Source organism: Kitasatospora sp. NPDC056651 (genome assembly GCF_042792155.1).
Classification (GTDB): Bacteria; Actinomycetota; Actinomycetes; order Streptomycetales; family Streptomycetaceae; genus Kitasatospora.
In genome coordinates, this window is sequence record NZ_JBHTWX010000001.1 from 1 (window position 1) to 57671 (window position 57671).

The following is a 57671-nucleotide window of genomic DNA, read 5'->3' on the forward strand; positions in this document are numbered from 1 at the left end:
GGTGGGGGGGGGGGCGCCCTTCCGTGCGCTCCGACCCGCCGACGCCAACGACCAAGGGTCCCGGGCATTTTGGCGAATCGTTTTGGCTACTGTGACGAAGGTTTGACCTAGAGCCTGGCCGCCTTCGCGATGAGCGCGAGCGCGGTCTCGTGCTCACCCTCCTCCAGCGGAGCCAGCAGCAGCCGCTGGACCTCGGCCACCCCCGCCGCCGAGCGGTGCAACAGGTCCTGTCCCGCCGGCGAGAGCGAAAGCAGGTTGCGCCGCCCGTCCGAGGGGTCACGCCGGCGCTGCACCAGACCGCGGCGCACCAGCCGGCTCACCATCTCCGCCATCGTGGCCTTGTCCAGCGAGGCCAGCTCGCCGACCGTGCGCTGGTCGGCGCCCGGCTCCAGCTCCAACGCGTCCAGCACCGCGTACTGCGGAGCCGTCAACTCGGAGCCGACGTGTTCCGACCAGAGCTTGGTGTGCACCTGCTGGCTCACCCTGATCAGGTAGCCGATCGCCCGCTGGGCGTCCAGTATCGGCCGCGCGTCGGTGATGACGGCGACCGCCGCGGGCTCCAGCCTGGCTATCTTGGCCATCACCCGGACGATCTCGACCTGCTCCTCCGCGCTGAGCGACTCGAACAGGACGCGCTGCACGCGGACCACACCGCCGGTGGCCTCGCGCACCGCCTGGGCGCCGCTCTGCGAGAGCGCCAGCAGCTTGCGCCGGCCGTCGGCCGGATCGCGTCGGCGCAGCACAAGGCCGCGGCGGACCAGCCGCGCGACCATCTCCGCCATCGTGGCCTTGTCCAGCGAGGCGCGTTCGCCGACCGTCCGCTGGTCCGCGCCCGGTTCCAGGGCCAGGACCAGCAGTACGGCGAACTGCGGAGCCGTGAGATCGGCTCCGACGTGTTCGGACCACAAGCGGGTGTGAACCTGCTGTGCGACACGAATGAGGTGTCCGGGCGACTGTTGCAGTCGCGCGGACACGCGGGTTGTCGGGATCTCCCCCAGCACCATGTATCCGTCCCGATGTCACACCCGGTGTGTGTGGGACACCCGGGTGGGGCAGTAACGGCGAGTGGGCGTCCAGCTATGAGGGAGGGCGCTCCAGCCGCGCAGCCGGTGGCTGCTGGCGGACACTATACAAACGGCGGGCCCTTGCTGGCAGGCAGGGGCGGATAGTAGACGCAGGTTCGGCAACATTGGCATATTTACGCGCTGCGAAGCCCTTGCAGTAACCCGTTCTCAGCAGAAAGCCGACCGGTCGGTCCTTACCCACCGTCACCTGCGCCTCTCCGCTCTGGCCGCCCCTCCTACCCGCCGGTAGGGTGTGGCCACCCTCTCCGGGGGCTCTCCCCGGGAGGCCTCCCGAGAGAGACGAGAGCGAGCATGAGCGAGCAGAGCACCACCCCCCGGGTCGCCGTCGTGACCGGCGCCGCGCGCGGCCTGGGTGCCGCCACCGCCGTCCGGCTGGCCGCCGACGGCTACGCGGTCGCCGTCCTGGACCTGGACGAGGCGGCCGGGCGGGAGACCGTCGAGCGGATCACCGCCGCCGGCGGCACGGCCCTGGCGGTCGGCGCCGACGTCTCGGACGCCGAGCAGGTCCGGGCCGCCGTCGACCGCGTCGCCGCGGAGCTCGGCGCCCCGGTCGTCCTGGTCAACAACGCGGGCGTGCTCCGCGACAACCTGCTCTTCAAGATGTCCGAGTCCGACTGGGACACGGTCATGAACGTTCACCTGCGCGGGGCCTTCCTGATGACTCGCGAGGTGCAGAAGCACATGGTCAACGCCGGTTTCGGCCGCATCGTCAACCTGTCGTCCTCCTCGGCCCAGGGCAACCGCGGCCAGGCCAACTACTCGGCCGCCAAAGCCGGTCTCCAGGGCTTCACCAAGACTTTGGCCATTGAGCTGGGCAAGTTCGGCATCACCGCCAACGCGGTGGCCCCCGGCTTCATTGCCACGGACATGACAGCAGCCACCGCCGCCCGGGTCGGCATGGACTTCGAAGACTTCAAGCGGGCCGCGGCCTCCCAGATCCCGGTCCAGCGGGTCGGCGAACCCGAGGACGTCGCCCACACCATCTCGTTCCTCGCGAGCGAGGGCGCCGGCTTCGTCTCCGGCCAGGTGATCTACGTCGCGGGCGGCCCCCTCGACTGAGCACGGAACCTACACAGGGTTACCACGGAGTGGGAAGCCGGGCACACCGGCCGCCCACTCCGTTTCCTTTACCGGGGCTTTTGCAGAATCATTCGACGACCACACTGACTTTCGATCCAGGAATAGTGGAAATCACTCCCCGGACCTCCCGGGGCCGACCCAATTGTCGATTTCCCGGGAAAATGACAATTACCCCCGGAATGGCCCTGCCCGGCTGGGTAAGGTCACCACGTGCAATCCAGAGTTACCCCCGCCCCCTTTCCGCGCCAGGGACCGGAGCGTCGCACCGTCGAGACCGGCCGCCGGGGCCGCCCCGCGAACCCCGCGCACACCCTCGCCCCGGTCGGCCCCGACCGCCGCGAACCCGGCTGGCCGCCGATGGGCCGTCGGCAGGCCGCCCTGCTCGCCGTCACCCTCGTCGGCTACCTGCTGGTGCTGGCCGGGGTCCTGCTGAACACCTCACTGGTCGACCTCGACTGGTCGGTCCGCCTGCTGCGCCCCTACGAGCGCTGGCCCCGCCTGGAGCCGCTGCTCGACACCTGGGTGGTGGCCGGACAGCGCGGCCCCTCGGCGATCGCCGCCTTCCTCTGGCTCGGCTGGCGGGCCCACCGCCTGCGCCGGCTGCGCCCGCTGCTGGTCATGGGCATCGCGCTGTTGTTGCTCAACGTCACCGTCGGCGCGGTCAAGATCGTCACCGGCCGGCTCGGCCCGCACTACGCCCAGTACGTCGGCTCGCCCGAACTCTTCTCCGGTGGCACCATCTTCCCCTCCGGCCACACCGCCAACGCGGTCGTCACCTGGGGCGTGCTCGCCTACCTCGCCGTCCGCTGGCGGCGCACCGGCGCGCTGGTCGCCGCCGCCACCGCTTGCTCGATCGGCTTGACCACGGTCTACCTGGGCACCCACTGGGTCACCGACGTGCTGGCCGGCTGGGCCGCCGGGCTGCTCGTGCTGCTCGTGCTGCCGCTGCTGGAGCCCCTGGTCGCCGCCGCCGAACAGCGGCTCCACCGGCGCTTCGCCGGCCGCCACCTGCCGTACTGAACCGCACCGAACCCGAGCGGACCCGGACCCGGGCCCGGACCCGGCTCCGAACCGGGCCGACGGGCCGCCCTACCCCTCCCAGCTGCGCTCGACCACGCCCCCGCGCACCGTGAGGTTGAGCCGGCCCTGCCGGTACTCCATGGTCATCAACTCCCCCGGCTCCAGCACCCGCACCGAGGCCCAGCCGTGCCGGCGGGCCAGCTCCCGGGCCCGCTCGATCCGCAGCCCCGCGTAGCCCTCGGCGTCCTCGCCGGCCGCACCGGTGCCCGCCGCGCCGGAACCCGATCCCGGTCCGGAACCCGAACCCGCCCCCACCGCGCCCGCCCCCGACATCGCGCCTCCCCTGTCAGTCCCTCGGACGTACGCTGGAATGGTAGCCCGCCCCCCGCGGCCCGGAGGTGAACGCCATGCGCACCACGACCCCGCGGCGCTGGCGCAGCGGCACCGAGCCGGCCACCGCCCGCAGCGACCTCAAGCTCCGCTACCTGCTCTCGCTCACCTTCACGCCGCTGTTCGCGCTGGCCACCGCGGGCTTCGCCCTCTGGGCCGCCCTCTCACCCGACCACGGCGCCCCCGGCCGGGGCACGCTCACCGGCTTCGCCGTGGCCTGCGGTCTGCTCACCGTGCTCGCCGTCGTCGATCTCGTGGTGGTCGTCCGGCGCCGCCGGACCGAGCTCTGACGCGGTGTCTCCCACGGAGTGGGAAGTCGGCCCGGCCGACTTCCCACTCCGTGTTCCCCCACCCCGCGCTCCCCCACTCCGCGTTTGCGGCGGTCCCGGCTTCAGCGGCTGCCGACCGCCTGTTTGACCAGTGTCCGCCCGAAGTCCCACATCAGGCCGCTCCCCCGGTGGGCCTCGTCCATGATGTCGGTGAAGGCGTCCACGAACCTGTCCACATCCCGTTCGGTGATGATCAGCGGCGGAATCAGCTTGATCACCTCCAGGTGGTCCCCGGACACCTGGGTCAGAATGCGGTGCCGCTGCAGCAGTGGCACCACGACCATCTGCGCGAACAGGCCCTTGCGCGCCGCCTGGAGCGCGGCCCAACCGGTGCGCAGCTTGAACGACTTGGGGCGGCCGAACTCGATCCCGATCATCAGTCCGCGTCCGCGCACCTCGGCGAGCAGCTCGTACGTGTCGACCAGTGCGGACAGCCGCTCGCGGAAGTGGTCGCCCACCTTGCGGGCGTTGTCCACCACCTGTTCCTCGCGCAGCACCTCCAGGGTCGCCAGCCCGGCCGCCATCGCCTGGGCGTTGGACCCGAAGCTGGCCGAGTGCACCAGCACCCGGTCCATCGAGGAGTACACCTTCTCGAAGATCCAGCCCTTGCCGAGCGTCGCCCCGATCGGCACGTACCCGCCGGACAGCGCCTTGGCCGCGCAGACCAGGTCGGGCAGCACGCCCTCCTCGTGCTGGTAGGCGAAGAACTCTCCGGTACGGCCGATGCCGGTCTGCACCTCGTCGCAGATCAGCAGCGCCTTGTGCTCGTGCAGCACCGTCTGGGCGGCCCGCAGCCAGCCGGGCGGCGGCGCGTGGACGCCCTTGCCCTGGATCGGTTCGACGATCAGCCCGGCGACGTCTCCGCGCTTCAACTCCCGGGCCAGCGCGCCGAGATCGCCGAGCGGGATGGCGGTGTCGGGCAGCAGCGGGTCGAAGCCCTTGCGGAACCCGCTCTCCCCGTTGACCGAGAGCGAGCCGGTGGTCAGCCCGTGGAAGGCGTGGTCGGCGTAGAGGATCCGCTTGCGGCCGGTGGCGTACCGGGCGAACTTGAGCGCCGTCTCCACCGCCTCGGTGCCGCTGTTGCCGAAGAACACCCGGTCCAGTCCGGGCGCTTGGGCGAGCAGCCGCTCGGCCAGCAGTCCGGGCAGCGGCGAGCAGTCGAAGCGGAGCAGGTCCGGCAGGTCGAGGTCCATCACCTGCCGGACCGCCGAGCGCACCGCCGGGTGGTGGCGGCCGAGCGCGAAGATGCCGAAGCCTGCCAGCATGTCGAGGTACTCGTTGCCCTCGGTGTCGTAGAAGTACTGCCCCTGGGCGCGCTCGTAGTACTTGTCGAAGCCGAGGGTGTGCAGCATCCGCGGCAGCTGCGGGTTGAGGTGGCGGCTGTGCAACTCGTAGCGCTCGCCGCCGCGTTCGGCGATCAGCGCGGCGAGGTCGAAGGCGGGGCGGTGTGGATCAGCCGGCATGGCGCGGGTTCGCTCCTCGGTTCGGTAGCAGGTTCTTGGCGAAGACGGCGGTCTGGGCGGCGACCCCGGTTCCGGTCAGTCCGGCCTCCTCCAGGATCTCCCCGCGCGAGGCGTGGCCGAGGAACTCCTGGGGCAGGCCGAGCACCCGCAACGGCACGTCCACGTCGGCGTCGCGCAGCGCCTGGCCGATGGCCGAACCGACGCCGCCGGTCCGGCCGTTGTCCTCGACGGTCACCACCAGCCGGTGGGCGGCGGCCAGTTCGGGCAGCACCGGGTCGACCGGCTTGACCCAGCGCGGGTCGACCACGGTCGCGGTGAAGCCCTCGGCGAGCAGCAGCCGGGCCGCGTCCAGGCAGGCGCAGGCGGTGGCGCCGACCGCGACCAGCAGGATCTCCGGCTCCCGCCCGGTGCGCAGCAGTACGTCCACCCCGCCGATCCGCTCGACGGCCGGCACCGCGGGCCCGACGTTCCCCTTGGGGAAGCGCACGACGGTCGGCGCGTCCCGGACCTCGACGGCCTCGCGCAGCTGGGCCCGCAGCTGCTCGGCGTCGCGCGGCGCGGCGAGCCGCAGGCCGGGGACGACCTGGAGGACCGACATGTCCCACATGCCGTTGTGCGAGGCGCCGTCCGGCCCGGTCACCCCGGACCGGTCGAGCACGAAGGTGACGCCCAGCCGGTGCAGGGCGACGTCCATCAGCACCTGGTCGAAGGCCCGGTTGAGGAAGGTGGCGTACACCGCGACCACCGGGTGCAGCCCGCCGGTGGCCAGCCCGGCCGCGCTGGTGACGGCGTGCTGCTCGGCGATCCCGACGTCGAAGGTGCGGGCCGGGTAGGCCTTGGCGAACGGGGCCAGGCCCACCGGCTGGAGCATGGCCGCGGTGATCGCCACCAGGTCCGGCCGCTCGGCGCCGAGGGTGACCAGCTCGTCCCCGAACACCGACGTCCAGGAGACCCCGCCGCTGGGCGAGATCGGCAGGCAGGTGTACGGGTCGATCGGGTTGACGGCGTGGAAGCGGTCGGCCTCGTCCTGCTCGGCCGGGCGGTAGCCGCGCCCCTTGACGGTCAAACAGTGCACGATGACCGGCCCGCCGAAGTTGCGGGCCTGGCGCAGCGCCTGTTCGACCTGGCCCAGGTCGTGGCCGTCGATCGGGCCGAGGTACTTGAGGCCGAGGTCCTCGAACATGCCCTGCGGGGCGAAGGCGTCCTTGAACCCCTTCTTGGCGCCGTGCAGCGCGTCGAAGATCGGCTGGCCGACCAGCGGGGTGCGCTGCAGGGCCTCCTTGCCGAGGGCGAGGAAGCGCTCGTAGCCCCGGGTGGTGCGCAGGGTGGCCAGGTGGTTGGCGAGGCCGCCGATGGTCCGGGCGTAGGAGCGCTCGTTGTCGTTGACGACGATGACCAGCGGCCGGTCGCGCGCCTCGGCGATGTTGTTGAGCGCCTCCCAGGCGAGCCCGCCGGTGAGCGCGCCGTCGCCGATCACCGCGACGGTGTGCCGGTCCTGCTGGCCGAGCAGCCGGGCGGCCTTGGCCAGGCCGTCGGCGTAGGAGAGCGCGGTCGAGGCGTGCGAGTTCTCGACCAGGTCGTGTTCGGACTCGTCCCGCGAGGGGTATCCGGAGAGCCCGCCGCGCATCCGCAGCCGGGTGAAGTCCTGGCGGCCGGTGAGCAGTTTGTGGACGTAGCTCTGGTGGCCGGTGTCGAAGACGATCCGGTCGTACGGCGATTCGAAGACCCGGTGCAGCGCGATGGTCAGCTCCACCACGCCGAGGTTGGGCCCGAGGTGACCGCCGGTGCGGGTCACGGCGTCGATCAGGAACTCGCGGATCTCCTCGGCGAGCAGGGGGAGTTCGGCCGTCGGGAGCTTGCGAAGCTCGGCCGGTGACGTGACGCGGGAGAGCAGTGACATGGGTACACCTCACGACTCGAAGCGGTACGGCGGTGCCTCCGCCCGGCCCGGACGCCCGGCCCGGACGCGGGGCCCGGGCCGGGGTGCCGGCCGGTGCCGGCGGGGGTCGACTCCCTGATCAGCGGCCCCGGTTGCCGCTGACGGTCTCGGTGATGGCGCGCAGCGACTGCTGGAGCGAGCCCATGGTCGCGAGCACGGCGGTCGGCTCGTAGCCGCAGTGGGCCATGCAGTTGGCGCAGCGCGGGTCCTTGCCGCGCCCGTACTTGCTCCAGTCGGTCTTCTCGACCAGCTCGCGGTAGGTGGGCACGTATCCGTCGGCCATCAGGTAGCAGGGGCGCTGCCAGCCGAACAGCGAGTAGTTGGGGATGCCCCAGGGGGTGCACTCGAAGTCGGCCTTGCCCTCCAGGAAGTCCAGGAAGAGCGGGCTGTGGTTGAGGCGCCAGCGCTTGCGGTTGCCGCCGGAGAAGGCCTTGCGGAAGAGCTCCCGGGTCTGCTCGACGCCGAGGAAGTGCTCCTGGTCGGGGGCCTTCTCGTAGGCGTAGGCGGGCGAGATCATCATCTCGTCCACCTTGAGCTCGTCGTTGAGGAAGTCCAGCACCTCGACGACGGTCTGCGGGGTGTCGGTGTTGAAGAAGGTGCTGTTGGTGGTGACCCGGAAGCCGCGCCGCTTGGCCTCCTTGATCGCGGCCACCGCCTCGTCGAAGGTGCCCTCCTTGGCCACCGACTCGTCGTGCCGCTCGCGCATGCCGTCGATGTGCACCGCGAACGTGAAGTACGGCGAGGGCTTGAACTTGTCCATCTTCTTGCGCATCAGCAGCGCGTTGGTGCAGAGGAACACGTACTTGCGGCGTGCGACCAGCTGTCGGACGATCTCGTCGATCTGCGGGTGCATCAGCGGCTCGCCGCCGGCGATCGAGACCATCGGGGCGCCGGACTCCAGGACCGCGCCGACCGCCTGGGCGACGGGCATCCGCTGCTTCAGTACGCCCGCCGGGTGCTGGATCTTGCCGCAGCCCTCGCACGCGAGGTTGCAGGCGAACAGCGGCTCCAGCTCCACGATCAGCGGGAACTTGTCCCTCCGCTTGAGCAGCTTCTGCTGCATGAGGTACGTGCCGACCCGCACGGTCTGGCGCAACGGCATGGCCATGGCTTAGCTCGCCTCCTGGGGGAGCGTCGAGGATGTGGGGTGGTTCAGGTCTGCGGAGCCGGGCGTGCGCTCCTGCCGGTACCAGTCGACCAGGGCGGGTACCGTCGCCCGCAGGGTCCGCCAGGCGCGCACCCCGGCCGGAAGGGTGCCGAACCGCAGCAGTTCGTGCTCGGGGGTGTCCACCACCACCCGCAGGACGGCCGCCGGCAGTACCGGCCGCACCTCGCGCAGCGCGGCCAGCACGGCGGCGGCCTCCATGTCGACGGCGAGCGCGCCCTGGAGGTGCAGCGCCCGCCGTTCGATGCCGCGCACCACGTGGTCGGCGGTGTGGTGCACTCCGGTGTGCACGGTCAGGCCGCGCTCCTTCAACGCCGCGCTGAGCGCCGCACCGGAGTCGAGCGGGTACAGGTGGCCCTCCGCGTCGCGCACCCCGTCGGCGGCGACCACGTCGCCGGGCAGGACGCCCGGACCGACCGCGGCGCCGAAGCCGGCCACCACCACGGCGCCGTAGCCGCCGGGGGCGGATCCGAGCAGCCGTCGCACGGCCAGCCCGGCGCGCCGCCGGCCGACCCCGGTGCGCACCAGCACCGGGGACCCGCCGGCCGCGCCGCGCCAGTCGCCGCCGCGCAGCGCCCAGACCTCGGGGCCCAGGGCGCACAGCACCAGGAGGGGGCGGGTCGTCACCGCGCCGCCCCGATCGCCGGAGCCCCGTCGGCCCGGCTCGTCGCGGGGGCGCCGTGGAGGTAGCGGCCGAGCGCGGTGACCGGGAAGACCAGCCGGTACAGGTGGTAGTTGATGGAGAAGTCCCACGGGAAGCCGGTGCCGGTGAACTGCGGCTCGTCCCAGGTGCCCTCGGGCAGCTGGGTGCGCACCAGCCACTCCACCCCGCGTTCCACCGCCGGGTTCGCCCGGTCCTTCGGCCCTTCGCCGGCCGCGAGCAGCGCCATCAGCGCCCACGCGGTCTGCGAGGCGGTGGAGTCGCCGCGCCCGGCCCAGCGCGCCGGGTCCTCGTAGGAGCGCATGTCCTCGCCCCAGCCCCCGTCGGTGTTCTGCCGGTCCTCCAGCCAGCGCACCGCCCGGCGGATCGCCGGGTGCTCGTCCGGGACTCCGGCCGCCACCAGGGCGGGCAGCACCGAGCCGGTGCCGTAGATGTAGTTGGTGCCCCAGCGGCCGAACCAGGAGCCGTCCGCCTCCTGGTCGCGCAGCAGCCATTCGATGCCGCGCCGGGTCCGGGGATCGCGGGACAGCCCGGTCTCGGCGAGCATCTCCACCACGTGCGCGGTGACGTCGGCGGACGGCGGGTCGACCACCTCGCCGAAGTCGCAGAACGGCAGCTTGTTGGGCAGCGTGCTGGTGTTGTCGACGTCGAAGGCGCCCCAGGCGCCGTTCTTGGACTGCATGCCGAGGTTCCACCGCACGCCCCGGTCCACCGCCGCGTCGACCCTGGCCGGCTCGGGGTGGGCCACCCTGCGCAGCGCGAGCACCACCTCGGCGGTGTCGTCGATGTCGGGGTAGGTGTCGTTCTCGAACTCGAAGGCCCAGCCGCCGGGGGCCAGCCCGGGCCGCTGGACGGACCAGTCGCCGGTCTTGCGGATCTCCTCGCCGAGCATCCAGTCGACCGCGGAGACCAGCGCCGGGTGGTCGGCCGGCACCCCGGCGTCGGCCAGCGCGATGGTGGCCAGGCAGGTGTCCCAGACCGGGGACTGGCAGGCCTCCATCCAGCGCATGCCGTCCTCGGTGTGCACCGTGAAGCGATCGAAGGAGGCGAGCCCGGCCTTCATCACCGGGTGCTCCAGTTCGTAGCCCTCCAGGTGCAGGGCGATCAGCGAGTAGACGGCGGGGGGCTGGATGCCGCCCCAGCAGCCGTCGGCCTCCTGCCGTTCGACGATCCAGCGGCAGGCCTGCGAGAGGGCCAGCCTGCGCAGCGGGCGCGGGGCCCGGCGGTGGTAGGCGTGCAGCACCTTGTCGAGGCGCTCGAAGAGGCCGTCCCAGGAGGCGGCGCGGGCGAGCGGCCGGTGGGGGTACGGGTCGTCCGGGTCGGTGTGCAGCTCGGTGAGTGCGAAGGGGGCCTGACGGACCGGGCGGTGTGCCGAGACGACGGTCAGCGGGACGATGGTCTGGCGGGCCCAGCAGCCGAAGGCGTAGATGTTCAGCGGCAGCCACCTGGGCAGGAAGATGATCTCGGGCGGCATCTCGGGCAGCCGCTCCCAGGGCCACCAGCCGAACAGCGCGAGCCAGATCCTGGTGAACACCCGGGCGGCCGCGATGCCCCCGGCGGAGCGGACGTAGCGCGCGGCGGCCAGCATGTGCGGGGCGTCCGGGTCGTCGCCGGCCAGTTTGAGGGCGACGTACGCCTCCACCGTGGTGGACAGTTCGGACGGGCCGCCGTGGAAGGTGGACCAGGTGCCGTCCTCACGTTGCTGCGACCGGATCCACTCGGCGGTGGCCCGGGTCTGCTCCTCGGTGCGGATCCCCAGGAACTGGCGGAGCAGTAAGTCCTCGGCGTCCATGGTGACGTTGGTCTCCAGGTCGCCCTTCCACCAGCCCTCGGAGGACTGCAGCGAGAGCAGGTGGGTGGTGGCGCGGGCCAGGGCCTCCCGCGCGTCGGCCGGCCTCGGGACCGCCTCACCGGCCGGCCGGAGCCGGTCGGTGTCCTCGGGCTGCCGCCGACCCGACCCCAGCAGGGTCGGGGGGCGGTCGCCCACCGCGACCGGCTCGGAATCGTACTCAGGGTCGAGCCGGCCGTCCGCGGTTGCTGTCAACGTAACGTCACCTCTCTCGTACCACCACGAATTCGGCGAGTGCGACGAAGTGCTCGCGCACCTCGTCGCTCATGGGCACCTCGTCCAGGGCGGCGAGGGCAGTCGTGTGCTGGCGGCGGGCCTCCTCCTGGGTCCAGGCCCGGCCGCCGGCCTCCTCGATCAGCGCGGCCCGGTCGGCGAGCTCGGGCTCGCTCTCCTCGCCGCGTCCCTTCGGGTCGGCCAGTTCCTCGGCGAGCCGGCGCGAGGCCGCCCCGCCCTCGGCCAGTGCGGCGGCCACCGGCAGGGACTTCTTGCGCTGGCGCAGGTCCCCCCAGTGCGGCTTGCCGGTGACCTCGGTGGCACCCCAGATGCCGAGCAGGTCGTCCACCGCCTGGAAGGCCAGGCCCAGGTGGTGGCCGTAGCGCTGGAGCGCGTCGGAGACCTTGTCGTCGGCGCCGGCCAGGACGGCGCCGATCGCCGAGGCGGCGGCCAGCAGCGCCGCCGTCTTGCCGCCCTCCATCTCCAGGCACTCCGCGACCGTGACGCTGTCGCGCTGCTCGAAGGCGACGTCCATGGCCTGGCCGTCGATCAGCCGGCGGGTCGCCGTGGTGAGCAGCCGGACGGCCCGCGCGGCGTCGGTGGCGCTGGTGCCGCCGGTCACCGCGGTGTCGAGCAGCACCTCCGTGCCGAGCGTCGCCAGGGCGTCGCCGACCAGGATCGCCTGGGCCGGCCCGAAGACCGTCCAGGCGGTGGCCCGGTGCCGCCGGGTCTCGTCACCGTCCATCAGATCATCATGGAGGAGGGAGAAGTTGTGCACCAGCTCAACGGCGACACCGCCGGGCACCCCCACGTCCTCCGCCGCGCCGGCCGCCCGGGCCGACAGCAGCGCCAGCGCCGGGCGCACGGCCTTGCCGCCGTCGCCCGTCACCGGGGTGCCGTCCCGGTCGATCCAGCCGAAGTGGTAGGCGGCGACGGTGTCCATGGGTGCGGCCAGACGGGCGACGGCGGCCCGTAGCGGCGGGGTGCAGAGCGTACGGCTGCGGGCGAGCAGCTCCGGCACGGAGACAGGTTCGGCGTGCGCCGTGCCTCCGACGGCGAAGCCGGTGCGTGACTCCACGTGCGTTCCCTCTCCCTCGTGGTGCCGGACCGCACGGGGCGGCCGGGTGCTGTCGGTGCGGCTGGCGCCTGATCGTGTGCCGGTGCCGATGGTGCCGGTGCGGCCGGTCGGACCGCTGCCGGTGGTTGCGACGGTACGCCCGTCGGCTCTGGCGGGCTCCCCGGCGGCGGGACCCACCGTCACCTGGGCCACCTCCCGTCGCCGCGGTCCACCGGCGCCCTGGCGCCGGCCGCGGCGAGCACGGCGTCGGCCGCCGCGTGGCCGCTGCGCACGGCCCCCTCCATGGTCGCGGGCCAGCCGGTGGCCGTCCACGAACCGGCCAGCAGCAGGCCGGGAACGTCGGTGCGGGCCGAGGGGCGCAGCGCCCCGTTGCCCGGAGCCGGGTCGAAGGTCGCGGTGCGCTCCCGGGTGACGAAGAAGTCCAGCACCTCGGCCTGTGCCGCGGCCGGCAGCAGCCGGCCCAGCTCGGGCAGGTAGCGGCCGCGCAGCTCGGCGACCGGCAGGTCGATCTCGTCCTGCGCGGCGGACTGCGACAGCGCCAGGTACTGGGCACCCGGGTGGGCCCGGCCCAGCGGGGTGGCGGCCAGGCCGGAGTGCGCGGTGCGGTCGAAGACCCACTGGACCGGGGAGCCGAGCGCGGCGAAGAACGGCCGGCGCAGCACCTCGCGGTCGTAGATCACGTGCACGTTGAGGATCGGCGCGGTGCCGAAGCCGGCCAGCCGCTCCTGCCCGGGGAGCGCGTTCGGGGGCAGCAGCGCGGCCGCGCTGTCCTGGGCGCCGGCCAGCACGACGGTGTCGGCGGTGAGCAGCTCCCCGCCCTCCAGCCGGACGGCGTGCTGCGGCGCGGCCGGCTTCAGCTCGGTGACCTTGGCGCGCAGCAGCACCCTGACGTCGGCCCGCTCCAGCTCGGCGAGCGCCCGGTCGTGGTGGATCGTGCCGAGCGGGACGGCGGCGACGCCGATGTCCGAGGCGCCCGGGTCGGAGAGCAGGCCGGTCTTGAAGACCATCCCGGCGAGCGCCATCGACACCTGGTCGGCCCGGGCGTTCAGGGTCGCGACGCCGACCAGGTCCCACAGCGCGGCCCGGGTGGCGGCGTTCTGCCCGTTGCGGCGCAGCCAGTCGCCGAAGGAGATCCGGTCCAGCGCCGGGTCGGCGAGGTCCAGGGCCCGCAGGGCGAGGGCGCCGCGGACCACCCGGGCGCGGTCGGCCGGGCTCAGGTGCGGGTAGCGGGCGAGGCTGCCCGCCAGGTGCAGGGGCACGGGCAGGCCGGCCCGGCGCAGCCGTCCGAGGGTGCGCACCGGCGCGCCCCCGGTCACGTCCCCGGTCACGGCGAGTACCGGGATGTCGAGCCGGTCCTGGAGGTGGGACAGCCGGGTGGCGCCGAGGCGGTCCAGCAGGCCGCGGTAGGCGGTGCAGCAGCGCAGGTAGACGTGCTGGCCGTTGTCGACGGTCAGCTCGCCGCGCTGGAAGGAGAAGGCCAGGCCGCCGAGCCGGGGCCGGCCCTCGGCGAGGGTGACCCGGTGGCCCGCCTCGGCGAGGCGCAGCGCGGTGGTGATTCCGGCCAGACCGCCGCCGACCACGACCGCGGCCGGGCGCGCGGCATCGGCTCGCCCGGTCATCGGCCGTCCCCCTCGCACTCGGTGGACCGCCCACGGGCGGTCGCGGTGGCCGGCACTCGCCAGGTCGACACGGGAGTGCCCGCACGTGATTCGACGCTGACACAGCGTGACAGAACTGTCGCGAGAATCAAGAACGCCCCCCGGCGAGCCCGGAAAGCGCCACGTAGGCCTTCTCCCAGCCCGGCAGCGAGACCCGGCCGCGCAGCACCGACTCCGGATCGGCGGCGATCCGGCCGAGCAGCCGGTGGTAGATCCCGGCCATCGCGGCGGTACAGGCGCGGCTGCGGCGGTCGAGCATCGGCAGCAGCCGCAGGCCCTCCTCGAAGGCGGCCTGGGCGCGGGCGGCCTCGAAGGCCACCAGGCCGGTGAAGTCCGCGCCGAGCGGCGGCTTGGGCAGGGCGAAGCCCTGCTCGCAGCCGAACCGGACCAGGTCCTCGCCGGGCAGGTAGGTACGGCCGTTCAGGGCGTCCTCGCGCAGGTCGCGCAGGATGTTGGTGAGCTGCAGGGCCAGGCCCAGGGTGTCCGCGTACCGCGCCCCGCGATCGGGGTCGTCGCAGCCGTAGACGCCCAGCGAGAGCCGGCCGATCGCGCCGGCGACGCAGCGGCAGTAGACCTTCAGCTCCTCGTAGGTCTGGTACTCGGCGCCCTTGAGGTCCATCTCGACGCCGTCGATCAGCTCGTCGAAGCCGCCGAGCGGGATCGGGAAGCGCCGGGCCGCGTCGGCCAGGGCGACCTTGATCGGGTCGGTGTCGTCCTCGGCGACCCTCCCGGAGCGGACCTCGTCCACCAGCTCCCGGGTGCGCAGCAGCGCCTCGGCCTTGCGGTCGTCCGGAAGGTCGCCGTCGCCGATGTCGTCCACCCGGCGGGCCAGCGCGTACAGGGCCGACATGGCCAGCCGCTTGGGTTCGGGCAGCAACCGGATGCCGTAGCTGAAGTTGCGTGCCTGCAGCCCGGTGACTGCCTCGCAGTACCGGTACGCCGCCATGACCTGGGCCGACGCCAGTGGTGATGCCGCCACGCGGGCGTTCACCTTCCCTTCGCGAAGATGGCCGCCGCCTTCGCTGCGAGGCGGCGCTTGTCCGGCTTCGCCTGCCGTGCGAGTACGTCGTACCCGGCGTCCTCGACGGCCGCCAGGGCCGCGTAGCCGCCGGCGGTGAATCCCGCCAGGAGCAGTCGAAGCCTCCCCCGAACCGTACCTACCAATGGTGCGCCGCGGTCCAGCAGGGTGCGGGCACGCTCGACCTCGAAGGCGATCAGCTCGCGCACCGCGCCGTTCGCGGACGGGGCGGCGAGGTCGTCCTCGGTGACTCCGAAGCGTTCGAGGTCCTCGATGGGCAGGTAGATCCGGCCGCGGGCCAGGTCCTCGGCCACGTCCTGGAGGTGTTCGACCACCTGAAGGGCGCTGCAGACGGCGTCGGAGAGCTCGACCCGCTCGGGGGTGGAGACGCCCGCGATGGACAGCACCAGGCGGCCGACCGGGTCGGCGGAGAGGGTGCAGTAGCCGATCAGGTCGTCGTAGGTCGCGTAGCGGGCGGTGGTCTGGTCCACCCGGTTGGCCTCGATCAGACGGCGGAACGGCTCGGGGGTCAGGCCGTGGCGGTCGACCAGCGGGACGAGCGCGCTCATCAGCGGGTGGCGGGGGCGGTCGGCCCCGGCCGCGGAGCCGGCGGCGGTGCGCAGCGCGGTCTCGAAGACCCGGTCGAGGTCCCGCTCCAGTCCGTCGAGCAGGGCGAGCCGGAAGGCGGTCTCCTCCGCGGTCGGCGGGCCGGACTGGGCCGAAGGGGTGGCGGGGGGCGTCCGGCCGACCCCGAGCAGGCGCGCGGTGGCGGCCGGGTCGGCCAGGTCGCCGTCTCCGGCGTCGTCGACCAGACGGGCGAAGCCGTACACCGCCATGAGGTCGCCGCGCCAAGCCGCGGGCAGGAAGAACGGGGCGACGGGGAAGTTCTCCGCGCCCGCCTTCTCCAGGGTCTGTCCTGCGGAACCGTTCACCGGCGTATCTCTGGGCTGGGCCGAAGCCGACACTGCTGTCACTCCCCCGTTCTACACCGCTTGGCAGGACCAGCCGGACTCGGACACGCGTCCGAGCGCGGGCGTCACGCACGGCACATCGCCCCCGCGGACACCAGGCTTTCACGCCCGGGCGCCGGGTGAGAAGAGGGCCCCGAGCAAGGCTTGAGCGCCGAGCCCCGTCCGCGGCGCGCCGGGCCCGTCCCGCAACGCGCAGGGCCGGTCCCGGAGGATCCGGGACCGGCCCTGCCGGCGCGGCCGCCTACGGGCGCTCGCCGCGCTCGTAGCGGCGGACGACCTCGTCGGTGGGGCCGTCCATGACCAGCTCGCCGGCCTCGATCCAGATGGTCCGCTCGCAGACCTCGCGGATCGAGTTGTTGTCGTGGCTGACCAGGAAGACCGTACCGGCGGACTTGCGCAGCTCGTCGATCCGCCGCTTGCTGCGCTGCTGGAAGGCCTGGTCGCCGGTGGCGAGGGCCTCGTCGATCAGCAGCACGTCGTGGGTCTTGGCGGCCGCGATCGAGAAGCGCAGCCGGGCGCCCATGCCGGAGGAGTAGGTGCGCATCGGCAGGGAGATGAAGTCGCCCTTGTCGTTGATGCCGGAGAAGTCGACGATCTCCTGGTAGCGCGCCCGCACCTGGGCCGGGGTCATGCCCATCGCCAGGCAGCCGAGGATGACGTTGCGCTCACCGGTGAGCTCGTTCATCAGGGCGGCGTTCACGCCCAGCAGGGAGGGCTGGCCGTTGGTGTAGATGCCGCCCTTCTCGGTCGGCAGCAGGCCCGCGATGGCGGCCAGCATGGTCGACTTGCCGGAGCCGTTGGAGCCGATCAGGCCGACGGCCTCGCCCTTGTACGCGGTGAAGCTGATGCCCTTGACCGCGTGCACCTCGCGCACGCCGGCGGCGCGCTTGCGGCTGATCATGCGGCTCAGCGCCGAGGTGGCGCTGCCCTTGCCGGAGCCGGCGCCGTGCACCTTGTAGACGATGTGCACGTCGTCGACCACGACGGTGGGCTCGCGGGCCACGTCCGGGGCCCGGAGGATGTCGCTCTTGCTCAGATCGGTGTCAGCCACGGCCGTACTCCTCCTCGGCCTTCCAGAAGAAGACGTATCCGACGACGAACATGCCGATGCCCCAGGCGATGCCGGCCACCCACTGGTGCGGCGGCAGGGTCTGGTGCACCGGCTGGTGCGGGTTGTAGATGACCGGCGCGAAGGCGTGCCGGAGCAGGTCCATGTAGACCGACGCCGGGTTGAGCTCCATCAGCGTCCGGACGAAGTGCGGCCAGTGGGTGATCTTGTCCTGGATGCTGAACATCACACCGGACAGGAACATCCAGGCGCGCATCACGAACGGGATCAGCTGGGAGATGTCGCTGGTCCTGGCGCCGATCCGGGCCATCACCAGCGAGATGCCGGTGTTGAAGAGCGTCTGCAGCAGCAACGCCGGGATGATCAGCAGCCAGGTCCGGCCCGGGGTGATACCGGCGGCGAGCACGGTGACGACCAGGACCACCATGGAGATCAGCAGCTGCTGGAGCTGGATCACGGTGAAGGCGATCGGGAGGCTGGCCCGGGGGAAGTGCAGCGCCCGGATCAGCCCGAGGTTGTCGGAGATCGCCCGGGTGCCGGCCTGCACCGCGTTCTGGGTGAACTGGAAGACGAAGACGCCGATGCAGAGCCAGGCGATGTAGGTGTTGTCCGGGAAGCCCTGCTTGCTCGACAGGATCACGCCGAAGACCAGGTAGAACACCGCGCAGTTGAGCAGCGGGGTCACCACCTGCCACAGCTGGCCGAGCTTGGCGTTGGTGTACTGGGCCACCAGGCGGGCGGTGGCGAAGGCCCAGATGAAGTGGCGCCGGGCCCAGAGCTGCTTGGAGTAGGCGAACAGGCCGGGACGGGCGCCGCTCACCGTCAGACCGTACTTGTCCGCAAGCTGCTTGGGGGTCAGGCCCGCGTCCGCCCCCCTGGGGGCCGAGAGGCTGACGGGTTCACTCACTGTCGACACATTCGTCCTTCACGCGGGATCGGTCGGGGCGGCCGGTCGGCGGGGTCCGCCGGTCGTGCGCCGATGGGGATCCACTGGGATCTCGGGGGAGCCGGCCGGTGTGTGGGCACCGACCGAAGCGATCGATCATTCGATCAATGCGATCAGATGACCGGTGGTCGGCCCAGCCTGGTCAGTCGCCAGACGGTACGCCACCGCATGGGCCGCCGCGGACCGCAGGGTTCGCGCCAGCCCGCCCGGAATCCGCCCCACCAGGCCTTCAGCGCCTCCGGGGAGGGGCGGCGGGCCAGGGTCAGCAGGAACCAGGTTCCCAGGTAGAGAGGCACCAACAGGGCCGGAAGGTTCCGCCTCGCGAGCCAGACCCGGTTTCGGGCCACGTTGTGGAAGTAGGTCGCGTGGCGGGCGGGCGAGGTCGTGGGGTGGTGCAGCACCACGTCCGCCCGGTAGTCGATGGCCCAGCCGGCGTCCAGCGCGCGCCACGCGAGGTCGGTCTCCTCGTGGGCGTAGAAGAACTCGCCGGGCAGCTGGCCGGCCTGCTCGAACACCTTGCAGCGCACCGCGCTCGCGCCGCCCAGGAAGGTGGTCACCCGGGACGAGCGCAGCGGGTCGCTGGCGCGCAGCCGGGGGACGTGCCGGCGCTGGGTGGCCCCGGTCTCCGGGTCGGCGATCCGGAAGGAGACGATGCCCAGCTCGGGGTCGGCGGTGAAGGCCTCGCGCAGCAGGCGGGCCGAGTCGGTGCGCGGCAGGTTCCCGTCGTCGTCCAGGAAGAGGACGGCGTCGACCTCCGCGCCGTCCGGGCCGAACAGCTCGATGCCGACGTTGCGGCCGCCCGGGATGCCGAGGTTCTCCGGCAGCTCCACGCTGCGCACGCCCGCCGGCAGCGGGGGCAGCGGCGCGCCCTGGCCGACCACGGCCAGCTCGACCGCGGGGCCCTCCTGGGCGCGGACGGCCTCGATCAGGGTGTTGAGCTCGGCGGGCCGGTTGCCCATCGTGATGATCACGGCGCCGAGGCGGAAGTCGTCCGCGTTCCTCGCCGTACTCATCGCAGCCTGCTCGACAGGACGATGCTCAGCAGGTGCAGCACGGTCTGGAGCATCGCGATCGCCGCCAGGACGACCACCGCGAGCCGGGTGAACAGGAGCCCCCCGTGCACGGTGTCGGCGATCCCCGCCGCCAGGATGAACAGCGAGGCCTCGACCGCGCCGACCAGGCGGTGGAACTTCAGCAGGGAGGCCGCCCGGCGGGCCTTGGCGACGGTGGCCGAGCGCGGCACCGAGGCGCTGTCCTCGACGGCGGTCAGGCCGCTGCGGGCCCGGGCCACGTCCACCAGGTCGGTCTCGGACTTGATCAGGATCGCGCCGAGCGCGGCCAGGGTGCCGAGGAAGGCCCACTCCCAGTGCGAGCCGCCGCCCTCGCGGTGCAGCAGGTCGGTGGCGCGCAGGCCGAGGCCGGTCAGCAAGGCCGCCTCGGACATGTAGTGGCCGACCCGGTCCAGGTAGACACCGGTGAGCGAGGTCTGCCGGCGCCAGCGGGCCACCTCGCCGTCCACGCAGTCCAGCAGCAGGTAGACCTGGATCAGCAGGGCGCCCAGGACGGCGCCCGCGATGCCCGGCACGACCAGCGCGGCGCCGGCCAGGACGCCGGTGAACATCATCAGGTACGTCAGGCCGTTGGGCGTGATCGCCGTCATGGTGGAGAGCACGCGGGTGATCCGCAGCGAGATCTTCCGCATGTACAGGCGCCCGGCCCAGTGCTCGGCGCTGCGGCGCTGGAGCATGCCCTCCGGGTGGATCACCGCCCGCAGTTCCTCGATCGAGGGCCGGCGGGTCAGGTCCACCGGGGGAAGCCCGGCGCCCGCGGTGGAGGGGTCAGCTGTTGACGGCTTGGACATAGTCGGCGTACGCGTCCCTGATTGCGGAAGGGGAGAGGTCGAGGTGTTCGAGGATGGTGAAGCGCCCCGGTCGGGTGTTCGGAGCGTAGTGCACCGCTTCGGTGAACTCCGCCTCGGTGAAGCCGATCTGAGCGGCGGTCACCGGCAGTCCGTGGCTCGCCAGGCGCTCCACGATCTGACCGGTCAGCTCACGCTCGCCCCGCAGGAAGCTGGCGAAGGCGGCGCCGAGGCCGACCTGTTCGCCGTGCTGGGCGGACCGCTTGGGATACAGCACGTCCAGGGCATGCGAGATCTCGTGGCAGGCGCCCGACGAGGGCCGGGTGCTGCCCGCGATGTTCATCGCGATGCCGGACAGTACCAGGGCCTCGGCGAGCGCCGTCAGGAGGTCCTGGTCCTGAATGCTCCCCGGGTGGCGCAGCAGGTTCTCGCCCGCCGAGCGGGCCATCGCCACGGCCAGTCCGTCCACCGGCTCGCCGGTCACCGCGTGCGACAGCTCCCAGTCCGCGCACGCGGAGATGTTGGAGACGACGTCGCCCACGCCGGCCGCCACGAAGCGCGGCGGGGCCTGCCGGATCACGTCCAGGTCGACCACGATGCCGATCGGGCTGGGCACCCCGTAGGAGCCGCGGCCGGCGTCGTTGTCCAGGGTGGAGACCGGCGAGCAGATGCCGTCGTGGGCCAGGTTGGTGGCCACCGCGACCAGCGGCAGGCCGACCCGGGCCGCGGCGTACTTGGCGGCGTCGATGATCTTGCCGCCGCCGAGTCCGACCATCGCGTCGTAGTGCCCGCCGCGCATCGACTCGGCCAGCCGCACCGCGCTGTCCAGGCTGCCGTCGTCCACGTTGTACCAGTCGGCTCCGGGCAGGGCCGGCTCCAGGCGGCGGCGCATGGCCGCACCGGAGCCGTTGCTGATCGCCACCGCGATCCGGCCCGAGGCCGACAGCCGCTGGTCCGCGAGGATGCCGCCGAGCGCCTCCAGGGCGCCCGGGCGGATCTCGACGAACAGCGGCGACGGGACCAGTCGGGTCAGTACCGGCACGCGATCTCCCGCGCCTTCGCCAGGTCGTCGTGGTTGTCGACCTCGACCCAGGAGACCTCGCCGATCGGCTGCACGTCGATCCGCAGCCCCCGGTTCACCATCTCCTGGTAGCCGTCCTCGTAGTACAGCTGCGGGTCGCGCTCGTAGGTGGCGCGCAGCGCGTCGGTCAGGTCGGCGGCGGCGGACGGGTTGATCACCGTCACGCCGATGTACTCACCGCTGGCCTCGGAGGGGTCCATCAGCTTGGTGATGCGGCGCATGCCGGCGGCCGGGTCGACGATGACCTTCATCTCCTCGTCGGCGAGCTTCTTCACCGTGTCGAGGGCCAGCAGGATGCCGGGGGCGGCGCCGCCGTCCACCAGGCGCTGGTTGCCCTCCAGCATGGTCCGCTGGACGGAGGCCGGGTGGACGGTGTCGCCGTTGGCGAGCAGCAGGCCCTCGGCGAACAGATCGCGGGCGCACCACAGCGAGTAGGCGTTGTTCCACTCCTCGGCCTTGTCGTTCTCGACCAGGTGGAGCTTGACGCCGTACTTGCTCTCCAGGGCGTCCTTGCGGTCGTAGACCGCGTCCTTGCGGTAGCCGACGACGATCGCCGCCTCGCGCAGTCCGACCTCGGCGAAGTTGCCGAGGGTGAGGTCCAGGACGGTCCGTTCCCCGTCGACCGGCACCAGCGCCTTGGGCAGGGTGTCGGTGTACGGGCGCAGCCGGCGGCCGGCGCCGGCTGCCAGAACGAGGCCGATCATGCGGGTCTCCTGATCCGTCGTGCTGTGCGCGCGGGCCGTGCCGGGGCAGCGCCACCGGTTCACCCCGAGCCGGTGTTCGACCGGGCCGGGCGGCGGCGCGCCGGTGCCGGCACAGATCCGGGCACCGTGTCGTAAGTGATGGTAGGCGACCGACGTGAGCGGCCCGAACGCGCCCGCAGGCCGGAGGGCTGGGGCCGGGCCGGCGCGGGGCGGGGGCGGGACCGGTGGCGGGGCCGGTGTGGGACCGGCGCGGGGTGGGGTCGGACGGCGGTCGGGCGGTGGTCGGACAGTGGTCGGGTGGTGGTCGGACGGCCCCGGACCGGGTGCCGGGTGCCGCGGCCGTCCGCCCACCGGAGGCGCCGGGCCGGTCGAACGGGATCCGAACGACCGCCGAACGGTTCTGCGAGTTCATGACCCTTTCAGAGACTTCCCGGGCCCATCTCCGCCTGGTTTCCGACTCCCCCGGGCCGTGATCCGCCCGGTTGTGCGTGGAACCCCTGCCGGGTGCCGCCCATACGGCAGACTGGACCCGACGCCGGCGCAGGTGCTCCCGCTGTGTCCGCCGCACTCCGCCCGGTGCGCCGGAGACGCCCGATGCTCCGTTGCTCCCGCTCCCGAAAGAGGCCTCATGCCCCAGAGTCTGCCGACCGACCCGACACACTTCGCCGCCGAGATCGACACCGGGCTCGACGTGGAGACCGACGTGACGGTCGCCCCCCGGGCCACCGGGTCCGCGCCTGCCGGGGCCGAGATCCTGCTGGAACTGGTCGACGACGAGGGCGTCACGATCGGCACCGGCGAGAAGCTCTGGGCCCACCAGCAGCCGGGCCGACTGCACCGGGCCTTCTCGGTCTTCCTGTTCGACCGCCAGGGCCGGCTGCTGCTCCAGCGCCGGGCGCTCGGCAAGTACCACTCCCCCGGTGTCTGGTCGAACACCTGCTGCGGACACCCGTACCCGGACGAACCGCCGTTCGTCGCCGCCGCCCGGCGCACCGCCGAGGAGCTGGGCGTCGCGCCGGCGCTGCTGTGCGAGGCGGGCACCGTCCGCTACGACCTGCCGGACGAGGCCTCCGGGCTGATCGAGCGGGAGTGGAACCACCTGTTCGTGGGACTGGTCACCGCGCCGGTCGAGCCGGACCCGGAGGAGGTGGACGACTTCGCCTTCGTGACCGCGCAGGAGCTGCGGGAGCTGCGGGCGGAGCGTCCGTTCTCGGTCTGGTTCGAGACGGTCTTCGAGGCCGCGCTGCCGGGCATCCGGGAGATCGCCGGGCGGGACTGGTAGTCGGGCCCGGCCGGCTTCCGGTGCGGTCGGTGCGGTCGGTCCGGTCTGTGCAGTCGGTCCGGCCACCTCGGAGCCGGCCGGTCAGTGGGCCGGCTCCGGCGGGACGGGCAGCGAGGCCCAGATGACCTTGCCCCCCTCCCCCCTGCGTTCGACGTCACACGCCCCGCCGGCCTGCAGCGTGACGCTCTTCACCAGCAGCAGGCCGCGCCCGCCGGTGCGCCCGGTGTCGTTCTCCAGCGCCTTCGGCCGGTACGGGTCTCCGTCCTCGACGGAAACCCGCACCCGGGCCGGGCCCACCGACAGCTCGGTGACCACCTCGGGCGACAGCTCGGCGGCGTGCGTCACCGCGTTGCTCACCAGCTCCGAGACGATCAGCAGCAGGTCGTCCACCAGCTCCTGGTAGCGCACCCCGGTCAGCCCCTGGGCCAGCAACCGGTCGCGCACCGCGTGCCGGGTGAGCGGCACCGAGGCCTCGGTGGCGGGCACCGGGAAGCGCCACACGCCCTCGACCGGTCCCGCGCCGGCCGGAGCGCCGCCCGGTCCGGGCCCGCGCCCCCCGAGTCTCGGTTCGGCCTTCGCCGTTCCGCTGATCTGCTCCACGTCCAGCCGCCCTTCGTCCGCGACCCGGGGATCAGGCGATCCGCTGCATGGCGCCCTCGGTCCACAGAGGCTAGGAGAGCCGCCGCGACGGCCGTGCCACCGTCGACAAGTTGCCCGTGTCGGACCGCTTCCGGCCGGAACCGACCACGGGCGGCGTGGGAGTCGACCGGTTCCTTCGCGGACGCCACCGGTTCGGAGGGGATTCGAGCGCGCTCGCCAGCCGTACCAACCTGTGCGGGCGAGGCACCCCGGGCCTGCGGGGGCCCTCGGGACCCTCAGGACCCGGATCGGAGCCTCCGGTCGCGCGACCCCGAGGAAGCGCAGGTGAGAAGCACTCCAGAACCCTGGTAATGTTCTCTCTGTCGCCGAGGGGGCGAGTAAAAAACCCCCGAAGCACACACCCGGTCCGGGTGGCGGAATGGCAGACGCGCTAGCTTGAGGTGCTAGTGCCCTTTATCGGGCGTGGGGGTTCAAGTCCCCCCTCGGACACAGAGAATTCCCCGTGGGAGCCGAAAGGAACCCACGGGGAATTTCCTTTTTGCGGGCCGCCCCTTTTCCCGGGCCGGGCCCGATCGCCGTCACCGGTCGCCATCCCCTGACCGCCGCCCCTGCCGGGCGGTGTGGCGTCGGTCTCCTCGCCGGTCCCACCGGCCCGGAAGCCGGACACGAGATGGCAACAATCGGACAATTTGAGCCCCCTCTGAGGTTTACGCCCGTTTTTGGACCATAAGCTGCTCTCCGTTTGTCCGAAATAACGACCCAAAATCGTAAAAGCACCGATACCACCCGATGAACCACGAGCGAGAGGACCGATACGTTGAGTGAGCCCGAATCGTCGACGGCATCACACCAGAACTACCGCCGATCGCTCGGCACCATCAGCCTGACCGCGGTCGGGCTGGGGTCGATCATCGGATCCGGCTGGTTGTTCGGTGCCGAGCGGGCCGCCAAGCTCGCCGGACCCGCCTCGATCCTCGCCTGGGTGATCGGTGCCGCGGTGGCGCTGACCATCGCGCTCACCTACAGCGAGCTGGGCTCGATGTTCCCCAAGGCCGGCGGCATGGTCCGGTACGGCCAGTACTCGCACGGCTCGCTGGCCGGCTACCTGGCCGCCTGGGCCAACTGGATCGCCATCGTCTCGGTCATCCCGGGCGAGGCCACCGCCTCCGTGCAGTACATGAGCTCCTGGCACTTCGGCTGGGCGCAGGGGTTGTACAACGGCAAGGAGCTGACCCTCAGCGGCGTGGCACTCGCCAGCGTGCTGCTGCTCGTCTACTTCGCGCTGAACTGGTTCGCGATCACGCTGTTCGCCAAGACCAACACCGCGATCACCGTCTTCAAGGTCGTCGTGCCGACGCTGACCGCCGGCGCGCTGTTCTTCGCGCACTTCGACTCGGCGCACTTCACCGACCACGGCGGCTTCGCGCCGAACGGCTGGAGCTCGGTGTTCACCGCCGTCGCGGTCTCCGGCATCGTCTGGGCCTTCAACGGCTTCCAGTCCCCGCTCAACCTGGCCGGTGAGGCCCGCAACCCCGGCAAGTCGCTGCCGAAGGCCGTCATCGGCTCGATCCTGATCGCCCTGGTGATCTACGTCGCGCTCCAGATCGCCTTCCTCGGCGCCATCCCGGGCGGCGACCTGGCTAACGGCTGGAGCAACCTCTCGTACACCTCGCCGCTGGCCGACCTGGCCATCGCCTGGGGCCTGAACTGGCTGGCGATCACCCTGTACGCGGACGCCTTCATCTCGCCGTCCGGCACCGGCATGATCTACGCCGCCACCACCTCACGCATGATCCACGGCGTGCAGGAGAACGGCCACCTGCCGAAGATCTTCGGCCGGGTCGACGCCAAGACCGGCATCCCGCGCCCGGCGCTGGTGCTCAACCTGGCGGTCGCCTTCCTGTTCCTGGCGGTCTTCCGCGGCTGGGGCTCGCTGGCCGAGATCGTCTCGGTGGCCACCGTGATCTCGTACATCACCGGCCCGGTCGCCGTGATGGCGCTGCGCCGCCTGGCCCCCGAGCTGCCGCGGCCGGTCCGGCTGCGCGCCATGCCGGTGATCGCCCCGATCGCGATGATCTTCGGCTCGCTCGTCCTCTACTGGGCCCGCTGGCCGCTCACCGGCAAGGTGATCCTGCTGATGGCCGCCGGCCTGCCGATCTGGGCCTGGTACGAGCTGCGCAAGCCGTTCGCCGAGCTGAAGCCGCACCTGAAGGCCGGCGCCTGGATGGTCGCGTACCTGTTCGTGATGGCCGGCGTCTCCTGGGCGGGCAGCGGCGACTTCGGCGGACACGGGTACCTGCCGGAGGGCTGGGACCTGCTGATCGTCGCCGCGATCGGGCTCGCGTTCTACCGCTGGGGCGTCGCCAGCGCCTGGGCCAACCCCTCGCTGGACGCGGTCCGCAAGGAGATGGTGGGCGCCGAGGGCACCGAGACCGGTGCCGCGGAGGCCTCCCGGGTCTGAGGCCACGTGGGCTGCGGCTCTCGCGGGTCCGAGGTCCTTGCACTCTGAGGCGGCGGCGGGCTCGTGGCGAAGGGCTCACAGGGCTCACAGTGAAGGGCTGGTCGGAATCCTCCGACCAGCCCTTCGGCGTTCGTGGGGACGGGCGGATGGTGTGCCGCGTTCCCGGTGTGGGTCCATTCTGCCGTGGGCGGAGGTCCCGGGGCACCGTCTTCGGGGATGATCTTCGTCGCGGATTCCCCGCCTGGCGTGGTGGCGGGCGGTCCTCGACAGGAGGGCCCGGGCACGAGGGTCGGATCGGCATGAGGCGGGAACGGCGGCTGGACGCACCCACGGGGGGAACTGGCTCGGGAGCTGGTCGGAATGATGGCCGAGGACGGTGCGGCCACCCGGCTGGCGCACAGCCCCGACCTGGCCGAGCAGGCGGCCTGGCGGCGGCTGACCGCCCGGCACGGGGACAGGCTCGCGGAGATCATGGCGGAGCACGGCTGGCCGACCGAGCGCGCCGTCGGTCCGGAGGCCGCCCGGGCGGCTGGACGAGCGGCGCGCGGAGGTCGGCATCGAGCCGTTCGACGAGTACACCGCGCGGTTCGCCCCGAAGTAACCGCCAGGTCCACCGACCCGGCTTGACTCTTGCGCACGGCCGCCCGCGCCGCATTGACTGGCCTCCGGCCGGCACTGCCGGTCAGGGCGGCCGAGTGGATGAGCGGACGAGAGGACGATCGGTGCGGCAGTACGCGGAGTACAGCGACCAGTACATCGGCGGCGAGTGGCGGCCCTCCGGGGACACCGGCTCGATCACCGTGCTGAACCCGGCGACCGAACAGGCGCTCGCCACGGTGCCGGCCGGCGGCACGACCGATGTCGACGCGGCGGTGACGGCGGCCCGCCGGTCGGCGCGCGGCTGGGGCGCGACCACCCGCGAGGAACGACTCGCGCCGCTGACCCGGCTGCGGGACGGGATCGGCGCCGCGCAGAACGAGATCACCGAGACGGTCGTCGCCGAACTGGGCTCGCCGGTCGGCTTCGCCGGGGCCGTGCACGCCGGGTTGCCGCTCGCCGTGGCGAGCTCCTACCTGACGCTGCTCGCCGACCACTCCTTCGAGGAGCGGATCGGCAACTCGGTGGTGCACGCCGAGCCCGCCGGGGTGGTCGCGGCGATCACGCCGTGGAACTACCCGCTGCACCAGATCGTCTCCAAGGTCGTCCCGGCGCTGGCGGCCGGCTGCCCGGTCGTCCTCAAGCCGGCCGAGGACACCCCGCTGGTGGCCCGGCTGTTCGCCCGGCTGGTGCACGAGGCGGGATTCCCGGCGGGCACCTTCAACCTGGTGACCGGCACCGGCGCGGTGGCGGGCGCGGCGCTCGTCGGGCACCGGGAGGTGGACGTGGTGTCGTTCACCGGCTCGACCGCCGTCGGCCGGCAGGTCGCCGAGACGGCCGGCCGGGGGCTGAAGCGGGTCTCCCTGGAGCTGGGCGGCAAGTCGGCGAACGTGGTGCTGCCCGGCGCCGACCTGGCCCGCGCGGTCAAGGTGAACGTCGCCAACGTCTTCGCCAACTCGGGCCAGACCTGCAGCGCGCTGACCCGGCTACTGGTGCACGAGGACCAGTACGAGGAGGCGGTCGCCCGGGCCGAGCAGGCCGCCGGCCAGTACCACCCGGGCGATCCGACCGACCCGCAGACCCGGATCGGTCCGCTGGTCAACGCCCGGCAGCTGGCCCGGGTACGCGGCTACATCGACGGCGCGCTGGCCGAGGGCGCCCGGCTGGTCGTCGGCGGCTCGGAGCCGGTCGACGGGCTGTCCACCGGCTACTACGTCCGTCCGACGGTGCTCGCCGACGTGACCCCGGAGATGACGGTGGCCCAGGAGGAGGTCTTCGGCCCCGTCCTGGCGATCCTCCGTTACCGGGACGAGGAGCACGCCGCCGAACTCGCCAACGGCACCGCGTACGGCCTGGCCGGCGGCGTCTGGGCCCGTGACACCGAGACCGCGGCCGCCTTCGCCCGCCGCCTCGACACCGGCCAGGTGGACCTCAACGGCGGCCGCTTCAACCCCCTCGCGCCCTTCGGCGGCTACAAGAGCTCGGGCCTCGGCCGGGAGCTGGGCCGGCACGGGTTGGAGGAGTTCCTCCAGTACAAGTCGTTGCAGTACTAGGCGGGGCTGACGGCGCCGGGCGGACAGATGACAGATTTCGAAATCTGTTATCTGTTCGCTGTCATCTGTCATCTGTCATCTGTCCGTCGCCTGCCGTCCTCCGTCAGACCAGGTCGACGCCCGGGTAGAGCGGGTACGGGGCGAGCAGGTCGGCGGCACGCTTGGCGGTGGCGTCGCGGAGGGCGGCGTCCAGGGTGTACGAGGCCTTGGACGGGGCGCCGGCGGCACTGGTGGTGGGAGTGGTGGCGCTCAGGACGGTGTGGATCAGGTCGGCGATCTCGTCCATCTCGGCGGTGCCGAGGCCGCGGGTGGTGAGGGCCGGAGTGCCGAGGCGGACGCCGGAGGTGTACCAGGCGCCGTTCGGGTCCCGCGGGACGGAGTTGCGGTTGGTGACGATGCCCGAGTCGAGCAGCGCCGCCTCTGCCTGGCGGCCGGTCAGACCGTAGCCGGAGACGTCGGCGAGGACCAGGTGGTTGTCGGTGCCACCGGTCACCAGCGTGCCTCCGCGGCGCAGCAGGCCCTCGGCGAGCGCCTGGGCGTTGGCGACGACGGCGCGGGCGTAGGCCTGGAACTCCGGGCGGCGCGCTTCCGCGAGGGCGACCGCCTTGGCCGCCATGACGTGCGAGAGCGGGCCGCCGAGCACCAGCGGGCAGCCGCGGTCGACGTGCTCGGCCAGCTCGGACCGGCACAGCACCATGCCGCCGCGCGGGCCGCGCAGGGACTTGTGGGTGGTGGTGGTGACGATGTGGGCGTGCGGGACCGGGTCGTGGTCACCCGTCAGCACCTTGCCCGCCACCAGGCCGGCGAAGTGCGCCATGTCGACCATGAGGGTCGCCCCGACCTCGTCCGCGATCTCGCGCATCCTGCGGAAGTCCACCAGCCGCGGGTAGGCGGAGTAGCCGGCCACGATGATCAACGGGCGGAACTCCCGGGCGGTCTCGCGCAGCGCGTCGTAGTCGATCAGGCCGGTGGCCGGGTCGGTGCCGTAGCTGCGCTGGTCGAACATCTTGCCCGAGATGTTGGGCCGGAAGCCGTGGGTGAGGTGGCCGCCGGTGTCCAGGGACATCCCGAGCATGCGCTGGTTGCCGAGTTCCTGGCGCAGCCGCGCCCAGTCCTGCTCGGTGAGGTCGTTGACGTTGCGCACGGCGGCGCGCTCCAGGGCCGGGCTCTCGACCCGCTGGGAGAGGACGGCCCAGAAGGCGGTGAGGTTGGCGTCGATGCCGGAGTGCGGCTGGACGTAGGCGTGGTCGGCGCCGAACAGTTCGCGGGCGTGCTCGGCGGCGATGCTCTCGACGGTGTCGACGTTGCGGCAGCCCGCGTAGAAGCGGCGCCCGACGGTGCCCTCGGCGTACTTGTCGCTGAGCCAGTTGCCCATGGTGAGCAGGACGGCCGGGGAGGCGTAGTTCTCGCTGGCGATCAGCTTGAGCGAGGCGCGCTGGTCGGCCAGTTCCCGGCCGATGGCGTCGGCGATCCGCGGTTCGACGCCGGCGACCACGTCGAGCGCGCTGCGGAAGGCGGTGTCGGCCGCGACGGAGGCGGTGGTGTGGGGCTGCTGCTGGGCCAAGGCGGTCTCCTGGTGGGGATGACGGGGGCCCAGGCGCTCGGCAACTTCGCGTGAGGTTTCACGGGGCCGCTTCCCGATGGTTGATTCCATCCCTGCGCGCCAGTCGCGGCCCGCCGGAATCCTACCAATACCGGAGGGACTGTGGCGGAGGTCTCAGAATGCGGAACACCAGGTCCGGTATGCGCTGTTATGTCCGTTCTTTTGCAACGCCCGTGTTTCAGCGAAATGAAGCCGCCACATTTCCCGAAACAGTTCACCGGGAATTCCCGGAAGACCCGTCGAAGGTGATTTGCGGAACCTCGGACGCATCCGATCCAATGGCACTCGAACGGCCACCGGGAAACCCCCGGGGGACGTACCGGAAATGCACACCAGCGCACCCTCACCCATGGGGCGGCGAAGAATTCGGGAGTTACGCCTCATGGCAGTGGCCGACACCGCCCCAGTCCCCGCGGCCGGGCCCTCGCCCGTCACCGGACAGCCGCCCGTCACCGGACCCCCGCCCGCCGCGCCGACCCTGCTCCGCCGCGTCCTGCGCGACCGGGTCGGCGCCGCCGCCCTCGCCGTGGTGCTGCTGTTCCTGCTGCTCGCCCTCGGCGCCCCGCTGGTCGCCGCCCTGTACGGGAAGAACCCGGTCGACCACTACGGCCAGAACATCCCGGGCCTGCTCAGCGACAACGGCCTGCCGATGCTGCCGAACGGCGGGATCTCCGGCGACTTCTGGTTCGGCCTGGAGCCCGGCCTCGGCCGGGACGTGTTCACCCAGCTGCTGTACGGCATCCGCACCTCGCTGCTGATCGCCTTCGCGGCCGCCGCGGTGACCACCACCCTGGGCGTGCTGGTCGGCGTCGCGGTCGGCTACCTCGGCGGGATCACGGACCGGCTGTTCGGATTCCTCGCCAATGTGCTGCTGGCCTTTCCGACCCTGCTCCTGCTGCTCGCGCTCAGCCCGGTGATCCAGTCCCGGCTGGTCGATCCCGGCAGCGCGGAACCGGAATGGATGCAGTTCCTGGTGCTGATCCTGGTTTTCTCCGCGTTCGGCTGGATTCCGCTGGCGCTTTCCCTGCGGGCCACCGTCCGCTCGCTCCGGGAAAGGGATTTCGTGCAGTCCGCGCGGGCCCAGGGCGCAAGCCGGTTCCATGTCGTCGTCCGCGAACTCCTGCCGAACGTGCGCTCGCAGCTGCTGGTGCACGCCACCATGGCGGTGCCGACCTTCGTCGCCTCCGAGGCCGCGCTGTCCTTCCTCGGCGTCGGTATCACCGAGCCCGTCCCGGACTGGGGACGGATGATCTCGCGCGGCTCCGAGGTGTTCCAGGCCGACCCCACCTACATGGTGTTCCCCGGGGTGGCGCTGCTGCTGTTCGTCATCGCCTTCAACCTGCTCGGCGACGCCGTCCGGGACGCGCTGGACCCGCGCACCGGCACTGCCCGCTGAATCCTCGTCCCCTCCTCCCAGTCCTCCCCCAGCCCTCCTTCCATCCTCATCCATCACCCCGAGATCCATCACCCCGAGCCCGTCCCGGCGCGATCCGCCGGAACAGTCCGCCGGGACAAGGAGAGATTCGCCATGCGCTGGACCAGACCATCCCTCGCCGTCATCGCCACCGCCCTGCTGGCGACCTCCTGCTCGGCCGGTGCGGGCTCCACCGCCGGCTCCGGGGGCGCCGGCGCCTCCGCCAAGGAGACCTCCCCGCTGACCGCCGTACTCGGCACCGAGCAGGAGAGCGCCGGCCCGGCCCCGGCCGTCCCCGGCGCCCGGGCGGGCGGCACGGTGAACGTGTACAACAGCGTCGAGTTCCGCCACCTCGACCCGCAGAAGGTCTACGCGGGCGCCGGCTACAACGCCTCGCTGCTCTGGGGCCGCCAGCTGACCCAGTACCAGGTCGTGGACGGCAAGGCGAAGCTGGTCGGCGACCTGGCCACCGACACCGGCACCCCGGCCGACGGCGGGCGCACCTGGACGTACCGGCTCAAGCAGGGCGTCGCCTGGGAGGACGGGCAGCCGATCACCTCCCAGGACGTCAAGTACGGCATCGAGCGCACCTTCGGCAAGGGCTACGAGGTCGGCCCGCCGTACTGGCCGCAGTGGCTCACCGGCGAGACCGACTACGAGGCCGCGCGCGCCAAGTACGCGGGCCCGCAGGCCGGAGACCTGGACGCGATCGAGACGCCGGACGAGCACACCGTCGTCTTCCACTTCCCGCAACCGCAGGCCGACGTCCCGTACATGGCCGCGCAGTCCTCCTCCTCGCCGGTGCGCCGCGACAAGGACACCGGCACGGAGTACGACCGGCTGCCGTTCGCGACCGGCCCGTACCGGATCGTCGAGCACGTCCAGAACACCCGCATGGTGCTGGAGCGCAACCCCGCCTGGAAGGCCGAGACGGACCCGATCCGCAGCCAGTACCCGGACAAGTTCGTCTTCACGTACGGCAAGGAGGCGCTCAACCTCAACCAGGAGATCCTCTCCGGGCGGGACGGCGGAGCCAACGCCACCACGGCCTCCGACCCGCTCTCCGCCGAGCTGTACCCCACCACCGAGACCGATCCGAAGGCCAAGGAACTGGTGGCCTCCGGCCGCCGGGGCGCCTTCGTCACCCAGCTGATGATCAACAACCAGCGGGTGCCGGACGTCGAGGTCCGCAAGGCGCTGCACCTGGCGTACCCGCGCCAGCAGGCCCGACAGGTCCAGGGCGGCTCCCGGACCGGCGAGCTGGCCACCACGCTCAGCTCGCCCGCGCTGATCGACTGGCAGAAGTACGACCTGTACCCGGCCAAGCCCGAGGGCGACCCGGAGGCCGCCAAGGCCGAACTCGCCAAGGCCAAGCAGGCGCCCGCCAGCCTGACCTACGGGTACGAGAACACCCCCACCGGGCAGCGCGTCGCGCAGGTGCTGGTGGAGGGCTTCGGCAAGGCCGGGATCACCGTCGTCCCCAAGCCGATCGACCCCAAGGCCTACCTGGACGAGGTGCACCGCGCCGACTCCCCGTACGACCTGTTCGAGGAGACCAGCTCGGTCGACTGGCCGACCCCGTCCACCCTGATCCCCTTCTCCTTCGACGGCCGGGCCGGCAGCGACATCAACTCCGCGCGCTACCGCAACCCCGAGGTCGACAAGGAGATCGACCGGATCAACCAGATCGGCGAGCCGCGCGCCAAGGCCAAGGAGCTGTACGCGCTGGAGCAGACGGTGATGAAGGACGTGCCGGTGCTGCCGTACGCCTATCCGACCGTCAACCAGCTGCGCGGCAGCAACGTCGGCGGGGCGTTCATCCACCCGATCTACGGGACCGTCTCGCTGGCCTGGCTGTACCTGAAGTCCTGAGTGCCGGGGCCCGCTCCCGCTCTCCGCCCGAACGGGCGGGAAGGAGGAGCGGGCCCCTCCTCCGGCCTCCCTCCGGCCTCCCCTTGTCTTCTCCTGTCTTCTCCTTCTTCTCCTGTCTTCTCCGCCTCCTCTGTCTTCTCCGCCTCCCCCGTCACGTCGACCCCGGATCGGCCATGCTCTCCTTCGTCCTGCGGCGGACCGTCCAGGCCCTCGCGGTCCTGATCGCGGTCTCCGCCGCCGCCTTCGCCCTCTTCTACGCCGCGCCGGCCGACCCGGCTCGCGCCGCCTGCGGCCCGCGCTGCGACAGCGGGCAGGTCGCGGCGGTGCGCCAGAGCATGGGTCTGGACCAGCCGCTGCTCACCCAGTACACCGACTACCTCGCCGGGGTCGTCGCCGGGCGCGACATCGGCGACGTGGACGGCTCGACCATCCACTGCGACGCGCCCTGCCTCGGCTACTCCTACCGGCTGCACCAGCCGGTCAGCGAGGCACTGGCGGACCACCTGCCGGTCACCCTCTCGCTGACCGCCGGGGCGCTCGCCGTCCTGCTGGTGTTCGGCCTCGGCACCGGGTTCGTCTCCGCGCTGCGGCACGGGCGGCGGACCGACCGGCTGCTGTCCGCGTTCACCCTGGTCGGCGCCAGCGTGCAGATCTACTTCCTCGGATACGTCGCCCAGTGGCTGCTGGTGTACTCCACCGGGCTGCTGCCGCTGCCCTCCTACACCTCGCCGGCCGAGGACCCGGCCGCCTGGGTCGGCGGGATGCTGCTCCCCTGGTTCGTCCTCGGCTTCGTCAACTCGGCTGTGTTCGCGCGGCTTTCGCGCTCCCAACTGCTGGAGACGATGAACGAGGAGTACGTCCGGACGGCCCGCGGCAAGGGGATGGGACGGTTGCGCGCCCACCTCAAGTACACCTCGCGCGGCGCCGCCGGGCCGCTGGTGCAGCTGATCGGGCTGGAGGCCGGGGTGCTGCTCGGCGGGGCCGTGATCACCGAGACGGTGTTCGGGCTGAACGGGGTCGGCCGGTTCGCCGCGGAGGCCGTCGCGGGGCAGGACCTGCCCGCCGTGGTCGGCGCGGTGCTGCTGGCCGCCTGTTTCATGGTGCTGTTCGTCGCGCTGGCCGACCTCGCGGTGGCCTGGCTCGACCCGCGTGTCCGGCTGAGCTGAGGGGAGCGTTTCGATGAAGTCCACTGTTCCGGGTGCCGGTGACGGCACCGCGTCCGGGGTCGACCGCACCACGCCCGGGGGCGACGGGAGCGCCGCCGAGCCGGTGCTGAGCGTCCGCGACCTGACCGTCACCTTCGCCGACCCGCGCGGCGGCACGCCGGTGACCGCCGTCCGGGGGCTCTCCTTCGACCTCGCACCGGGTGAAGTCCTGGGCCTGGTCGGCGAGTCGGGATCCGGCAAGTCGACCGTCGGGCTCGCCGTCCTCGGCCTGCACGACCCGCGCACCACCACCGTCACCGGCTCGATCCGGCTGGGCGGCCGGGAGTTGGTCGGCGCCGAGGAGTCCGAGCTCCGCGGTGTGCGGGGCGGTGAGGCCGCACTGGTCTTCCAGGACGCGCTCACCTCGCTCAGCCCCTTCCACGGCGTGGGCGCCCAACTCGCCGAGATGTATCGGCTGCACCACCCGGACGCGGGTCGCGGCGAGGCGGCCCGACGGGCGGCCGAACTGCTCGACCGGGTCGGCATCCCGTCGACCCGGACCCGCGACTACCCGCACCAGTTCTCCGGCGGCATGCGCCAGCGGGTGATGATCGCGATGGCGCTGATGAACAACCCCCGGGTGCTCATCGCGGACGAGCCGACCACCGCCCTGGACGCCCGGGTCCAGCGCCAGGTCCTGGATCTGCTCGGCGAGTTGCAGCGCGAGCACGGCACGGCGGTCCTGCTGGTCAGCCATGACCTGGGGGTGGTCGCCGGGACGACGGACCGCACGCTGGTGCTGCGCGGCGGGGTCGAGGTCGAGTCCGCCGCGACCGCCGAGCTGCTGGCCGCGCCGCGGGAGCCGTACACCCGGGCGCTGGTGGGCGCGGCGCTGCGGCTGGACTCCGTACCGGGCACCGCCCTGCCGACGGTCGACGACCCCTCCCCGTCGCGGACCTTCCGGCTGCGAACCGTCGAGCGGGCTGCCGAGCAGCCTCCCGGGCGGACTGCCGGGCGGACTGCCGGGCGAACCGCCGGGCGAACCGCCGGGCGAACCGCCGGGCGAACCGCCGAGCAGCCTCCCGAGCAGGCCTTCGAGCGGCCCGGGCGGTGGCTGGCCGAGGTGGAAGACCTGTCCGTGCACTTCCCCGGACGGCGGCGCTTCCCCGGACTGCGGGCCGAACCGGTCCGGGCGGTCGAGGGGGTCGGGCTGCGGATCGCGCCCGGCGAGACGCTCGGGCTGGTCGGCGAGTCCGGCTCCGGCAAGTCCACCACCTCGCGGGTCCTCGCCGGACTGCAACGACCCACCGGCGGAAGGGTGTTGTACGACGGGCAGGACGTCACCCGGCCGGACCGGGAGCTGCGCAAGCGGCTCAGCCGTGAGATCCAGCTGGTCTTCCAGGACCCGTACGCCTCGCTCAACCCGCGCCGCACCATCGCCCAGACCCTGGACACCCCGCTGCGCCTGCACACCCCGCTGAACCCGGCCGAACGGCGGGACCGCTCGGTCGAGTTGCTGGAGCAGGTCGGACTGACCGCCGGCCACCTGGACCGCTATCCGCACGAGTTCTCCGGCGGGCAACGCCAGCGGATCGGCATCGCCCGGGCGCTGGCCCCGCAGCCGCGCCTGATCATCGCCGACGAGCCGGTCTCGGCGCTGGACGTCTCCGTGCAGGCGCAGGTGCTCAACCTGCTGATGGAGCTGCGCGAACGGCTCGGCGTCGCCTTCCTGTTCGTCTCGCACGACCTCGCGGTGGTGCGGCACTTCTGCGACCGGGTGGCGGTGATGCACCGGGGCCGGCTGGTCGAGTCCACCGACCGGGACCGGCTGTTCGAGGCGCCGCACACCGAGTACACGAGGGACCTGCTGGCGGCGGTGCAATGAGGCGGGCGGCCGGGGTGGTGCGGCGCGGTGCGGGGTGGTGCGGCGCGGGGTGGTGCGGTACGGCGCGGGGTGGCGCGGCGCGGCGTAAAGAGTTGGCGCGAGCACGGCGCCGCAGCTCATGATCGAACCCTGACAGGTCCGATCGGAGAGGCGCAGTGAACATGTCGACCAACGAGCGACCGGCCGTGGACGAGGAGCTCGTCGAGGCGGCCCTGGAGGTGGCCCGGCGGTACGCGCGGGGGGACAACCACACCGTGGCAGCGGCCGGGCGCAACGCCGACGGGCGGATCGTCACCGCGCTGAACGCCTACCACTTCACCGGCGGGCCCTGCGCCGAGCTGGTGCTCATCGGCGCGGCGGCCGGGCAGGGGGCGTACGACCTCACCACCGTGGTGGCGGTCGGCGACCGGGAGCGCGGGGTGATCCCGCCGTGCGGACGCTGCCGGCAGGCGCTGCTGGACTACTTCCCGGAGCTGCGGATCATCGTGGCGAAGGGGAAGGAGCTGCGCAGCGTGCCGGTGCTGGACCTGCTGCCGGAGGCGTACGTCTGGGCCGACCACCAGGACGAGTGAACCGGGGAGGGTGACCCGGTCGGCCGACACCGCCGTTCACGCTTCGTTCGGCTGCGCGAGCGCGGCTCAAGGCGTTAGCGTGCAGGCGATGTGACGTAGGGGACCCATACCTTGCCAGCCGAGGGGACACATTGTCGGACGACCTGCTCATCGCAAAGATCAACCACGGCTTCGATCACCTCGACGCCGACGGCGACGGCCTGCTCACCGAGCGGGACCACGTCCTGATGGGCCAGTCGGTGGCCCGCTCGCTCGGCCACCAGGAGGGCTCGGAGCCGGAGGCCGTGATCGTCCGCGCGTACCTGACGCTCTGGCACGACCTGCACCTCGCCTGGCTGCCCGCCGACACCGAAGCGATCACCCGTGAACAGTTCGTGGCCTCGACCGGGTCGCTCTCCGACGACCCGGAGGCCGCGCGCGACGTCCTCGGCGCGCTCGCCGAGGCCTTCCTCGCCGTCGCGGACGCCGACCGCAGCGGGACGGTGGACGCCGGCGAGTTCTTCGTCTTCCAGCGCGGCCACTTCGCGGGCCTCTCCCGCGACGACGCCGACGAGGCCTTCCGCCACCTCGACGCCGACGGCGACGGCGTGCTCTCGGCCCGCGAGTTCACCGACGCGATCATCGAGTACTGGACCAGCCGCGACCCGGAGGCGCCCGGCAGCTGGTGGACGGGCAAGCCGCCGCACACCTTCTGAGACCGGGCCCGAGGCTCCGTCCGGTGCGTCCGGTGCGTCCGGTGCGTCCGACGGCCGTCCCCGCGCTCGCGGTGCGCGGTGCGCGGGGCGGCCGTCGGATCCGTTCAGCCGCGGGCGGGCGGCCGCGGTGAGTCCGCACGGGCCGGGCTCGCCGCGCGCGGCGAAGGCCCCGGGCGCCGGCTGACGCTCACCACCAGACAGACTCCCGCCACCACGATCGCGCCGCCCGCCAGGGTCGGGCCGGTCAGCGGCTCGGCCAGGATCAGCCAGCCCAGCAGCACCGCGACCACCGGGTTCACGTACGCGTAGGTACCCACCAGGGTCAGCGGGGCGGCACGCAGCAGCCAGGCGTACGCGGTGAAGGCGAGCAGCGAGCCGAACAGCACCAGGTAGGCGAGGGCCAGCCAGGACCGGCCGGAGACCGCCCCGAGGTCCAGTCCGTGCTGCTCACCGCGGACCAGTCCGATGAGCAGGTCACAGAGGCCGCCGGTCAGCATCTGGAAGGCGCTCGCGGCGAGCACGTTGCCCGGCATCGGGATCTTCTTGCTCGCGAAGGAGCCGGTCGCCCAGAGCAGGGTGGCGACGATGATCAGGATCACGCCGACCGGTTTCACCGACCCGCCGATCGCGGGCGCCGACAGGACGCCGAGGCCGACCATCCCGAGCAGCACCCCGGCGAGTTCGGCGGGCTTCGGGCGCTCGCCGCCACCGAAGGCTGTCAGGACCACCATCCAGAGCGGGACCGCGGCCACCAGCAGGGCGGCCAGGCCGGAGGGGACGGAGGTCTCGCCCAGGACCACCAGGCCGTTGCCGCCGGTCAGCAGCAGCACGCCGACCAGGGCGGAGGAGGCCAGCTGCCGCCCGGTCACCTTCAGGCCGGCCGGCCCCTGGCGCACCAGGATGTAGCCGGTCAGCAGCAGACCGGCGGTGAGGAAGCGGGCGGCGGCGGAGAGGAAGGAAGGCATCGTCTCCACGGCGATCCGGATCGCCAGGTAGGTCGAGCCCCAGACGATGTAGACGATGAGAAGGGCCAGCCAGACCGCGCCGCCGAGGCGGGGAGCCGGGCGGGCGTCGGCGAGCGAGGGCGAGGGCGGGGTGGGGGTGGGGGTAGGGGTGGCCTGGGCGTCGGCCTCGGTCTTCGCCGCGGCCGGCTGTGAGGAAGCGGACGATGTCATGCGTGTCCCCCTTGGATGGTGCTGTCCGAACATCCGACATGACAGCGCATGAACGGCCCCGCGCGCCAGTCCGTATCGGCGATCGGACCGCAGGACGTACCGTGGGCGCTTCCCGACGAGGAGGTCGAACCCGTGTCCGCATCCGAGGCGCCCCTGCCGTTCTTCGTGTACGGCACCCTGCGCCGTGGTGGCCGCAATCACGCCGCCCACCTGGCCGGGCGCTGCGCCGACATCCGGCCGGCGGTGCTGGAGGGCGCGGCGCTGCACGAGGGGCCCGGCTTCCCGTACGCGCTGCCGGACGCCACGCCCGGACGCCGGATCACCGGCGAGCTGGCCACCGTACGCCCGGGCGCGTACGCCGGGGCACTGGCGACCCTGGACCGGCTGGAGGACTGCAGGCCGGACGGGACCGGGTTGTACGTGCGACGGCGGATGGCGGTGCGGACGGCGGCGGGCGAGCTGCGGGAGGCCTGGGTCTACTTCGCCGGACCGGCCGCCGAGGCCCGCCTGCGGGAGCGGCCGGCGCTGATCGAGTCAGGGGACTGGGCGGAGAGGTGACGGTAAGGGTGGTGACAGCGAACAGATGACGGCGAACAGAATTCGAAATCTGTTATCTGTCATCTGAAATCTGTCCGCTGTCATTTGTCACCCCGCGAGATCCGGCCCCGCCCGGCCCGCATACCGCCAGGTAGGCTGCCCCGGCCAGCAGCTTCGCTGGATCACTGGTCCGCAGGATCGAACGACGAGGAGCCACCCGGTGCCCGAGCTGCCACCCCCGATCACCGTCGTCGGGATCGGGGCCGACGGCTGGCCCGGCCTCGCCGACACCTCCCGGGCCGCGCTGCGCGAAGCCGAGGTCGTCATCGGCGGCCCCCGCCAACTGGACCTGCTCCCCCGCGACGAGGTCGCCGCCGAACAGGTCCCCTGGCCGTCCCCGCTGCGCCCCGCCGTCCCCGGGCTGCTCGCCGCCCACGCCGGCCGCCGCCTCGCCGTCCTGGCGAGCGGCGACCCGATGTTCTTCGGCATCGGTCGCACCCTCGCCGAGACCGTCGGCCCCGAGCGCCTGCGCGTGCTGCCGCATCCCTCCTCCGTCTCCTACGCCTGCGCCCGGCTCGGCTGGCCGCTGGAGGCCACCGAGGTGGTCAGCCTGGTCGGCCGGCCTCTGGACGCCCTCTCCCTCGCCCTCCACCCCGGCCGCCGGCTCCTGGTGCTCAGCGCCGACGCCGCCACCCCGGCCGCCGTCGCCGAGCTGCTCACCGCCCGTGGCTACGGCACCGCCCGCCTACGGGTGCTCGAACAGCTCGGCGCCCCCGCCGAACGCCACCTGGACGGCCCCGCCGACGGCTGGCCGCACCCGCCGGGCGACCCGCTGAACGTCATCGCCGTCGAACTGGGCGACGGCCCCCGCGGCTCCCTCGTCCCCGGCCTGCCCGACGCCTCGTACGAGAGCGACGGCCAGCTCACCAAGCGCCACGTGCGCGCCGCGACCCTCGCCGCGCTGGCCCCCTCCCCCGGCGAACTGCTCTGGGACGTCGGCGGCGGCTCCGGCTCGATCGCCGTCGAGTGGCTGCGCGCCCACCGCGACTGCCAGGCCGTCAGCGTCGAGCGCGACCACGTACGGGCCGAGCGGATCGCCCGCAACGCGGCCGCGCTCGGCGTGCCCCGGCTCCGTGTGGTGACCGGCCCCGCCCCCGCCGCGCTCACCGGACTCCCCACCCCCGACGCCGTGTTCATCGGCGGCGGCCTCACCGCCCCCGGCCTGCTGGACAGTTGCTGGGACGCGCTGCGCCCGGGCGGCCGGATCGTCGCCAACACCGTGACGCTGGAGTCCGAGGCGCTGCTCGCCGAGTGGTACCGACGCCATGGCGGTGAGCTCGTCAAACTCGCCGTCGCCCACGCCGTCCCGGTGGGCGGCTTCACCGGGTGGCGCCAGGCCATGCCGGTCACCCAGTGGTCCGCCGTCAAGACCGGAACCCCGCACGACACCCCCCAGGAGAACGCCTCGTGACCGTCCACTTCATCGGAGCCGGCCCGGGCGCCGCCGACCTGATCACCCTGCGCGGCCAGCGCATCCTGGCCCGCGCCGAGGTCTGCCTGTACGCGGGCAGCCTGGTCCCGCGCGAACTGCTGGACGAGTGCCCGCCCGGTGCCCGCCTGATCGACACCGCCCAGCTCAACCTGGACCAGATCACCGCCGAGCTGGTCGCCGCGCACGAGGCCGGCCAGGACGTGGCCCGGCTGCACTCCGGAGACCCGTCCGTCTTCTCCGCCGTCGCCGAGCAGATGCGCCGCCTGGACGCGGCGGGCGTCCCGTACGAGGTGGTTCCCGGCGTGCCGGCCTTCGCCGCCGCGGCGGCCGCGCTGAAGCGGGAGTTGACCGTTCCGACCGTCGGCCAGACCGTCATCCTCACCCGGATCGCCAAGCGGGCCACCCCGATGCCCGAGGGCGAGGACCTCGCCACCCTGGGCCGCAGCGGCGCCCTGCTGGTGCTGCACCTGGCCGCCGGCTACGTGGACGACGTGGTCGAGCAGCTGCTTCCGCACTACGGCGCGGACTGCCCGGCCGCCGTCGTCGCGATGGCCAGCCGCCCCGACGAGCTGGTGCTGCGCGGTACCGTCGGCGACATCGCCGAGCAGGTCAAGGCGGCGGGCGTGGTCCGTACCGCCGTCATCATCGTCGGCCGCACGCTGGCCGCCGGGCAGTTCCGCGACAGCCACCTCTACTCGGCGGACCGCGAGCGCCCGCACGAGCCCTGCGGCGCCTGATGCGGCACGTCCTGGTCCTCGGCGGCACCACCGAGGGGCGGATGCTGGCCGCCGAACTCGCCCCGACCGCGAACCGGGTGACCAGCTCGCTGGCCGGCCGCGTCGCCCGGCCGCGGCTGCCCGCCGGGGAGGTGCGGATCGGCGGCTTCGGCGGACCGGAGGGCCTGGCCGACTGGCTGCGCGGCGAGCGGGTGGACGCGGTGGTGGACGCCACCCACCCGTTCGCCGCCGGCATCTCGCGCAACGCCGCCCTCGCGGCCGCCGCCACCGGCGTCCCCCTGCTGGTGCTGCGCCGCCCGGGTTTCACCCGGGTCGACGGGGACCGCTGGATCCCCGTCCCCTCACTCGCCGCCGCCGCGGCCGAACTGCTGCCCCGGCGCGGGGAGCGGGTCTTCCTCACCATCGGCCGACAGGGCGTGGCCGCCTTCGCCCACCTCGACGGGCTCCACTTCCTCGCCCGCTCGGTGGACCCGCCCGAGCCCCCGCTGCCGCCCTCCTGCGAAGTCCTGCTGGACCGCGGCCCGTTCACGGTCCAGGGCGAAGAGGCGCTGCTGCGCACGCACGGAATCGACGTGCTGGTCACCAAGGACAGCGGCGGCAGCGCGACCGCCGCCAAGCTGAGCGCCGCCCGCGGGCTGCGCCTGCCCGTCGTCATCGTGGAGCGTCCGCCGGTGCCGCCGGGCGTACCGGTCGTCCCGGACGTCCCGGGCGCGCTGCACTGGCTGGAGCAACTGCGCTAGCGGGCCCGGTCGTTGCCGCGCCCGGCGACGGCGGTGGCCGTGGCTCCGCCGCGCCCTCGCACGCTCGCCCGGGAAAATTCGCGGGCAGGCCCGTCGAGCGTTCGGGCAGGATGGCCCGATGACCGATGATCAGCGCCCCCAGACCCCCCGCACCGCCGACGAACGCACCACGCTGGCGGGCTTCCTGGACTACCAGCGTGCCACCCTCGCGATGAAGTGCGAGGGCCTCACGGCGGACCAGCTCCGCACCCCGGCGCTGGAGCCCTCCGGACTCACCCTGCTCGGCCTGGTCCGCCACATCGCCGAGGTGGAGCGCAGCTGGTTCCGCAACATCCTCAACAAGGAGGACGTGCGCGGTTTCTGGGGCCGCCCCGACGGCTCCTTCGCCGAGTTCGACGTCGAGACCGCCGACCCGGACGAGGCCTTCGCCATCTGGCGCCGCGAGTGCGACCACGCCAGGGAACTCGTCGCCGCCGCGGAGTCGTTGGACGTCCTGGGCCACTACGGCGAGGAGGTCTTCTCGCTCCGCTGGATCCTGACCCACATGATCGAGGAGTACGCCCGCCACAACGGGCACGCCGACCTCCTGCGCGAGCACCTCGACGGCACCACCGGCGAGTAGTCCGGGCGGGACCGGAAACCGGCATCGCGCGGAAGGAGCCGACAGGACGTGCGGACTCGCCAGAAGGAACGCGACACCCCCGGGCCGTCCGAGCCCTGGAACGAGATCGTCCCGGGGCTCTGGATGGGAGGTCACTACTGCACGCCGCCCGGCGGCGATCTGGAACTCGTGGCCGTCCAGGGCGAGTTCGACCTGGTGGTCAGCCTCTTCACGCTTCCGGGGCACGGGCCGGCACCGGGGGTGGAGCACGTCGTCCGGGAGGTGCCCGACGGCCCGCTCTCGCCCGGCCAACTGCTCGCCGTCCAGGAGGCGGCCGAGCTCACCACGGCCGCCGTCCGGCGGGGCCGGCCGACGCTGGCGCGCTGCCACTCGGGCTACAACCGCTCGGGCCTGGTGGTGGCGCAGGCGCTGGTCGACCTCGGGTACGGACCCGGCGAGGCGGTGCGGCTGATCAGGGAGCGGCGGTCGCCGTGGGCGCTGAACAACCCGGTGTTCGTGGACTACCTGAACACCGGGCTGGGGGTTTCCGCGCTGCTGGCCGGCCTCGACGGGTGAGGCCGGCCGGCGACGCGACGACCGGATGCGACGACCGGCGCGAAGACCGATCGTGACGATCCGTCAGATGTCGCGGAAGGTCTCGATCCGGGCGCCGATGGAGTTCAGGCGCTCGGCAAGGTCCTCGTAGCCGCGGTTGATGACGTAGACGTTGCGCAGGACGGAGGTGCCCTGGGCGGCGAGCATGGCGAGCAGGATGACCACGGCGGGACGCAGGGCCGGCGGGCACATCATCTCGGCGGCGCGCCAGCGGGTGGGACCCTGGACCAGCACGCGGTGCGGGTCGAGGAGCTTGACGTCGGCGCCGAGCCGGGTCAGCTCGGTCAGGTAGATCGCGCGGTTGTCGTACACCCAGTCGTGGATCATCGTGGTGCCGTGCGCGGCCGCGGCGATGGCGGCGAAGAACGGCACGTTGTCGATGTTGATGCCGGGGAACGGCATCGGGTGGATGGTGTCGATCGGCGCGGTCAGCTTGGAGGGGCGCACGGTGAGGTCGACCAGCCGGGTGTGGCCGTTGTGGGCCGGGTACTCGGGGGTGCGGTCGTAGTCGAGGCCCATGCCCTCCAGCACGGCGAGCTCGATCTCCAGGAACTCGATCGGCACCCGGCGGATGGTCAGCTCGGAGGAGGTGACGACGGCGGCGGCCAGCAGGCTCATCGCCTCCACCGGGTCCTCGGCCGGGGTGTAGTCGACGTCGCCGGTGATCTCCGGGACGCCGTGCACGGTGAGGGTGGTGGTGCCGATCCCCTCGATCCGGACGCCGAGCTTCTCCAGGAAGAAGCAGAGGTCCTGGACCATGTAGTTGGGCGAGGCGTTGCGGATGACACTGACGCCGTCGTGCCGCGCGGCGGCCAGCAGGGCGTTCTCGGTGACGGTGTCCCCGCGCTCGGTCAGCACGATCGGGCGGTCCAGCGGGGCGCCGGGCTCGACCGAGGCGTGGTAGGCGCCGCCGGTGGTGGCGACCTCCAGGCCGAAGCGGCGCAGCGCCGTCAGGTGCGGCTGCACGGTGCGGGTGCCGAGGTCGCAGCCACCCGCGTAGGGGATGGCGAAGCGCTCGGCACGGTGCATCAGCGGGCCGAGGAACATCAGCACGCTGCGGGTGCGGCGGGCCGCCTCGACGTCCATCGCCGCGAGGTCCAGCTCGGCGGGCGGGGTGAGTTCGAGGTCGCGGCCCTCGTTGATCCAGCGGCTCTTGACGCCGATGCTGGTGAGCACCTCGAGGATGCGGTAGACCTCCTCGATCCGGGCGACGCTGCGGATCGTGGTGCGGCCGGTGGTCAGCAGCGAGGCGCAGAGGATCGCCACGCAGGCGTTCTTGCTGCTGCGGACGTCGATCGCACCGGAGAGTCGGGTGCCGCCGGCGACGCGCAGGTGCATCGGGCCGGAGTATCCGAGGGAGACGATCTCGCTGTCGAGGGCTTCGCCGATGCGGGCGATCATCTCAAGGCTGACGTTCTGCTTGCCCTGTTCGATGCGGTTGACCGCGCTCTGGCTGGTTCCGAGAGCCTCTCCGAGTTGCGCCTGGGACCAGCCACGGTGCTGACGCGCGGTACGGATGAGGGTGCCGATACGGGTGAGGTAGTCGCCTGTCACTCGCCAGACGATATCTCATGGTTGAGATGACGGCAGACCTGGGGCCGACCCTGGTGATCCATTTGTCCGTTTCTCACCCCGTATGGCCGTCAGTTCTTCACATCACCAGGCGATGTTGTCACGCGTCCGTGACACTCGTGACATCGTCACGGCTCCGGCCGCTCCCGGCACGACACGCGGCCGCTCCCTCCCGATGCCCGGCCGCGTTCACGCCCCCAGCGGCTCCGCCCGCCCGACCACGGTGCCCGCGCGGTCGATGCAGATGACGTCCACGGCGACCGGCGAGCCCGACAGCACCCCGAGCGCCGTGGCCCGGGCCGCCTCGGCGACCAGGTCCCCGAGCGGCACCCCGGCCGCACGGCACAACTGCACCGCCTCCAAGGCCGTGTTGGCCCCCGCGACCGCCCCGGCCAACACCTCGTCCGCACCGCCGCGGCGGGCCAGTTCGGCCAGGTAGCCCTTGTCCACCTGGGAACGCGCCGAGTGCAGGTCGAGGTGGCCGGCCGCGAGCTTGGACAGCTTGGCGAAGCCGCCGGCGATGGTCAGCCGGGGCACCGGGTGGCGCTTGAGGTACTTGAGCACGGCACCGGCGAAGTCGCCCATGTCCAGCAGCGCGTCCTCGGGCAGCCCGTGCTCCGCGACCGCGACCTTCTCCGAGGTCGAACCGGTACAGCCGGCCACGTGGGCGCGCCCCGCCGCCCGGGCCACGTCCACGCCGCGGCGGATGGAGTCGATCCAGGCCGAGCAGGAGTAGGGGACGACGACCCCGGTCGTGCCGAGGATGGACAGGCCGCCGAGGATGCCGAGCCGGGGGTTCCAGGTGGAACGGGCGATCTCCTCGCCGTGGTCGACCGAGATCTCGACCACCACGTCCCCGCCGTCACCGTGCGCGGCGGCCACCTCGGCGACGGCGTCCCGGATCATCTGCCGGGGCATCGGGTTGATCGCGGGCTCCCCGACGGGCAACGGCAGTCCGGCCTTGGTGACCGTTCCCACCCCGGGGCCCGCCCGGAACACCACCCCGGTGCCGGGCTCACCGGACCGTACGGTCGAGCGGATCAGGGCGCCGTGGGTGACGTCGGGGTCGTCGCCCGCGTCCTTGACCACTCCCGCCATGGCGGCGGTTCCTCCGCGGCCGCGGGGCCCGGTCCGGCCCCCTGCTCCGGTCCGCTCCCCTGCTCCGGCCGACTCCCCGGCGGCCGGCCCCTCGACGGTCAACTCCTCGGCGGCGAGGGTGAAGGCGGGCTGCTGCCCCTTCGGCAGGGTGATGACCACCGGGTCCGGGAACTCGCCGGTGAGCAGCGCGGTGTAGGCCGCCTTGGTGGCGGCGGTGGCGCAGGCGCCCGTCGTCCAGCCCGGCCGCAGGCCGCTGCTCTTCAGCTGGCCCGCCCGGCCTCCCGTTCCGGCCCCGGCGACGGCCCTGGGCCCGGACCCGGTTCCCGCCCCGACTCCCGCTGCGGTCACCTGTGCCCCGTTTCCGACGGCACCCGTGCCGTCCTGCTCCATTCGGGCGGCCGCGCCGGCCGCCGCCGTCGATCTTCCCCCACCCCGGCCGGTCGGGGACCGACCGGGGTGGGCCCGTGAGGGCCGGTGGACGAGCTACGGAGGAACGGTGCCCCGCGTTCCCGAAGAGTTCTCCGCACGGGCCTCGCCCACCGCGCCTACCAGTGAGTAATCTGGCGGTCCGCCAGAAGCGGGTTCATGACACACGTGGGCCCGGTCGGGGGTCGACTGCCCCGCCGGGCCATCAGTATGTGGGGGTTTTTGTGGCAGGGATGAGTCGGCGTACGTTCCTCACCGGTACGTCGGTGGCCGCCGCCTGGTCGGCCTTGTCGCTGGGCGGCGCGCAGTTCGCCTCGGCCGCGGCTCGCGATCAGGCGCTGGCGACGACGGCCGCGCGGGCGGTCAGGGTCACCGGGACCACACTGGAGCAGGTGGCCACGCCGGTCGGTGCCGGCGCCTACAAGCGACTGGCGGCCGGGGCGGGCTGGCCGCTGGTGGTCCGCGGCGACCTGGCGGCGGGGAGCACCGGACGGGACGACCGCCGGACCGGCCTGGCCAGCTTCGTCCAGTTCAGCGACCTGCACCTGGTGGACACCGAGTCCCCGGTGCGCTTCGAGTACCTGGCCAAGTTCAACGGCAGCGCGTACCGGCCGCAGGAGGCGCTGAACGCCCGCGGTGTCTCGGCCCTCGTCGAGCGGGTCAACTCGCTCGCCGGCGGCCCCTACACCGGCATGCCGTTCAGCATGGTGATGGCCACCGGCGACAACACCGACAACCACGAGCTCGCCGAACTCGACTGGTACCTCAAGGTCATGGGCGGCGGCCGACTGGCCCAGAACACCGGTGACCCGAGCCGCTACGAGGGTGTGCAGAACTCCGGCAGCGCCACCTACTGGAACCCCGAACTCGCCTACAGCGACGGCTACAAGGCGAAGGGCTTCCCGCAGATACCGGGGTTCCTGTCCGCCGCCGGACGCCCCTTCGACGCGCCGGGCCTGCGCACGCCCTGGTACACGACGGTCGGCAACCACGACGACAGCATCGAGGGCTCGCTGCCGGACCTCGGCCTGCTGAACGACCTGTACGCCGGCCAGTACAAGCTGGAGGGCTGCGACGACGCGACCGCCGCCCAGCTGATGGACTCGCTGCGCCGCGACCCGGCCGGCGCCGTGCTGCTGCTGGCGAAGCTGATCGCCACCGGCGACCTGGTGCGCAAGGTCACGCCGGACGAGCGGCGCCGGCCGTTCACGCTCAAGGAGTTCGTCAAGGCCCACCTGAACCCGGCCGTCACCGGCGCCGGCCCGTACGGGCACGGCTTCACCTCGGACATGGCGAACAGCGGAAAGCTCTACTACACCTTCCGCATCTCGGAGAAGGTGGTGGGCATCAGCCTGGACACCACCAACCAGGCCGGGTTCGCCGACGGTTCGCTGGGCACCGCGCAACTGCGCTGGCTGGAGCAGCAGTTGCAGGCGCACAGCGGGCACTGGTACGACGCCGACGGGCGCAAGGTGACCGGTGGAAGCACGGACGAGCTGGTCCTCGTCTTCAGCCACCACACCAGCGGCACGATGGGAAACCTGCTGCCGGACCCGCGCAACATCTTCGAGAAGCGGCACGACGGCAACGAGCTGGTGGCGCTGCTCCAGCGCTACCCGAACGTGGTCGCCTGGGTGAACGGGCACACCCACATGAACAAGATCACGCCGCACGGCCACGCGGTGCCGGAGCGGGCGTTCTGGGAGGTCAACACCGCCTCGCACATCGACTACCCGCAGCACGGGCGGATCATCGAGATCGCGGACAACGGGGACGGCACGCTGTCGCTGTTCACCACGCTGATCGAGTCCTCCGCGCCGTACGGGACGGACTTCGGCAGCGCCTCGGACGCCAACCTCGCGGCGCTCTACCGCGAGCTGTCGTACAACGACCCGAACGGCCGCCCGACGGCGCTGCTGGGTGCGGGCGGGGACCACAACACCGAACTGCTGATCACCAAGCCGACCCGCTGACGGCCGGACGGGGAGACTGGGGACGGGGGACGGAGGGACGGGGAGAGGGGCGTCGGCCGACCGACGACGGCCGACAGGTGACGGCCGACAGGTGACGACTGACAGACAACAGCGAACAGATGACAGCGAACAGATTTCATCATCTGTTCGCTGTCATCTGTTCCCCGTCACTCCTCCGGGTAGCGCCTCGGCGTCCAGACGACCTCCACGCCGCCGCCCCGCTCGACCGCCCGGGTCTGCGAGGAACCGATCAGCAGGATGGTCCGCATGTCGACCAGCGCCGGGTCCAGCTCGCCGAGCCGGACGATCCGCACCCGCTCGGTCGGACCGCCGACGTCCCGCGCCATCACCACCGGGGTCTCCGGCGCCCGGTACTCCAGCAGCAGGTCCCGGGCCAGCCCGACCTGGGTGGTGCGGGACTTCGAGCCCGGGTTGTACAGCGCGAGCACCAGGTCCGCCTCGGCCGCGGCGCGCAGCCGCTTCGCCACCACGTCCCAGGGCTTGAGCCGGTCCGAGAGGGAGATCGTCGCGTAGTCGTGTCCGAGCGGCGCGCCGGCCCGGGAGGCGGCCGCGTGGGCGGCGGTCATCCCGGGGAGCACCCGCACTGGGATGTCGCGGTAGGCCTCCTCGCAGGCGACCTCCAGCACCGCGGTGGCCATCGCGAACACGCCCGGGTCCCCCGAGGAGACCACCGCGACACGGTGCCCGCGCCGGGCGAGGTCCAGGGCGAACTCGGCGCGCTCCGACTCCACCTTGTTGTCCGAGCCGTGCCGCTGCTGTCCCGGCCGCTCCGGCACCCGGTCCAGGTACGTGGTGTAGCCGACCAGGTCGGTGGCCTCGGACAACGCGCCGCGCGCCTCGGCGGTCAGCCAGAGCGGTCCGGCCGGCCCGGTGCCGACCACGGTCACGCTCCCCGTGCCGTCCGACAGCCGGACCTCCGGCTCCAGCGGCGCCACCCTGCTCGGCAGCACCGCGACCGAGAAGTACGGCACCGTCTCGTCGTCGACCTCCGCGAGCGGCGCCACCCGCTCCCCCGCCATGAAGGCCCGCTCCACGTACTGGGCGTCCGCCAGCCGTCCCGACCGCTCCAGGGCCCGGCGGACGGTCGGGAAGGTGCGCCCCAGCTTCATGATCACGGCGGAGTCGGCGGCCGCGATCCGCGCCGTCAGCTCCTCCTCGGGCAGCGTGCCGGGGATGACGGTGAGCGTCTCCTCCGCCTCGGTCAGCGGCCTACCCAGCCGGGCGGCCGCCGCGCTGAGCGAGGTCACGCCCGGCACCACCTCGGTCGGGTAACGGTGCGCGAGCCGCTTGTGCATGTGCTGGTAGGAGCCGTAGAACAGCGGGTCGCCCTCGGCGAGGACCACCACATCGCGCCCGGCGTCCAGGTGGGCGGCCAGCCTGGCGGCGGCCTCCTCGTAGAAGTCGTCCAACGCCCCGCGGTAGCCGCCGGGATGGTCGGTGGTCTCGACGGTGAGCGGATAGACCAGCTTCTCCTCGATCTGACCATCCGTCAGATAACGCTCCGCGATCGAGCGCGCGATGGAGCGGCCGTGCCGGGCGCTGTGGTACGCCACCACGTCGGCCTTGCCGATGAGTTCGGCGGCCCGGACGGTCACCAGCGACGGGTCGCCCGGGCCGAGCCCGACGCCGTACAGCCGACCCGTACTCTTCTGATCGTCCGTCACTCTACTTCGCTCGCAATCGCGTTGATGGCGGCGGCGGCGATCGCGCTGCCGCCGCGCCGGCCGCGCACCACCAGGTGCTCCAGGCCGGACGGGTGCTCGGCCAGAGCCTGCTTGGACTCCGCGGCGCCGATGAATCCGACCGGGACGCCGATCACCGCGGCCGGTCGCGGCGCGCCCGCCTCGATCATCTCCAGCAGCCGGAACAGCGAGGTCGGCGCGTTGCCGACGGCGACCACCGCGCCCTCCAGTCGGGGCAGCCACAGCTCCATGGCCGCGGCGCTGCGGGTGTTGCCCATCGCGCGGGCCAGTTCGGGAACCGACGGGTCGGTGAGGGTGCAGATCACCTCGTTGTCGGCGGGCAGCCGCTTGCGGGTGACACCGCTCGCGACCATGTTGACGTCGCAGAGGATCGGCGCACCGGCGCGCAGCGCGGCGCGCGCGGAGGCGACCACGCCGGGCGAGTACACCAGGTCCTCGACCAGGTCGACCATCCCGCAGGCGTGGATCATCCGCACCGCGACCTGGGAGACGTCCGCCGGGAGGGCGGCCAGATCGGCCTCCGCGCGGATGGTGGCAAAGGACTGGCGGTAGATGGACGCGCCGTCCTTCTCGTACTCGATCACTTCGTGGTCCTCCTGGCCTCGGCGACCGCCTCGGCCATCTCCTCGTTCGTCACGTCGGCGGCCGTCGCGCCGACCGCCGCACCGTTCACCGCCACTCGGTAGCCGCGCCCCGTGGCGAGCACGTCCACCCACCGCCCGGCCGGGTGGCCGCAGCGCCGTTCACAGCCCGACCAGTGGACCGGAAGTCCGGCACCCGCCGGACCGACGGCACCGGCGACACCGGCGTCCAGCGCCCGAGCCCCGTCCGCGCGGACGTCGGCCCGCGACTTGGCGCAGCCCGGCAGCCCGGTGCAGGCGGTGGCCCGCTCCCACGGCGAGCCGGGCTCGGTGCGGAACCCGGCCTCGGCGAGCGCGGGCAGTCGCCCGGCCGGCGCGCCGGGCAGCACCACGCCGCGCCAGGGTGTCAGTCGCAGCTCGCCGGCCGAGGCGGCGACCAGCGCCCGCCACTGCCCGGCGTCCGCCCGGCCGAACCGCAGCCCCACCGAGAGCCCGCCGGGCAGCGCGCCGACAGCGGGCGCCGTACCGGCGAAGGCCGGCAGCGGCACCGAGCCGGGCGGCAGCAGGTCGGGCACCTCGCGCAGGTGCCAGGCCTGGCGACCGTTCGTCCGCAGCGCCGCCAGGAAGGAGCGGGCCGCGTCCAGCACGGCCGTGACCTCCTGTCCGGCCGCGACCGGGTGTCCGAACCCGTCGCGCCCGAGGCGCAGCAGCCGGGTGCCGTCCGGGCGTGCGATCAATGTCACATCGGCTTCGAGCGCGGCGACGTCGCCGCGCCCGTCGTCCAGCGCGAACAGGAACTTGCCGGAGAGCCCGGCCGCCCAGTCGCTCGCGCACAGTCTCGCGTCCAACTCCCGCACCCAGGCCTGCACATCGGCGTGACCGGCGGCCGCCTCGGCGGCGTCCAGCCCGGCCGCCGGCGAGGCGACGATGTTGCGGACCCGCTCGTGGGTGTCCGAGGGCAGCAGTCCGACGACGCGCAGCCGGTCGGCGAGACCGGACGCGCAGTGCGGAGCCAGGCCGCGCAGCTGGACGTTGCCGCGCGAGGTGGTCTCCAGCCCGCCGTCGCCGAGGGCCTCGGCCGCCTCGGCCAGCGCAAGTGCCTGACGGTCCGTCAGGAGTCCGCCGGGCAGGCGGATTCGGGCCAGGGCGCCGTCGTCGGCCGCATGCAGACGAAGCGCTCCGGGGCAGGCGTCCGCACGCCCCCGGTCGGGCACCTCCCGGTCGGGTCCTGCGGCGCCCGGCGCGGTGGCGTCGGGTGTCGGTGGCATGGCGGCGAGCATACAGATGATCCGATCGCTTGCCTCCGTTCACCGCGTCACACCCGGGCTCCGCACCCCGCCGCGAGTGCCGAGGGTCCGAAAGCTCGCTCTCCCCCAGGTCAGCCGCAACCCGTACGATGCTGGCGGGCGGTCCTCGCGGACCGTCCGCACGCCAGCGACGGCGCAGGGGAGGAAACCGGTGCGAACCCGGTGCGGTCCCGCCACTGTGACCGCGGTTCACCGGTAGACCGGTCGGCCGCGGGAGCCAGGAACTCCTGCCGTCCTCCACCGGCCCGGGGCGCGGACCCCGAGGAAGGCAGAAATGTCCCAGCGCTGTCGCATGCCCGCGCCCGCGTCCCCGGCCGCCGTCACGGCTGCTCCGACCGCCGTCACGGCTGGTCCGGCCGCCGTTCCGACCGCCCCGGTCGACCGCGCGGCCGTCCCGGCCGACGCCACCTCGGCGGCCGCCCCGGCCCAGTTCCCGGCCACCCTGGCCATCCTCGAGGCCGGGAGGGCCTTCGCATGATCCTGCTGCTGTCGACGTCCGACACCGACCTGCTCAGCGCCCGTGCCTCCGAAGGCCCGGTGCGCTACCGCCTCGGCAACCCCGCCCGGCTCGCCCCGGAGGACCTGCCCGGTCTGCTGGAGGGCACCGAACTCGTCGTGGTCCGGCTGCTCGGCGGGCGCCGCGCCTGGCAGGAGGGCCTGGACGCGCTGCTGGCCGGCCCCCGCCCGGTCATCGTGCTGACGGGCGAGCAGGCCCCCGACGCCCAGCTGATGGAGCTGTCCACCGTCCCGGCCGGCATCGCCGCCGAAGCCCACGCCTACCTGGCCCACGGCGGCGCGGCCAACCTCGCCGAGCTGGGCTCCTTCCTCTCGGACACCGTGCTGCTGACCGGCCACGGCTTCGCCCCGCCCGCCTCCGCCCCGGCCTGGGGCCCGCTGGAGCGCGAAGCCCGTACGTCCGAGGGCCCGACGGTGGCGGTGCTCTACTACCGCGCCCACCACATGAGCGGCAACACCGCCTTCGTGGAGACCCTCTGCCGGGCGATCGAGGAACAGGGCGCCCAGGCCCGGGCCTACTACTGCGCCTCGCTGCGCGGCGCCGAGCCCGAGCTCCTGTCAGCCCTCGGCGAGGCGGACGCGATCGTCACCACCGTGCTCGCCGCCGGCGGCACCCGCCCGGCCGACGCCCAGGCCGGGGGCGACGAGGAGGCCTGGGACGCGGGCGCGCTGGCCGCCCTCGACCGCCCGATCCTCCAGGCCCTGTGCCTGACCTGGTCGCGCGCCCAGTGGGAGAGCAGCGACGACGGCCTGTCCCCGCTGGACACCGCCACCCAGATCGCGGTGCCGGAGTTCGACGGGCGCCTGATCACCGTCCCGTTCTCCTTCAAGGAGCTGGACGAGGACGGCCTCACCGTCTACGCCGCCGACCCGGAGCGCGCCGCCCGCGTCGCCGGCACCGCCGTCAAGCACGCGCGGCTGCGGCACGTCCCGGCCACCGAGCGCCGGCTCGCCCTGGTGCTGTCCGCGTACCCGACCAAGCACGCCCGGGTCGGCAACGCCGTCGGCCTGGACACCCCGGCCAGCGCGGTGCGGCTGCTGGAGCGGCTGCGCGCGGAGGGCATGGACCTCGGGAACGACCTCCCCGCGTTCGACGACGGCGAGGGCGGCCACGAGGGCGACCCGCTGATCCACGCCCTGATCGCGGCCGGCGGCTACGACCAGGACTGGCTCACCGAGGAGCAGCTGGCCCGCAACCCGGTGCGCATCCCCGCCGCCGACTACCGCCGCTGGTACGCCACCCTCCCGCAGGGCCTGCGCGAGCAGGTCGAGGAGCACTGGGGCCCGGCCCCCGGCGAGCTGTACGTCGACCGTTCGCAGAACCCGGACGGCGACATCGTGCTGGCCGCGATCCGCTCCGGGAACCTGCTGGTGCTCATCCAGCCGCCGCGCGGCTTCGGCGAGAACCCGGTCGCCATCTACCACGACCCCGACCTGCCGCCGAGCCACCACTACCTGGCCGCGTACCGCTGGATCGAGGCCGCGCAGGAGGACGGCGGCTTCGGCGCCCACGCCGTGATCCACCTCGGCAAGCACGGCAACCTGGAGTGGCTGCCCGGCAAGACCGCCGCGCTGTCCGCCGAGTGCGGCCCGGACGCCGTGCTCGGCGACCTGCCGCTGGTCTACCCCTTCCTGGTCAACGACCCGGGCGAGGGCACCCAGGCCAAGCGCCGCGCCCACGCCACGCTCGTCGACCACCTCGTGCCGCCGATGGCCCGCGCCGACTCCTACGGCGACATCGCGCGCCTGGAGCAGCTGCTGGACGAGCACTCCAACATCGCCGTGATGGACCCGGCCAAGCTGCCGGCGATCCGCGCCCAGATCTGGACCCTGATCCAGGCCGCCAGGCTCGACCACGACCTCGGCCTGGCGGAGCGCCCCGAGGACGACGGCTTCGACGACTTCCTGCTGCACGTCGACGGCTGGCTCTGCGAGGTCAAGGACGCCCAGATCCGCGACGGCCTGCACGTCCTCGGCCAGGCCCCGGCCGGCACCGACCGGGTCAACATCGTGCTCGCCATCCTGCGCGCCCGGCAGATCTGGGGCGGCGTCAGCGCGCTGCCCGGCCTGCGCGAGGCGCTCGGCCTGGACGAGGCGGCGCTCACCCTGGGCGCCACCGACGCGGCCGAGGCCAAGGCCCGCGCCCTGGTCGAGGCGATGGAGGCGCAGGACTGGGCGCCCGAGGCGGTCGAGAAGGTCGCCGCGGGCTTCCCGGAGGCGGTCGGCGAGGTGCTGACCTTCGCCGCCACCCAGGTGGTGCCGCGGCTGGCCGCCACCACCGACGAACTGGACGCCGTGCTGCACGCGCTCCAGGGCGGCTTCGTGCCGGCCGGCCCGTCCGGCTCGCCGCTGCGCGGCCTGGTCAACGTCCTGCCGACCGGCCGCAACTTCTACTCCGTCGACCCGAAGGCCGTCCCCAGCAAGCTCGCCTGGGAGACCGGCCAGGCGCTCGCCACCTCGTTGATCGAGCGTTACCGGGCCGACAACGACGGCGCCTACCCGCCCTCGGTCGGGCTCTCGCTCTGGGGCACCAGCGCGATGCGCACCGCCGGCGACGACATCGCCGAGGCCTTCGCCCTGCTCGGCGTCCGCCCGGTCTGGGACGACGCCTCGCGCCGGGTCACCGGTCTGGAGCCGATCCCGCTCGACGAGCTGGGCCGCCCGCGGATCGACGTCACGCTGCGCATCTCGGGCTTCTTCCGGGACGCCTTCCCGCACGTGGTCGCCCTGCTGGACGACGCGGTGCGCCTGGCCGCCGCCCAGGAGGAGTCCCCCGAGTCGAACTACGTGCGCGCCCACGTCCAGGCCGACCTCGCGGTGCACGGCGACGAGCGCAAGGCCACCGTCCGCGTCTTCGGCTCCCGCCCGGGCACCTACGGGGCGGGCCTGCTCCAGCTGATCGACAGCCGGGACTGGCGCACCGACGCCGACCTGGCCGAGGTCTACACGGTCTGGGGCGGCTACGCGTACGGCCGCGGGCTGGACGGCCGCCCGGCCCGCGAGGAGATGGAGACCGCCTACAAGCGGATCACCGTCGCCGCGAAGAACACCGACACCCGCGAGCACGACATCGCCGACTCGGACGACTACTTCCAGTACCACGGCGGCATGGTGGCCACCGTGCGCGCCCTCACCGGCAAGGCACCGACCGCCTACATCGGCGACTCGACCCGCCCGGAGACGGTCCGCACCCGCACCCTGACCGAGGAGGCCGCCCGGGTCTTCCGCGCCCGGGTGGTCAACCCGCGCTGGATCGAGGCGATGCGCCGCCACGGCTACAAGGGCGCCTTCGAGATGGCCGCCACCGTCGACTACCTGTTCGGCTACGACGCCACCACGGGCGTGGTCGCGGACTGGATGTACGAGAAGCTGACCCAGGAGTACGTCCTCGACCCGGTCAACCGGGAGTTCCTCGCGGGCGCCAACCCGTGGGCGCTGCACGGGATCAGCGAGCGGCTGCTGGAGGCGGCGAGCCGCGGGCTGTGGGAGCAGCCGGACCCGCAGCTGATCGAGCAGTTGCAGGCCGCGTTCCTGGAGACCGAGGGGGACCTGGAGGGCGGCGAGGACTGAGCCCGTACGGGACGGTGCGCGGGGTGGGGCGCGGGGCGGGGCGGAGGACGCGGGCAGCGGGCGGGGCGGAGGACGCGGGCAGCGGGCGGGCCTCCTCCCACCGTCCGCGCACTGTCCGCCCCGATGACGCCCCGGACCACCGGCCGCCCTTGAGGTCGCATGTTCGACTGGGGCCAGTGGTTCCGAATGTGGCGCCCACCGCACCCGTTCGGGCTATCCGGACACTGGTGGTGCACGCTACCGAAGCGGACAATACGGGTCATGTCGCGCCGCCCCGCTCCCACCAGCCCGGCCCCGAGCACGCCCGCCGTCCGGGACCGGGAGCGGCACGCACCACACCGGTACCGCGCGCGGATCGGTGCGCTGGCGGCCGGGGCGGTGCCGGTGCTCGCCTTCCCCGTGCCCGGGCAGGCCTGGCTGGCGTGGGTCGCGCTCGTCCCAGGGCTGCTGCTGATGCGGCGGGCGCCCTCGGGGCGGGAGGCGGCGGTGCGCGGCTGGTGGTTCGGCGCGGGCTTCATCCTGACCGCGATGTACTGGCTGGTCCCGTCCGTCGGACCGGGCCTGCCGGTGCTCGCGGTGCTGTTCGGGGCGCTCCAGAGCGCCGTCGGGTACACCGTGCACCGGCTGCTGCACCCCGAACCGACCACCCGTCGGGCACTGCTCGCGCTGCTGCTCGTGCCGGCGGTCTGGGTGACCACCGAGTACGCCCGCTCCTGGCCCGCGCTCGGCGGGCCGTGGGCGCTGCTCGGCGCCACCCAGTGGCAGCACCCGGCGGTCCTCGGACTGGCCTCGGCCGGCGGGATCTGGCTGGTCAGCGCGGCGGTGGCAGCGGTGAACACCGGGGTGCTGATCGCGCTGACGTCCGCGCACCGGCGGCCGCGGGCCCTCGCGGCCGGGGCAACCGCGCTGGTGCTGGCCTCCGGCCCGCTGCTGTTCGCGCTGCGCGCGGCGCCCGCCGGCGACGGGGCCGTCACCGTGGCGCTGGTCCAGCCCGGTGTCGTGGAGGACCCACAGGACCGGTTCGAGGCGAGTGCGCGGATCACCGCCGACCTGGTCGGGAAGCCGGTGGACCTGGTCGTCTGGGGCGAGAGCAGCACCACCGCCGACCTGGACCGCGACCCGGCCGCGCTGGACGCGCTGCGCCGGCTCGCCGCGACCACCGGCGCCGAGGTCGTCGCCGGTGAGGACGCGCGCAAGGCGGACGGGCGGATCTCCAAGGACGCGGTACTGCTCTCCCCCGCCGGAGTGGTGGACCGCTACCGCAAGATCCGGCTGGTGCCGTTCGGCGAGTACATTCCGCTGCGGCCGGCGCTCGGCTGGATCGCCGGGGTCAGCCGCGCGGCGGGCGAGAACCGGGCTCCCGGCACGTCCTTCCACCTCCTGCCCGCCACCGACCGGGCGGGCTCGCCGCTGCCGGTCGGGGCGCTGATCTGCTTCGAGTCGGCCTTCCCCGACATGGCCCGCACCGCCGCGACGGACGGTGCCCGGGTGCTGGTCTACCAGTCCTCGACCTCGACCTTCCAGCACACCTGGGCGCCCGAACAGCACGTCTCGCTGGCGGCGATCCGGGCCGCCGAGACCGGCCGGCCGGCCGTGCAGGCCTCACTGACCGGGGTCTCGGCGGCCTTCGACGCCCAGGGCCGGGAGCTCGCCCGGCTCGGCACCGGCGCCACCGGCGCGCTGACCGTCCGACTGCCACTCACCGCGCCGGGGGCGCTGACCTGGTACGACCGGATCGGCGACGTGGTGCC

47 protein-coding genes, 1 tRNA gene and 2 riboswitches (1 of these 50 running past the window's edge) are annotated in these 57671 nt (G+C 73.0%); of the genes, 23 read left to right on the forward strand and 25 right to left on the reverse strand.

Annotated features, from left to right (window positions below):
• Window positions 1-107 precede the first annotated feature (107 nt).
• On the reverse strand, window positions 108-908 hold the full coding sequence (locus tag ACFRAR_RS00005; protein ID WP_380692805.1) for a MarR family winged helix-turn-helix transcriptional regulator: 801 nt from the start codon (window positions 906-908) through the stop codon (window positions 108-110).
• Between the two features lie 468 nt (window positions 909-1376).
• Between ACFRAR_RS00005 and fabG the strand changes: the two genes are divergently transcribed.
• Window positions 1377-2144 carry a 3-oxoacyl-ACP reductase FabG gene (fabG, locus tag ACFRAR_RS00010; protein WP_380692807.1) on the forward strand — a complete coding sequence of 256 codons (768 nt, stop codon included), beginning with the start codon at window positions 1377-1379 and terminating at the stop codon, window positions 2142-2144.
• Between the two features lie 231 nt (window positions 2145-2375).
• On the forward strand, window positions 2376-3185 hold the full coding sequence (locus tag ACFRAR_RS00015; protein WP_380692809.1) for a phosphatase PAP2 family protein: 810 nt from the start codon (window positions 2376-2378) through the stop codon (window positions 3183-3185).
• Between the two features lie 69 nt (window positions 3186-3254).
• On the opposite strand, the gene ACFRAR_RS00020 is transcribed toward ACFRAR_RS00015, so the two are convergent.
• A complete protein-coding gene (locus ACFRAR_RS00020; protein WP_380692811.1) occupies window positions 3255-3518 on the reverse strand; it encodes an I78 family peptidase inhibitor in 264 nt (87 codons plus the stop codon).
• Between the two features lie 74 nt (window positions 3519-3592).
• Between ACFRAR_RS00020 and ACFRAR_RS00025 the strand changes: the two genes are divergently transcribed.
• A complete protein-coding gene (locus tag ACFRAR_RS00025) occupies window positions 3593-3865 on the forward strand; it encodes a DUF6343 family protein (protein WP_380692813.1) in 273 nt (90 codons plus the stop codon).
• A gap of 101 nt (window positions 3866-3966) precedes the next feature.
• Here the strand turns inward: ACFRAR_RS00025 and ACFRAR_RS00030 are convergent, their stop codons facing one another.
• The 15 genes from ACFRAR_RS00030 to ACFRAR_RS00100 form a co-directional block, all read right to left on the reverse strand.
• The gene (locus ACFRAR_RS00030) at window positions 3967-5367 is read right to left on the reverse strand and encodes an aspartate aminotransferase family protein (RefSeq protein ID WP_380692815.1); all 1401 of its coding nucleotides are present in this window, start codon (window positions 5365-5367) and stop codon (window positions 3967-3969) included.
• A complete protein-coding gene (gene dxs / locus ACFRAR_RS00035) occupies window positions 5357-7267 on the reverse strand; it encodes a 1-deoxy-D-xylulose-5-phosphate synthase (RefSeq protein ID WP_380692818.1) in 1911 nt (636 codons plus the stop codon). The genes ACFRAR_RS00030 and dxs overlap by 11 nt, the downstream gene beginning before the upstream one ends.
• A 118-nt stretch (window positions 7268-7385) precedes the next feature.
• A complete protein-coding gene (gene hpnH / locus ACFRAR_RS00040; protein WP_380692821.1) occupies window positions 7386-8414 on the reverse strand; it encodes an adenosyl-hopene transferase HpnH in 1029 nt (342 codons plus the stop codon).
• A gap of 3 nt (window positions 8415-8417) precedes the next feature.
• Complete coding sequence (locus tag ACFRAR_RS00045) at window positions 8418-9098, reverse strand: 1-hydroxy-2-methyl-2-butenyl 4-diphosphate reductase (protein ID WP_380692823.1); 681 nt, start codon at window positions 9096-9098, stop codon at window positions 8418-8420.
• Complete coding sequence (gene shc / locus ACFRAR_RS00050; protein WP_380692825.1) at window positions 9095-11176, reverse strand: squalene--hopene cyclase; 2082 nt, start codon at window positions 11174-11176, stop codon at window positions 9095-9097. The genes ACFRAR_RS00045 and shc overlap by 4 nt, the downstream gene beginning before the upstream one ends.
• 7 nt (window positions 11177-11183) lie before the next feature.
• Complete coding sequence (locus ACFRAR_RS00055) at window positions 11184-12272, reverse strand: polyprenyl synthetase family protein (RefSeq protein WP_380692827.1); 1089 nt, start codon at window positions 12270-12272, stop codon at window positions 11184-11186.
• A gap of 179 nt (window positions 12273-12451) precedes the next feature.
• The gene (gene hpnE / locus ACFRAR_RS00060) at window positions 12452-13891 is read right to left on the reverse strand and encodes a hydroxysqualene dehydroxylase HpnE (protein WP_380692829.1); all 1440 of its coding nucleotides are present in this window, start codon (window positions 13889-13891) and stop codon (window positions 12452-12454) included.
• A 127-nt stretch (window positions 13892-14018) separates the two neighbouring features.
• Complete coding sequence (gene hpnD, locus ACFRAR_RS00065) at window positions 14019-14876, reverse strand: presqualene diphosphate synthase HpnD (protein ID WP_380693462.1); 858 nt, start codon at window positions 14874-14876, stop codon at window positions 14019-14021.
• Between the two features lie 41 nt (window positions 14877-14917).
• Window positions 14918-15880 carry a squalene synthase HpnC gene (hpnC, locus tag ACFRAR_RS00070; RefSeq protein ID WP_380692831.1) on the reverse strand — a complete coding sequence of 321 codons (963 nt, stop codon included), beginning with the start codon at window positions 15878-15880 and terminating at the stop codon, window positions 14918-14920.
• Between the two features lie 280 nt (window positions 15881-16160).
• On the reverse strand, window positions 16161-16970 hold the full coding sequence (locus ACFRAR_RS00075; RefSeq protein WP_380692833.1) for an ABC transporter ATP-binding protein: 810 nt from the start codon (window positions 16968-16970) through the stop codon (window positions 16161-16163).
• Window positions 16963-17904, reverse strand: coding sequence for an ABC transporter permease (locus ACFRAR_RS00080; protein ID WP_380692836.1), 942 nt, complete (start codon window positions 17902-17904; stop codon window positions 16963-16965). The genes ACFRAR_RS00075 and ACFRAR_RS00080 overlap by 8 nt, the downstream gene beginning before the upstream one ends.
• Window positions 17905-18047: 143 nt before the next feature.
• Window positions 18048-18947 (reverse strand): glycosyltransferase family 2 protein, encoded by a 900-nt coding sequence (locus ACFRAR_RS00085; RefSeq protein ID WP_380692838.1) that lies wholly within the window; start codon window positions 18945-18947, stop codon window positions 18048-18050.
• Window positions 18944-19681, reverse strand: coding sequence for a CDP-alcohol phosphatidyltransferase family protein (locus tag ACFRAR_RS00090; protein ID WP_380693464.1), 738 nt, complete (start codon window positions 19679-19681; stop codon window positions 18944-18946). The genes ACFRAR_RS00085 and ACFRAR_RS00090 overlap by 4 nt, the downstream gene beginning before the upstream one ends.
• Before the next feature lie 91 nt (window positions 19682-19772).
• Window positions 19773-20834: an iron-containing alcohol dehydrogenase family protein gene (locus ACFRAR_RS00095; RefSeq protein ID WP_380692840.1), complete on the reverse strand. Its 1062-nt coding sequence runs from the start codon at window positions 20832-20834 to the stop codon at window positions 19773-19775.
• Entirely contained in the window at window positions 20822-21577 is a 756-nt protein-coding gene (locus ACFRAR_RS00100) for a sugar phosphate nucleotidyltransferase (protein WP_380692842.1), read from the reverse strand. The genes ACFRAR_RS00095 and ACFRAR_RS00100 overlap by 13 nt, the downstream gene beginning before the upstream one ends.
• A gap of 628 nt (window positions 21578-22205) precedes the next feature.
• On the opposite strand from ACFRAR_RS00100, the gene idi reads away from it, so the two are divergent.
• Entirely contained in the window at window positions 22206-22859 is a 654-nt protein-coding gene (gene idi / locus ACFRAR_RS00105) for an isopentenyl-diphosphate Delta-isomerase (protein WP_380692845.1), read from the forward strand.
• A gap of 81 nt (window positions 22860-22940) precedes the next feature.
• On the opposite strand, the gene ACFRAR_RS00110 is transcribed toward idi, so the two are convergent.
• Window positions 22941-23450 carry an ATP-binding protein gene (locus tag ACFRAR_RS00110; protein WP_380693467.1) on the reverse strand — a complete coding sequence of 170 codons (510 nt, stop codon included), beginning with the start codon at window positions 23448-23450 and terminating at the stop codon, window positions 22941-22943.
• Between the two features lie 413 nt (window positions 23451-23863).
• Between ACFRAR_RS00110 and ACFRAR_RS00115 the strand changes: the two genes are divergently transcribed.
• From ACFRAR_RS00115 to ACFRAR_RS00125, 3 genes are all read left to right on the forward strand, one after another.
• Window positions 23864-23948, forward strand: a tRNA-Leu gene (locus ACFRAR_RS00115).
• A gap of 328 nt (window positions 23949-24276) precedes the next feature.
• Window positions 24277-25920, forward strand: a complete 1644-nt coding sequence (locus ACFRAR_RS00120; RefSeq protein ID WP_380692848.1) for an APC family permease — start codon at window positions 24277-24279, stop codon at window positions 25918-25920.
• A 722-nt stretch (window positions 25921-26642) separates the two neighbouring features.
• Complete coding sequence (locus tag ACFRAR_RS00125; protein WP_380692850.1) at window positions 26643-28070, forward strand: aldehyde dehydrogenase family protein; 1428 nt, start codon at window positions 26643-26645, stop codon at window positions 28068-28070.
• Window positions 28071-28173: 103 nt separating this feature from the next.
• On the opposite strand, the gene ACFRAR_RS00130 is transcribed toward ACFRAR_RS00125, so the two are convergent.
• Window positions 28174-29634: a glycine hydroxymethyltransferase gene (locus tag ACFRAR_RS00130; RefSeq protein WP_380692853.1), complete on the reverse strand. Its 1461-nt coding sequence runs from the start codon at window positions 29632-29634 to the stop codon at window positions 28174-28176.
• 20 nt (window positions 29635-29654) lie between these two features.
• Window positions 29655-29751: riboswitch (ZMP/ZTP riboswitch) on the reverse strand.
• Window positions 29752-30055: 304 nt separating this feature from the next.
• Between ACFRAR_RS00130 and ACFRAR_RS00135 the strand changes: the two genes are divergently transcribed.
• From ACFRAR_RS00135 to ACFRAR_RS00160, 6 genes are all read left to right on the forward strand, one after another.
• Window positions 30056-31069 (forward strand): ABC transporter permease, encoded by a 1014-nt coding sequence (locus ACFRAR_RS00135; protein WP_380692855.1) that lies wholly within the window; start codon window positions 30056-30058, stop codon window positions 31067-31069.
• 132 nt (window positions 31070-31201) lie between these two features.
• Entirely contained in the window at window positions 31202-32959 is a 1758-nt protein-coding gene (locus tag ACFRAR_RS00140) for an ABC transporter substrate-binding protein (protein WP_380692857.1), read from the forward strand.
• A 173-nt stretch (window positions 32960-33132) separates the two neighbouring features.
• Window positions 33133-34125, forward strand: a complete 993-nt coding sequence (locus ACFRAR_RS00145) for an ABC transporter permease (protein ID WP_380692859.1) — start codon at window positions 33133-33135, stop codon at window positions 34123-34125.
• A gap of 13 nt (window positions 34126-34138) precedes the next feature.
• The gene (locus tag ACFRAR_RS00150) at window positions 34139-35989 is read left to right on the forward strand and encodes a dipeptide ABC transporter ATP-binding protein (RefSeq protein WP_380692861.1); all 1851 of its coding nucleotides are present in this window, start codon (window positions 34139-34141) and stop codon (window positions 35987-35989) included.
• 161 nt (window positions 35990-36150) lie between these two features.
• Complete coding sequence (locus tag ACFRAR_RS00155; RefSeq protein ID WP_380692864.1) at window positions 36151-36561, forward strand: cytidine deaminase family protein; 411 nt, start codon at window positions 36151-36153, stop codon at window positions 36559-36561.
• Window positions 36562-36692: 131 nt separating this feature from the next.
• Window positions 36693-37256, forward strand: coding sequence for an EF-hand domain-containing protein (locus ACFRAR_RS00160; RefSeq protein WP_380692866.1), 564 nt, complete (start codon window positions 36693-36695; stop codon window positions 37254-37256).
• 104 nt (window positions 37257-37360) lie between these two features.
• On the opposite strand, the gene ACFRAR_RS00165 is transcribed toward ACFRAR_RS00160, so the two are convergent.
• On the reverse strand, window positions 37361-38431 hold the full coding sequence (locus ACFRAR_RS00165; RefSeq protein ID WP_380692868.1) for an EamA family transporter: 1071 nt from the start codon (window positions 38429-38431) through the stop codon (window positions 37361-37363).
• Between the two features lie 132 nt (window positions 38432-38563).
• Between ACFRAR_RS00165 and ACFRAR_RS00170 the strand changes: the two genes are divergently transcribed.
• From ACFRAR_RS00170 to ACFRAR_RS00195, 6 genes are all read left to right on the forward strand, one after another.
• Window positions 38564-38989 carry a gamma-glutamylcyclotransferase family protein gene (locus tag ACFRAR_RS00170; protein WP_380692870.1) on the forward strand — a complete coding sequence of 142 codons (426 nt, stop codon included), beginning with the start codon at window positions 38564-38566 and terminating at the stop codon, window positions 38987-38989.
• Window positions 38990-39188: 199 nt separating this feature from the next.
• Entirely contained in the window at window positions 39189-40439 is a 1251-nt protein-coding gene (cbiE, locus tag ACFRAR_RS00175; RefSeq protein ID WP_380692872.1) for a precorrin-6y C5,15-methyltransferase (decarboxylating) subunit CbiE, read from the forward strand.
• On the forward strand, window positions 40436-41197 hold the full coding sequence (cobM, locus tag ACFRAR_RS00180) for a precorrin-4 C(11)-methyltransferase (RefSeq protein ID WP_380692874.1): 762 nt from the start codon (window positions 40436-40438) through the stop codon (window positions 41195-41197). Before cbiE ends, cobM begins: the two co-directional genes overlap by 4 nt.
• Window positions 41197-41937 carry a cobalt-precorrin-6A reductase gene (locus ACFRAR_RS00185; protein ID WP_380692876.1) on the forward strand — a complete coding sequence of 247 codons (741 nt, stop codon included), beginning with the start codon at window positions 41197-41199 and terminating at the stop codon, window positions 41935-41937. Before cobM ends, ACFRAR_RS00185 begins: the two co-directional genes overlap by 1 nt.
• 118 nt (window positions 41938-42055) lie before the next feature.
• Window positions 42056-42559, forward strand: coding sequence for a DinB family protein (locus tag ACFRAR_RS00190; RefSeq protein ID WP_380692878.1), 504 nt, complete (start codon window positions 42056-42058; stop codon window positions 42557-42559).
• A gap of 48 nt (window positions 42560-42607) precedes the next feature.
• Window positions 42608-43114: a protein phosphatase gene (locus ACFRAR_RS00195; protein WP_380692880.1), complete on the forward strand. Its 507-nt coding sequence runs from the start codon at window positions 42608-42610 to the stop codon at window positions 43112-43114.
• 63 nt (window positions 43115-43177) lie between these two features.
• Here the strand turns inward: ACFRAR_RS00195 and ACFRAR_RS00200 are convergent, their stop codons facing one another.
• A complete protein-coding gene (locus ACFRAR_RS00200) occupies window positions 43178-44707 on the reverse strand; it encodes a UDP-N-acetylglucosamine 1-carboxyvinyltransferase (RefSeq protein ID WP_380692883.1) in 1530 nt (509 codons plus the stop codon).
• A 207-nt stretch (window positions 44708-44914) separates the two neighbouring features.
• Window positions 44915-46171, reverse strand: a complete 1257-nt coding sequence (locus ACFRAR_RS00205; RefSeq protein ID WP_380692885.1) for a cobalt-precorrin-5B (C(1))-methyltransferase — start codon at window positions 46169-46171, stop codon at window positions 44915-44917.
• A gap of 311 nt (window positions 46172-46482) precedes the next feature.
• Here ACFRAR_RS00205 and ACFRAR_RS00210 point away from each other — a divergent pair, with 311 nt between their 5' ends.
• A complete protein-coding gene (locus ACFRAR_RS00210) occupies window positions 46483-48222 on the forward strand; it encodes a TIGR03767 family metallophosphoesterase (protein ID WP_380692888.1) in 1740 nt (579 codons plus the stop codon).
• Between the two features lie 167 nt (window positions 48223-48389).
• On the opposite strand, the gene ACFRAR_RS00215 is transcribed toward ACFRAR_RS00210, so the two are convergent.
• Genes ACFRAR_RS00215 through ACFRAR_RS00225 form a run of 3 tightly spaced genes read right to left on the reverse strand, consistent with a single transcriptional unit; the run spans window position 48390 to window position 51795 of the window.
• A complete protein-coding gene (locus ACFRAR_RS00215) occupies window positions 48390-49907 on the reverse strand; it encodes a precorrin-2 C(20)-methyltransferase (RefSeq protein ID WP_380692890.1) in 1518 nt (505 codons plus the stop codon).
• Entirely contained in the window at window positions 49904-50530 is a 627-nt protein-coding gene (locus tag ACFRAR_RS00220; protein WP_380692893.1) for a precorrin-8X methylmutase, read from the reverse strand. Before ACFRAR_RS00220 ends, ACFRAR_RS00215 begins: the two co-directional genes overlap by 4 nt.
• Window positions 50527-51795 (reverse strand): cobalamin biosynthesis protein CobG, encoded by a 1269-nt coding sequence (locus ACFRAR_RS00225; protein WP_380692895.1) that lies wholly within the window; start codon window positions 51793-51795, stop codon window positions 50527-50529. Before ACFRAR_RS00225 ends, ACFRAR_RS00220 begins: the two co-directional genes overlap by 4 nt.
• Before the next feature lie 180 nt (window positions 51796-51975).
• A riboswitch (cobalamin riboswitch) is annotated at window positions 51976-52061 on the forward strand.
• Window positions 52062-52108: 47 nt separating this feature from the next.
• Between ACFRAR_RS00225 and ACFRAR_RS00230 the strand changes: the two genes are divergently transcribed.
• The 3 genes from ACFRAR_RS00230 to lnt all read left to right on the forward strand — a co-directional run.
• Window positions 52109-52312, forward strand: a complete 204-nt coding sequence (locus ACFRAR_RS00230; RefSeq protein WP_380692897.1) for a hypothetical protein — start codon at window positions 52109-52111, stop codon at window positions 52310-52312.
• Entirely contained in the window at window positions 52309-55920 is a 3612-nt protein-coding gene (cobN, locus tag ACFRAR_RS00235; protein ID WP_380692899.1) for a cobaltochelatase subunit CobN, read from the forward strand. The genes ACFRAR_RS00230 and cobN overlap by 4 nt, the downstream gene beginning before the upstream one ends.
• A 261-nt stretch (window positions 55921-56181) precedes the next feature.
• Window positions 56182-57671: the 5' portion of an apolipoprotein N-acyltransferase gene (gene lnt / locus ACFRAR_RS00240; protein ID WP_380692902.1), read on the forward strand. It continues 127 nt past the right edge of the window; the window shows 1490 of its 1617 coding nt (coding positions 1-1490); the start codon lies at window positions 56182-56184; the stop codon falls past the right edge of the window.

Excerpts from the sequence above, each read along its gene's own strand:
- fabG (WP_380692807.1), top strand. The coding sequence starts at position 1,377 with ATGAGCGAGCAGAGCACCACCCCCCGGGTCGCCGTCGTGACCGGCGCC.
- ACFRAR_RS00020 (WP_380692811.1), bottom strand. The coding sequence starts at position 3,518 with ATGTCGGGGGCGGGCGCGGTGGGGGCGGGTTCGGGTTCCGGACCGGGA.
- ACFRAR_RS00025 (WP_380692813.1), top strand. The coding sequence starts at position 3,593 with ATGCGCACCACGACCCCGCGGCGCTGGCGCAGCGGCACCGAGCCGGCC.
- ACFRAR_RS00030 (WP_380692815.1), bottom strand. The coding sequence starts at position 5,367 with ATGCCGGCTGATCCACACCGCCCCGCCTTCGACCTCGCCGCGCTGATC.
- dxs (WP_380692818.1), bottom strand. The coding sequence starts at position 7,267 with ATGTCACTGCTCTCCCGCGTCACGTCACCGGCCGAGCTTCGCAAGCTC.
- hpnH (WP_380692821.1), bottom strand. The coding sequence starts at position 8,414 with ATGGCCATGCCGTTGCGCCAGACCGTGCGGGTCGGCACGTACCTCATG.
- hpnE (WP_380692829.1), bottom strand. The coding sequence starts at position 13,891 with ATGACCGGGCGAGCCGATGCCGCGCGCCCGGCCGCGGTCGTGGTCGGC.
- hpnD (WP_380693462.1), bottom strand. The coding sequence starts at position 14,876 with ATGGCGGCGTACCGGTACTGCGAGGCAGTCACCGGGCTGCAGGCACGC.
- ACFRAR_RS00085 (WP_380692838.1), bottom strand. The coding sequence starts at position 18,947 with ATGAGTACGGCGAGGAACGCGGACGACTTCCGCCTCGGCGCCGTGATC.
- ACFRAR_RS00090 (WP_380693464.1), bottom strand. The coding sequence starts at position 19,681 with ATGCTCCAGCGCCGCAGCGCCGAGCACTGGGCCGGGCGCCTGTACATG.
- ACFRAR_RS00100 (WP_380692842.1), bottom strand. The coding sequence starts at position 21,577 with ATGATCGGCCTCGTTCTGGCAGCCGGCGCCGGCCGCCGGCTGCGCCCG.
- idi (WP_380692845.1), top strand. The coding sequence starts at position 22,206 with ATGCCCCAGAGTCTGCCGACCGACCCGACACACTTCGCCGCCGAGATC.
- ACFRAR_RS00135 (WP_380692855.1), top strand. The coding sequence starts at position 30,056 with ATGGCAGTGGCCGACACCGCCCCAGTCCCCGCGGCCGGGCCCTCGCCC.
- ACFRAR_RS00140 (WP_380692857.1), top strand. The coding sequence starts at position 31,202 with ATGCGCTGGACCAGACCATCCCTCGCCGTCATCGCCACCGCCCTGCTG.
- ACFRAR_RS00145 (WP_380692859.1), top strand. The coding sequence starts at position 33,133 with ATGCTCTCCTTCGTCCTGCGGCGGACCGTCCAGGCCCTCGCGGTCCTG.
- ACFRAR_RS00150 (WP_380692861.1), top strand. The coding sequence starts at position 34,139 with ATGAAGTCCACTGTTCCGGGTGCCGGTGACGGCACCGCGTCCGGGGTC.
- ACFRAR_RS00155 (WP_380692864.1), top strand. The coding sequence starts at position 36,151 with ATGTCGACCAACGAGCGACCGGCCGTGGACGAGGAGCTCGTCGAGGCG.
- ACFRAR_RS00165 (WP_380692868.1), bottom strand. The coding sequence starts at position 38,431 with ATGACATCGTCCGCTTCCTCACAGCCGGCCGCGGCGAAGACCGAGGCC.
- ACFRAR_RS00185 (WP_380692876.1), top strand. The coding sequence starts at position 41,197 with ATGCGGCACGTCCTGGTCCTCGGCGGCACCACCGAGGGGCGGATGCTG.
- ACFRAR_RS00190 (WP_380692878.1), top strand. The coding sequence starts at position 42,056 with ATGACCGATGATCAGCGCCCCCAGACCCCCCGCACCGCCGACGAACGC.
- ACFRAR_RS00210 (WP_380692888.1), top strand. The coding sequence starts at position 46,483 with ATGAGTCGGCGTACGTTCCTCACCGGTACGTCGGTGGCCGCCGCCTGG.
- ACFRAR_RS00225 (WP_380692895.1), bottom strand. The coding sequence starts at position 51,795 with ATGCCACCGACACCCGACGCCACCGCGCCGGGCGCCGCAGGACCCGAC.
- ACFRAR_RS00230 (WP_380692897.1), top strand. The coding sequence starts at position 52,109 with ATGTCCCAGCGCTGTCGCATGCCCGCGCCCGCGTCCCCGGCCGCCGTC.
- cobN (WP_380692899.1), top strand. The coding sequence starts at position 52,309 with ATGATCCTGCTGCTGTCGACGTCCGACACCGACCTGCTCAGCGCCCGT.